A 55,217-nucleotide genomic window follows, 5' to 3' on the forward strand; every position below is an offset into this window, starting at 1 on the left:
CTATCAGCTTCTCGAACAAGGCGATTCGATCGACGGCGCGTATTTCGAGCGAATTGTCGACTCGTTGATGATCCCACTACTGACCGGGCGCCCTCGATCGGCGCACTGAAGCGAGGAGGAAAAGATGAAATTGGCGGTCTTCGGCGCCAGCGGTCCGACCGGACTTCAGGTAGTACGGCAGGCACTCGGTAAAGACTTCGAAGTTTCTGCCGCAGTTAGGCGTCCGGAAGCCTTCCCGCTCTCCTCGCCGCGAATGCGCGTAGTGCGGACGGACGCGCTGGACTACGAATCGGTCGAACGAGCGGTAGCCGGAAACGAGGCGGTGATCTCGGTTCTCGGGGGAACCTACACCAGGAAACCGGTGTCGATATTCTCCGCGGGGGTGGGAAACATCATGCGGGCTATGACGACGCACGGCCTGCAGCGCTTGGTGTGCGTCAGCTCGGTCTGTGTCGCGGGTAAAGCTGCGCCGGGCGAAACTCTCGCCTTCCGTATGGTTTTGCTGCCGATCATGCAGACCCTGGGACGGACCGCGTACGCCGATATGCGCCGAATGGAAGACTCCCTCCGAGCCAGCGATCTCGACTGGACGATTGTGCGCGCATCGGGACTCTTCGACGGCGACCGCATCACCGACTACACCGTCGCGCCCTCGAGCATCCCGGGCCGCTACACCTGCCGCGCCGACCTGGCCGACGCGTTGATCCGCGAGGCAACGGAGAACCGCAACGTCAGAGCCTGCGTCGACGTGATCACCGACCGAAACCGCGGCTCCGATGGCGCGAGTACCCCGAGGAGTCGGCGATGACCGCCACGAAGGCACTGCGACAGCGGATCCAGCTGCTCGTCCGAATGACCTCATAGTCACACGCGCCCACCCGCACCGCCATCGGCGCGGGCACGCTCGCCGACACCACCACTGCCGACGGCTGGATGTCAGTCGCCGTTCCGACTACTCGTCTCACCGGAACCATTGGTGGACAATGCCATTTCGCGATCCGGCTCGCGCTGGTTGGTGATGGCGGTGGGGATCTTCGGGAGGGCGTGGGGGTGGTGGCGGCCGAGCCAGTTCAGTAGTTCCTCGCGGACGGCGCAGCGCAGGGTCCAGGCGTCGTCGGCGTCCGCGGCCGACATCGTCGCGCGCACAACGATGTTCGTCGGTGTGCTGTCGGTGACGAGAAGGTTCCAGTTGCGGCCGTCCCAGTCCGGGCGGTCGCGAAGGTAGTCGTGCAGGTGCTCGCGCAGCAATGGCACCGGCGTGCTGTGGTCGAGGTGCAGGAACACGGTGCCGGTGATCTGAGAGCCGCCGCGCGACCAGTTCTCGTAGGGCTTGCTGTTGAAATAGGAGACCGGCATGGTCAGGCGGCGGTCGTCCCAGATCCGCACGGTGAGGAAGGCGAGGGTGATTTCCTCGACGGTCCCCCACTCCCCTTCCACCACAACGGTGTCGCCGATCTTCACCGAATCACCGAAGGCGATCTGCAACCCGGCTATCAGATTGCTCAGCGTCGACTGCGCGGCGACGCCCGCGATGATGCCGATGACGCCCGCCGACGCCAGCAGCGAGGTGCCCAGCGTGCGCAGGCTCGGGAACAGCAGCAGGATCGCCACGGCCGCGGTCGTCACCACCAGCACCGAGGTGATGATGCGGCGCACCAGTCCGAGCTGGGTGCGCAGCTGGCGAACGCGCGAGATCTCGCTCGTGTGCTCGGCATAACGGCGCAGCAGGTTCTCGGCGACCGCGTCGGCGGCACGGATGACCAACCACGCCGCGGCCATGATGGCCGCCGCGGCCAGGATGTTCCTGACCATCGCGTCTTGGCGTAAATCCAACTCCGCCAACGGATATGACGCGTACAGCGCCACCGCGCCGAGCAACGCTTGCAGCGGCATCTGCACGCGGCGCAGCAACAGCGGCAGGTGCGTGCCGGGTCGACGGCGCGCGCTGTAGCGCAGCAGCCAGTCGACGAGCAGTCCCGCCGACACGGTGATCGCGACCGTGCCGAGCAGCACGATCAGCGGCCGTAGTACGTCTTCCACGAGATCGAACTCCTCTCGTCGTCACCTCGGCCACGGTGCGCCGCCGCGTGTTTCGACGGCCACACCGTGGCCCAGGCGCCTTCGATCACTGCTCCGGTACGCCACGTGGGCGCTTCCTCACAGCAGGACCAGGGTGAAACTCAGCACGGAGAGCAAGAGAATCCATGCCGCGATGGTCAGATGAATGGAACCCGCTGCATCGGTCGAGCCGGAACGGTGTCGGCGGTCGGCGCGATACTGCGGGTGCGAAGCCGAAACGGCCACGTCGTCCTCCTTCAGTCGGCTTTCCTCAGTCAGTCGCATACCCGCTTTCGCGGAAGATCGACATGACGACCCTGTGGCGAATCGCACCGCGCGAATTCGGCGGTGAAACATGCCTTTTCGCTATCCGCGCAGCTCACCGCGCCGACACGGCCCCAGACCCTTGGTCGGCGCGCTTACGGTCCGCCGAGCCGAGCCGCGGCGTCGACCCGGATCGTCTCGCCGTTGAGCATCGGATTGTGAATCACGTGCGCCACCAGCTCGGCGAACTCCGCGGGTGCGCCGAGGCGAGCCGGGTGCGGCACACGCGCCAGCGACGCCCGCCGCGCGAAATCGGGCAGCCGGGCGAACATCGGCGTATCGAACATCCCGGGCGCGACGGTGACGACGCGAATCCGCGCGCCCGCGAGATCGCGCGCCGCCGCTAAGGTCATTCCGGCCAGGCCCGCCTTGGACGCCACATAGGACACCATTCCGGCCGGTGCGTCGAAACCTGCGATCGACCCCGTGTTGACGATGACACCGCGCTCACCCGCCACGACCTCGAGCCGGGCCATCCGTTCGGCGGCAAGGCGAATCACGTTGAACGCGCCTACCAGATTGACCTGTACCACCTGCGCGAACTGCTCCAGCGGAAGCGGACCGGAAACGTCCAGCGTCAGCCCGGTGCGATCGATTCCGGCGCAATTGACCACGGCGCGTAGCGAGCCGAGCTCGGCGGCACGATCCAGGGCAGCGGCTACGTCACGTTCCTCGCACACATCGCCGATCACCTCGTGCACCGAATCATCCTGGAGCGCTGCGGGTTCGACAGGTCGGGTATCGAGTACGACCGCAGTCGCGCCCACCTCTGTCAGCCGCCGCACCACGACGAGCCCGAGCCCCGACGCACCACCCGCGACGAGAACCACCGAATCTGCGATATCCACGGACCCACCTCACCTGTCGATCGAATCGGCGTGCCGCACCTGGCGGATCGGCGCGATAGGTCGTCCATCGCATGGCCGTCACGCTTCTGTGTCAGCCAACATAGAATGTGCTGAGCAGCCAGTCAATGGTCGATGACCGAGACAGGGCCTAGGCTCGACCCACCGGAATCGGAAGACAGGAAGGACCGCAGTGGCCGATCGACGCGCCGAGACCACCCGTGCGAGCAGGCGGATGCTGATCGACGCCGCCTCCGCGCTGTTCGTCGAAAAGGGCTACCAGCAAACGACTTTCGCCGACGTGGCGCAGCGTTCGGGGATCAGCCGCGGCTCGATTCCATGGCACTTCGGGAACAAGGAGGGCTTACTCACCGCGGTACTCGACCACGCCGCGGAAGCGCTGCTCGAGGCGTCCGACGCCGCCGACTCCGCGGAGTTACCGCAGGCCTACGACCTTGTAGCGCAGGCCAAGCGATCCTCGATGGCGCGCACGTCGCTGCTGTTCGTCACCCTGTATGTGGAAGCGGTGAATCCGGCGTCCCCGATCCACGACAAGTACGTGGCGCTGCACGAACGGCTACGGCAGTCGACGAAGCGGTGGATCGAGCGCTTCGTCCGCCTCCCCGAGACCATGACCGCCGACGGCCTCGCGACGATCCTCGTCGGCGCGGCCATCGGCATCCATGTGCAGAGCGCGATGGCGCCCGACCGGATCGACATCGATCGAGCCATCGACGAACTCGGCGAATTGCTGAAACCGTATGCGGTCGAGGCGAATACGCGGGACTGACGGCCCTACTGCATGGCGAAGCGAAGCAGGGCCTGCTTGTCGCCCTGCTTGATCTTGCCCTTACGGTTCAGAACCTCGAGCTGCCAGGCGTTGCCGTTGCGGAAGGCGCGGGCCACAGCGTTGGCGTTGTCGGTGCCGAGCAGGGAGGGCCAGATGTCGGCGACCTGCTGGCTGCTACCGCCGGAGGCGTCGTACACCTTGAACGAGATGTTGTTCGCCTTTTCGAAGGAGCTGCCCTTCTTGAAGGCAGCCGCCACGAAAACGATAGCGTCGATGCCGCCGGGCACATCGGCGAAGGTGACATGCACCGTCTCGTCGTCACCGCTGGCCGCGCCGGTCTGCGCGTCGCCGGTGTGCAGGACCGCACCGTTGCCGAGCGGATCCAGCGAGTCGAGGCCCGCGAAACGGACCGGCTCACTGCCCTGCATGAGGATCGCGACCAAGTCCAGGTCGACGCCGCGCTTGCGGCGCGCCCAGCCGAGGGCGCCGCCGCTGGTGCCCGCCGAGGGATCCCAGCTCACGCCGACACTCAGCTTGGTGACGCCGGCGAGATCCGCGGCGCCGTCCTCTTTCCGAAGCGTGATCATGGCCCAGTTCCCCTCCTGCCCCGTCCGAGTCTCGGCGGCGGCTTTCGCTCGGGCGCAACGTCCCTGGTGTCGACCACGACCCTACCCATGACTTTCGGCCCCGACAACACGAAACAGACGGGGGTCACGAGGACGTAGGCGGCCGACGGTTCGGGCTGCTGAGCGCGGTGAGTCGAATCATCTGTCGCTCACCGCGATTCGAGCGAACCAGGCCTGGCCGACCGTATTCAGGACAGTTTCCGCAGCAATTCCTGGGCGACACCCGCCGAGGAGGCGGGGTTCTGGCCGGTGATCAGGTTGCGGTCGGCGACCACGTTCGGCGTCCACGGGTCGGCCTCGCGGAAGTCGGCGCCGATCTGTACGAGGCGATCCTGGAGCAGCCACTTCGCCTTCTCGGCGAAACCCGCCTGTGTCTCTTCGGCATTGGTGAAACCGGTCAGGGCGTAACCGGCGAACGCGTTGGTTCCGTCGGGCTTCGTGGCGGCGAGCAGCGCGGCGGGCGCGTGGCACACCACGGCCAACGGCTTGCCGGAATCCAGTGCGGCGGTGAGTAATGCGCCGGAGGTGGCGTCGACGGCGAGGTCTTCCATCGGCCCGTGCCCGCCGGGATAGAACACGGCGTCGTAGTCGGCGAGATCGACATCCGCCAGCGCGACCGGGTCGGCGAGCTCGGGACTCGTGGATACCACCCGTGCCCGGTGCTCCGCGGTCTCCTGGCCGCCGTTGACCTCGGGCGCGAGACTGCCCTGGTCCACGGTGGGGACCACGCCGCCGGGAGTGGCCACCACGATCTGGTGGCCCGCGTCCTTCAGCGCCTCGAAGGGCACGACGAATTCCTCGGCCCAGTATCCGGTCGGATGCTTGGTGTCGTCGGCCAACGTCCAGTGGTCGACACCGGTCATTACGAAAAGAATCTTCGCCATACCGCGACGCTAGGCCCGATCCACCGGGCCCCACCAATAGGAATCGGCATGTCAGATATCGAGATTTCGATACCGACACAGTGTTGACATCACGTGATGTCAACAATACCGTCGAGGGGTGCCTGTTTCAACGATGAGACGCGAGGACGGCGGCATGACCACAGCGGCGTACGAGGACCAAGCGCATGCGATTCACGCGCGCGACGTGCGGTTCGATTTCGATTCGGTCCCCATGCACTACATCCCCGGCGAGGTGATGGCGACCCACATCATCAACGTCATGCACCTGGTGCTGCCAGAGGGCGAGCGAGCCATGGCGCAGGCGCTGGCCGAAGCCTTGCCGCTCATCGACGACGAACGCTTGCGCGAGGAGGTGCAGGGGTTCATCGGCCAGGAGAACATGCACGCCAGCTCGCACGAGAAGGCGCGCGAACACCTGGAGTCGATCGGGCTGGACGTCGCTCCGATGGTCGACACCGTGTCCTGGCTGGTGGATCGGGTGCTCGGCGATCACGGGCTCACCGGGCGCGCCAAGCACCAGTGGCTGTGCGAGCGGCTCGCCCTCTTCGCGGGGATGGAGCACTACACCGCCGTCATCGGGGAATGGCTGCTGACCAACGACAAGCTCGAGGCCAAGAACATGCATCCGGCGATGCTCGATCTGATCCGCTGGCACGGCGCGGAGGAGGTGGAGCACCGCAGCGTCGTCTACGACGCGTACATGCACGTCGACGGCGGCTACTTCCGCAAGGCTCGAACCAGTCTGCTGGCGAGCTTCGGCTTGCTCGCGCTGTTCGTGATCTCCGGTGGGTATCTGTTCCACAAGGATCCCGAGCCGGACAAGGGACGGCTCTGGCCGCTGCAACTGCTGAGCGCCTCGGCCCGCGGTGTGATTCCACGGTTCACCACATTCGTCACCGAGATCCCGCGCTATCTGCGGCCGGGTTTCCACCCGTCCCAGCTCGGTCCCATGGACAACGCGATTCGCTACCTCGCGCAGTCGCCCGCGGCCCGCGCGGGTGAGGCGTGAGCGCCGTCGTGACCGGGAACTATCGCCCGCCGCTCCCGGCTCGCGCGATGGCCGGTCTGCTCGACGCCTACAAGCGCGCGTTCACCGCCGAAGCGACGGCCGGGCTGCTGTCACGCCCGAATCCGGTGCGGCGCACAGGTTTCGACATGGCGCTGCGGATCGACGCCCGCGTCGTCGAGGCCGAGGACGTGGTGAGCCTGTCGCTGCGCTCGCCCACCGGCGCCGAGCTGCCGACCTGGATTCCCGGCGCGCACATCGATGTGTTCCTGCCGTCCGGACGTCAGCGCCAGTACTCGCTGACCGGCGACTCGGCGAGCCGGGTGCAGTACCGAATCGCGGTGCGCCGCATCGCCGATGGCGACGGCGGTTCCCGCGAGCTGCACGAACTCCGGGAAGGCGACCTGCTGCGGATACGCGGGCCGCGCAACGCGTTCACCTTCGTCAACGCGCCCGCGTACCTGTTCGTCGCGGGCGGGATCGGCATCACCCCGATCCTGCCGATGGTCACCGAGTGCGCGCACCGCGGTCTGCCGTGGCGGTTGATCTACCTCGGCCGATCGCGGGCGAGCATGCCGTTTCTCGGCGAGCTCGAACGCTGCCGAGGCGGCCGCCTCGAGGTGCGGCCGGACGACGAGTTCGGCGTCCCCGTTCTCGACGCCCTGATGACCGAGGCGCCGCGCGGCGCCGCCGTGTACGTCTGCGGGCCACCGCCGCTGATGGAATCCGCGCGACGCGTGCTCTCCGCCACCGACCCGACCGCCTCGGTGCACACCGAACGGTTCTCGCCGCTACCCGTCCACAACGGGCAACCGTTCCGCATCGCGTTGCGGCGCAGTGGGACGACGGTCGATGTCGGCGCCGACGAATCCGCGCTGTCCGCCATCCGGCGCGTCTTGCCCGGCACGGCGTTCTCGTGCAGGCAGGGCTTCTGCGGCACCTGCAAGACGCGGGTGCTCGGTGGCGAGATCGACCACCGTGACCGGCTTCTCACGGATTCCGAGCGGGATTCCGCCATGCTCACCTGCGTTTCGCGCGCGCTCGGGGACGAACTCGTCCTCGATATCTGACCACGGGCAACGGCGCCCGTTTCGGAAAGGAAGACCCTTCATGGCCGCACCCAGCGGAACAGACCCCGAGCACCGCGCGATCGTCGTGATCGGCGCGGGCATCGCGGGCATCGGCCTCGCCGTCAAGCTGCGCGAAGCGGGCTTCGACGACTTCGTCCTGCTCGAGCGCGCGAGCGAGCTGGGTGGCACCTGGCAGGCCAACACCTACCCGGGCTGCGCCTGCGATGTGCCCTCGCACCTGTACTCGTATTCGTTCGCGCCGAATCCGAACTGGTCGCGCACCTACGGAACCCAGCCGGAGATTCTCGACTACTTGCGCTCGGTGGCCGAGCGCCACGATGTGGTGCGGCACATGCGGTTCGACACTCCGCTGGTTCGCGCGGAGTGGGACGAGGCCGCGCTGCGCTGGCATATCGAGACGGAACGGGGCGAGCTCACGGCCGAAGTGCTGATCTCGGCCGTCGGCCCGTTCAGCGAGGCCAAGATTCCGGACTTTCCCGGTATCGGCGATTTCGAAGGCGCGCAGTTCCATTCGCTGCACTGGGATCACGAACACGATCTCACCGGCGAGCGCGTCGCCGTGATCGGGACGGGCGCGTCCGCCGTGCAGTTCGTTCCGGAGATTCAGCCGATCGTGCGGCGGCTCACGGTGTTCCAGCGCTCCGCGCCGTGGATCGTCTCCCGGATGGACCGGCGGACGCATGCCGTCGAGCGGGCGCTGCTGCGACGAATGCCAATGCTCGGCAAGGCGATCCGCGGCGCGTACTTCGCGGGCATCGAGAGCTTCGGGCTCGTCGGTTTCGTGGACCGGCGGTTCCGGCACCCGTTCCAGGCGCTGTCGCGGTGGCAGCTGCATCGGCAGGTCAGCGATCCCGAATTGCGCGAGAAGCTGACTCCCGACTACATGATCGGCTGCAAGCGCGCCATCTTCTCCGACGCGTACTACCCGGCGCTCACCCGGGACAACGTGGAGGTGGTGACCGAGCGCATCGCGGAGATCCGGCCGCACTCGATCGTCACCGACACGGGCGCGGAATACCCGGTCGACACCATCGTGTGGGGCACCGGTTTCGGTTCGCTGCCGCAGTTGTACGAGCGGATCGTCGGCAAGGACGGCCGGTCGATCGCCGAGGCGTACCGGGATCGTCCCGGCAGCTATCTCGGGGCGGCCGCCGCCGGGTTCCCGAACATGTTCTGCACGCTGGGGCCGTTCGGCGCGGCAGGGAATCAGTCGGCCATCTACATGATCGAGGGGCAGATCGGTTACATCGTCGACGCGCTGAAGACGATGCGCGACAAGGGTATCCGGCGCGTCGAGGTGCGTCCGGGCGTGCAGCGGTCCTTCCTGAACGAGATGGAGGAACGCAGCAGGGAGACCGTCTGGTTGAAGGGCGGCTGCGACAGCTACTACACCACCGCCGACGGTCGCAACGCCGGTCTGTATCCGGACTGGAGCTTCCAGTATCGGCGTCGCGTCGCCGAATTCGACGCCGAATCCTACGAATCGAGTCTGCGATGAGCGCGAACACCTTCCATACCGTGCGACAGCTGTTGCGCGTGGTTCCCGCCGCGTTGGCGGGTAATCAAGGGCAGTACGACGTCGCGGGCAAGGTCGTGGTGATCACGGGCGGCGCGACCGGCATCGGGTTCGCCCTCGCCCGGCTGCTGCGCGAGCGGGGCGCGCGGCTCGCGCTGGTCGACATCGACGGCGCGGCGGCCACCGCCGCCGCGGCACGTCTCGGTGGGCGCGCGATCGGCGTGCGGGCCGACGTGGCGGATCGCGCGGACATGCGGGACGCGATCGGCCGGGTGCGCGAGCATTTCGGCGGCATCGACGTCGTCGTGGCCAACGCGGGCATCGTGCCGAAACCGTCGAGCATCCGGCTGATGGATCCGGCGGACTTCGACCGCGTCCTGGCCGTGAACCTGACCGGCGTCTTCAACACCGTCCACCCCGCTCTCGACGACATCGTCGCCGCGCGCGGGCACGTGGTCGTCGTGTCGTCCTGCGCGGCGTTCGCGCCGGGGATGGGCGGTTCGCCGTACATGGTGAGCAAGGCGGGCGTCGAGCAGTTCGGCAGGGCGCTGCGCGTCGAGCTCGCCGCCTCGGGCGCGACCGCAGGCGTCGCGTATTTCGGCGTCGTCGATACCGCGATGACCCACGGCACGCTCGATGACGACGACATGGGCGCGGAATTCGGCGACCTGCTGCCGTGGCCGCTGAACAAGCGGATCAGCGCCGCCGAGGCCGCCGCGTCCCTCGCCGACGGCATCGCCAGGCGCGCGCCGCGCACGATAGCGCCCGCGGGCTGGGAGCCGTACGCCATGCTGCGCGGCGCGTTGAACGTGGTTCTCGATCAGCAGCTCAGCGCCGACGAGCGGGTGCGCTCGCTGACGAACCGCCTGGAACAGCGCATTCGGTCGGAACGGAATCCCAACCCGACCTGACTGCCTCGACCACACGGTTGTGAACTGACTCATAGTTAATTTACTATCGGGTCAATTCGAATCGTGGAGAGGACGCGGATGGCGACGCGATCGTGGTGGGGCTGGGGAACCGTGGCGGGCGCCGTGATCGGCGAGGAGCGGGCGGCGTTGACGCGTCGGGTGGCGGCGCTGCTGCCCGGCGCGGACCTCACCGTGCACGAGGCGCCCGATCCGTCCTCGCTGGAACTGCCCGCACCGCGGGTGCGGGTGCCGGACGCGTTGGCGCCCTTGGCCTCCGAGGATCCGGTCGACCGCGTGACGCACTCGCACGGACAGGCCTTCCGCGACGTGGTGCGCAACCTCCTCGGCCGCGTCGACCACGTGGTCGATCAGGTCGTGCGCCCGCGCACCGAGCGGGACGTGATCGACGTCCTCGACTGGTGCACCGACGCCGGGGTGGCGGCGATTCCGTTCGGCGGCGGCACGTCGGTGGTCGGCGGCGTCGAACCTCGTTGCGCCGCTGAATATCCCGCGACAGTGGCGGTGGATCTGAGCGGTCTGAACCAAGTGCTGGAGATCGACCGCACGAGCCGAGCCGCGCGCGTCCAGGCGGGTATCCTCGGGCCCGCCTTGGAAGACGCCCTGCGCCAACACGATCTGACGCTGCGCCACTTCCCGCAGTCGTTCGAGTTCTCCAGCCTCGGCGGCTGGCTGGCCACCCGCGCGGGCGGGCACTACGCGACCGTCTACACCCACATCGACGACCTGGTCGAGTCCATGCGGGTCGTCACACCGATCGGCGTCAGCGAATCGCGCAGACTGCCGGGGTCCGGCGCGGGGCCGTCGCCGGACCGGATGTTCCTGGGCTCCGAGGGCACGCTCGGCGTGATCACCGAGGCGTGGATGCGGTTGCAGGACCGGCCGCGCTGGCGGGCGGGCGCGTCGGTGGTCTTCGACGACTACGCCCAGGCGGTCGCCGCGACGAGGACCATCGCCCAATCCGGCTTGTTCCCGACGAACTGCCGGTTGCTCGATCCGGTGGAGGCGTTCCTCAACGCCGGAACCAGTTCCGCGGGCGGCGTTCTGGTGCTCGGCTTCGAGTCGGCGGATCACCCCGTCGACGAGCCGATGCGATGGGCGGTGCGGATCTGCCGCGATCACGGCGGCCGGTTCCCCGACGGGGTGCGCAGCACAGACGCGGCCGAGCGGAAGGCGAGCGGCGGCGCGTCGGACACCTGGCGTTCCTCCTTTTTGCGCATGCCCTACCAGCGCGACGCCCTCGCGGCGCAGTCCATGATCGTGGAGACCTTCGAAACCGCTTGCACCTGGGACCGTTTCGACGATCTGCGGGCAGCGGTGCTGCGAGCGGCGACCTCCGCCTTCGAGACGCTCGGCGTGCCGGGAGTGGTCAGCTGCCGGTTCACGCACGTCTATCCGGACGGCCCCGCACCGTATTTCGGCATCTACGCCGCGGGTCGCTGGGGGCGGACCGTGGAGCAGTGGGACGAGATCAAAGCGGCGGTCTCGGAGGCGCTGGCGACAGCGGGCGGCACCATCACCCACCATCACGCGGTCGGCCGCGACCATCGGCCGTGGTACGACCGGCAGCGCCCGGAGCCGTTCGCCGCCGCACTGCGCGCGGCGAAGTCGACGCTCGACCCGGCCGGGATCCTCAACCCCGGCGTGCTGATCGATCCGATCGCGCGTGGTGGCGCATGACGCTGAGCAAGGCGGGCACCAAAGGCGTGCCACGGGAACGGCGCGAGCAGCAGATCCTCGATATCGCCACCGTGGAATTCGGCGACCGCGGCTACGCGAAGGCCTCGGTCGCCGATATCGCGGCCGCGGCCGGTGTGTCGAAACCGTTGATCTACAACTACTTCGAGTCCCGCGACGGTCTGCACGCCGCCTGCGTACGCCGCGCGGGCGACGGGTTGGTCGCGGCGGTGTCCGCGGCACAGGCCGTTTCGGGAGCGGAGGGCAAGGCTCTGGCCACACTGGCCGCGATCTTCACCGCCATCGACGGGCGGGTGCAGAACTGGAAGATCATCTACGACAGCACGTTGCCCGCCGGTGGTCCGGCGGCCGAGCTGGCGCGCGGCTATCAGAAAGCCTTGAACGCCATGGGCGCCGAGGGGTCGGCTCAGGTGCTCGCCGATGCCGCGGTGACCGACCCGGAGGATCACTCGCTGCTGCTGGCGATCTGGTTCAGCATCGTGTCCACCGTCGTCTCGTGGTGGGGCGAGCACCCACACCACTCCCCCGACGAGATGACGGCGCGCTGTGTGCGCCTGTTCGAAGCCCTTCGCGCACCGGCGAATCCGCGCGGCTGACTCGCGCGGATTCGCCGGGTTCGCTACTTGTCCGGCCAGGTGCCCGTCAGGCGCTGGTATCCCGTCGCGCCCGCGCGATCCACGGCGGCCTTGACCAAACCGAAGATGGCGCCCTGCAACGCGGCGGCGACGAGCACTTCGCGCCAGCCGTATTCGCGCGCCGTGGCGCTCGGCGCTTGCTCCTCGCCGCTGACCCGGCGCCACACCTGGGTGAACACCGTGTTGGCCGCGACGCCGCCGAGCACGCCGACGATCATGCCGAGGGGTTTGTAGAGCGTCGTCATGCCCGCCTCCGCCGCATCCACCAGAACAACACCACACCGGCGACCGCGGCCGCCGCGATCGGCGCGGGCCGCATGCGGGCCGCGCCCACCAGCTGCTTGCCCTTGTGGATCACCGGTTCCGGCGCTTTGGCGGCGCGGTCGACCAGGTGCCCGGCGTGGGCGCGCGCCTGTTCCGCGGTCTCGCGCGCGGCCTGCTTGGCGTCCGCGACCCGGTGACGCGCCGCGTCCGCGGTCTCGTGCGCGTGCTGCTTGGCGTCCGCGACCCGGTGGCGCGCCGCGTCCGCGGTCTCGTGCGCCTTGTCCTCCACGCGGCCGGGAATGTCGAACTTGCCGGTCAGCTCCGCGACCGTTTCGCCGAGTTGCTGCCGCGCCTGGTCTCGATCCCGGCGCAGGGCCTCGGATCCGTTCGGAATGTTCGGTCGCCCGACATCGCTCATCGTCGGCTCCTCTTCTGCACGGCCTCGATATCGTCGCGGACGCCTTCGATGGCCTCGCTCGGCACCGGCGGCGCGGCCTCGGTGACCGTCCTCTTGCCGACCAACGCCAGCACGCCGCCGAGGGCGAGCAGTGCCACGCCGACGATCAGCGCCGCCGCCCAATCCGGCAGCGGGATCGCCAACGCCAGCACCGCGGCCGCGATCAAGGCCGCGCCGCCGTAGAACGCCAGCAGGCTGCCCGCCCCCGCGAGGCCGGCGCCCTTGGCGATGCCCTTCGTCTTGTCCTGCATCTCCAGCCGGGCCAATTGCATTTCGTCGCGAACCAGCCGCGTGAGTTGCGTGGTCGCATCGTCGACGAGTTCGGCGACCGAACGCGTATCCGGTGCGGGTCGCGCTTGCGACGCCACGGGCCGCGCGTCTGTCGTATGGGTCATGTGCCTCTCACCTCCCGTTCGGTGGCCGGTTACCCGGCGAAACGCAGGTGAAACGGTGCGCGCGCAAGCTATGACGCGCGCACCGGCTCCCGCGAGACGAGCGCGCGGATCCGGCTGCGCCCCCAGGCGATTACATCGGGCCCGCCGCGCAGGCACCACAGGGCGATGACGGGATCGCAGAGGGCGCAGCCGAGGGACGAGTCGTGCAGGAAGGGGACGATCGGATTGCCCTGGAGGTGGTGCAGGAAGTCCCACGCGGTGTGCAGCAACCAGGCGATGCCGATGAACGTCCACGACCGCAGACCGCGGTAGGCGCAGTAGGTCACGACCGCTGTGAACGCGAACTCCCACGCGGCGAACCCGCCGCCGCTGAGATACGCCGCGCCCGCGCCCGCGACCATGATGGCGTTGAAGTGGCGGCGATGGGGTTCGCGGATCAGGGACATCAGCGTGATGTAGACGACGCCGACGAGCAGCGGGGCGAGGTAGGTCATGGTGGGACGACTCCTGGGCGAGCGAACGAGGTCGCCACCGAAGTTAGGCAACCGATCCCGCGCCGCCCAGTGGCATTCAGGCCAGACACCAACGGAAAATCGCCACCAGCCGATGAGCTCGTTCTCCCCGGCATTCAGCCATGTCGGAACCGGTGGCGGGAACCCGTTGCTCAGCTAAGTTGTAGCCATGCATGTGGTCGCCGTCCTCGCCTTGGACCGGGTGATCCCCTTCGACCTGTCCACCCCGATCGAGGTCTTCACCAGGACGAGGCTGCCGGACGGGCGCCCCGGGTATCAGGTCCGGGTCTGCGCCGAGCGACCCGAGGTCGACGCGGGCGCCTTCACCCTGCGGGCGCCGTGGGGGCTGGAGGGGTTGTCCGGCGCCGACACCGTGATCGTTCCCGGCGTCGCCGACCCCACCGCGCCGCTCTCGCCCGCGATCGCCGACGCCGTGCGGACGGCCGCCGCCGCGGGCACCCGGATCGCTTCCATCTGCACGGGCACCTTCCCGCTCGCCGCCACCGGAGTGCTGAGCGGGCTGCGGGCGACCACGCATTGGCTCGCTGCCGACGCGCTCGCGGCGAGCCACCCCGACATCGCCGTCGATCCCGATGTCCTCTATGTCGACAACGGCCAGTTCCTCACCTCCGCGGGCGCGGCCGCCGGGCTCGACCTGTGCCTGCACCTGATCCGGCGCGACTACGGTTCGGCCGTCGCCGCCGACGCGGCACGGCTGTCGGTCATGCCGCTGGAGCGCGAAGGCGGGCAGGCCCAATTCATCATCCAGTCGTTCCCCCCGACCCCGCGCGGCTCGGCGTTGGAACCGCTGCTGACGTGGTTGCAGGACAACCTCTCTCGCAACCTCACCCTCGCCGACATCGCCGCCGAGGCCGGAACGAGCACCCGCACGCTGCTGCGGCAGTTCCGCGAGCAGACCGGGACCACACCGCTGCAATGGCTGCACCGCGCCCGCGTACACCGGGCCCAGCACCTGTTGGAGACCACCGACCACACCGTCGAACGGATCGGCGCCCAAGTCGGTTTCGGCTCGCCCACCGCCTTCCGCGAACGCTTCAAGCGCACCGCCGGCGTCAGTCCGGACACCTACCGGCGCGCCTTTCGCTGAGGAAAGCCGAACGGCCGCACCGAAAGTGGTGCGGCCGATCAGGTTGGCCCGGGTCAGCTCTTCGGGCTGCCCAGGCAGAAGGTGGTCTTGGGCTCGGACAAGGTGAGGAACTTGTCGGCGTCCTCGCCGCACAGGTTCTCGTCGGCCTGGCCGTCGATGCGCTGCACGACCTTGAAGCTGGCCTCCGCGGCAGTGCAGGCCACGTACTTGTAGCCGGTCATCATGCTCTCGTTGTAGCAGAGACCCTGCTTGAAGTTCGGGGCCAGGCACAGGAACGCGGTGGTGCCGCCGTTGAGGGTCTCCTCGTAGGAGGTGTAGTCCTCGTGGCATTCGGTCTTGTCGTCGAAGACCTGCACGACCTTGTACACGGCCTGGTCCGAGGAGCAGTCCACCGGCTCCGTCTTGGAGTCGATCATCGACCCCTCGATGACGTTGATGCAGTCGCCCACGTTCGCGCGGGCGGTGTCGGACTTCCCGGCATCCTGGACCATGTCGGCGCCCTTCTCGACCGCCGAACAGCCGAGCGCGCCCAACGCGGCCACGGTGGCGAGCACCAGCGGCAGCCGCGTGCGGATGCCAGAACCAACGAATCTCATTCGTGTCACTTTCTCGTCGATGCGAAGGCGGCCGACCGGAGTACCCCTCGTGGCGCCGAACTCCGGCCGTCGCCGTGCCCTTCGGCGCATCCCCCGGAGGGTCGCGATCGGCCTCGAACACCCAATCGCACAATCGCGCGGCCAGCATCCGGGAAAACACGGGATTCCCCCGTGGCGGCACGGCACCGGTTAAGCTCGCCCGGGGTTGTTTCGCGGCAGGTTTGCCGGAAGTCGGCGGAGGATCATGGTCGAGCGCGCATTCGTGGGACGCCGCGCCGAGCTCGCCGCGCTCGCCGCCGCCCTGGAATCGCCCGATGGGCCATGGGTGCTGCTGGTCGACGGTCAGGCGGGTATCGGCAAATCCCGATTGCTCGCGGCGCTGGCCCCGTTTGCCACCCGCCGCGGCTCGCGGGTGCTCGCGGTGACCGCCACCGAGGACGAGCAGCCGCAACCGCTGCACGTCGTTCACGATGTGCTGGAACGGCTCGCCGACGCGGGTGCGGACCTGACCGACGTGCCGCCCGACGGCGACGCCAACCGGCTCGGCCGGGCGTTACGCGGGCACCTCGCGACGACCGGCACACTGCTCGTCATCGATGACGCGCACTGGCTCGACGCCGAATCCGTCCGCGTGTTGACCTACCTCGTCCGCAACCGCCCCGCGCCGACTTTCCGCCTCCTGCTCGCCTATCGCTCCGGCCAGTGTCCGGTGGCGCTCACCCGGGTGCTGACCGCGACCGGCGCCGCGACCCGCTCGGTGCGGGTGCCGCCCTTCACCGGCACCGAGGTCGCCGCCCTGCTGCCGGACGTGACCGCCGCGCGTCGCGTTCGGCTACTCGCGGCCTCCCACGGCAATCCGCTCTACCTGCTGTTGCTCGCCGACCTCCCGGATCACGAAGTGGAGCGGGCGATCAACGGCGAGGACCCGGCCGAGTGCGACTACCCCGGTCTGGATCGCACGCTGCGCGCCGAACTCGCGCAGCTGCCGGATCGGGAACGACTCGTCGCGCAGGCGATCGCCTTGTGCGGCGCGCACGCCGATCTCGAGATGCTGTGCGCCACAGCCGAATTGCCGATCGACGCGGTCACCGCCGCGCTCGACGAACTGAGCAGGCGGGCACTGGTCGAGGTCACCGGATCGTCGGTGACGTTCGGCCATCCACTGATCCGCACGGCCGCGCATCGGCTGGCGGGCGCGGGCTGGCGGGCCGCCGCGCACCGCAGGGCGGCGGTGCTGCTCCGGCAACGGGGCGCGGCCCTGCCCGCCCTCGCCCGCCACCTCGAGCTCGGCCTGCTCGGCATTGATCCGGTCGCGGCGGCGGAGCTGAAAGGCGCAGCGGCGCAGGTGTTGCCGAGTTCGCCCGCCACCAGCGCGCGGTGGATCGCCGCCGCCCTGCGCGCGGCCCCGGGCGCGCAGCCCGAACCGCCCGAGGACAGGCTGCTGCTCGGACGCGCGCTCCTACTCTCGGGCGCGGGTGCGCGGGCCAGGGAGGCGCTGGAACCGCTGACCGCTCGCCCGGGCGCGTATCAGCTGGAGGCACTGCTGCTTTCGGCGCGCTGCGAACGCATGCTCGGCCGGGTCGACCTGGCGCGGGCCCTGCTCGCAGCGGCCGCCGAGTTGCCGCTGCTGCCCGGCGACGGGCCCGTCCAGCTGGAGCTGGCCATCCTGGAGTTGCAGGACCATCAGGACGTCGAGGGACGGGCGCGGCTGGACGCGCTGTTCGCCTCCGACGCGATCACCGACCCCGCGGTGGGCGCGGCCGCGACCGCGTTGCGCTGCCTCGGCGCGGTGGCCGAACTGCGTATCGGAGCGGCGCGCGCGGGTTTCGAGCAGGCCGACCTGGCATTCGAGCGTCTCGACGACGACCGGCTGCGCGAAGTGGTGCACGCGACGCCCGCGCTGGGCTGGGCGGCGTACTTCCTCGACACGCACGCGAGAGGTTTGGCGCATCTGGACCGCGCGGTGCAGGTCAGCCGCCGCTTCGGGCGCAGCTACGCGCTGGCCGAACTGCACACGGTGCGCGCCTATTGCCTGATGAAGCACGGCCGCGTCGGCGAGGCGCTGGCCGCCGCCGAGGACGCCGACGACATGGCGCGGCAGTTCGGCTACGGCGATCTGATCCCGTTCGCCGGTGCGCTGAAACTCCGTGCGCTGCAATTGACCGCGGCGCGCGAGGACGTGCTGCGGCAGTGGACGATTCTCGCCGACCAGCCGCGACCGGTGATGCGTTGGTGGCGGCAGGTGGTGGAGATGACGGTGCACGAGGTGGGTGTCCGGCTCGGCGTGATCGAACCTGGCGTCCCACCTGTGACCGACAACCGGCCGGGGCCCATGCAGCCGACCCAGCTGGCGCGGTACGCGAATCTGGCGCTGGGCGGCGGAGATCACGCCGCGGCGGACGAGCTGGTCAGCCGGGCCGAGGCGGCGGCCGCCCACCTGGGGCTGCCGAGTCAGCTGGCGGCCGCTTCGTCGGCTCGCGCCGAATACTGCTGCGCGACGGATGATCTCGACTCGGCGGAAGCCGCGGTCACGGCCTGCCTCGGGTGGTTCGATCGGGCCGATATGCCGGTCGACCGCGCGCAAGCGGTACTGCTCGCCGCGCAGATCGCTGGGCGCCGCGGCGATTTCGCCGTCGCCACCCGGCGCTTGGTCGCCGCGCGCGAGACGTTCGCGGCCGCGGGGGCGACCCAGCTGGTAGTCGCGACGACCTCGCTGCAGCGCCGCCTCGCCGGTGGCCGCACCCCCGGCGGCGCGACGGCGCTGACGGCGCGCGAGCGCGAGGTCGCCGAACTGGCCGCGCGCGGCCACCCGAACAAGGAGATCGCCCAGCGGCTCTACCTCAGCCCGCGCACCGTCGAGGACCACCTCAGCCGCATCCTGCGCAAGCTCGACCTGAGCGGCCGCGCGGGCATCGCCCACAAACTCGGCGAGCTGGATCGCGAATTGAGCTAGGCGAGCGGAACCCTCGACCGGCTTACGGTTCGGCTACGTAACTCTCGTGAAAGCCGCCCTCGTCGAGGTCGAACACGAGCGAGCGGTCGCGGCGGTCGGCGGTGACGGCGATGTCGAGCAGGGCGCAGTAGCCGCCGGGCCAGGTCAGGCTGTCGTCGCCGAGCAGGACGCGGGCCGCGTGCACGTCGGTGGCCACGATCACCGGTCCGTCGGTCGGCGATTCGTCCACCCGCGAACCGGTTTCGACGGCGACGCCGAGCTCTGTCGCACGCGCCGCCATCCGGTCGACCACGCGCTGCCAGCCGCCGCGCACCAGCGCACGGCCGGGATGGGCGCGCTGAACACCCTTTGGAACAACTCCCAGACGAACGCGGCCGAGAGGCGGCCGGTGTCGGCGTCGTAGGTGACCACGCTGATCGCGCTCGCCATCCGCTCCGCCGTCGCCTCGCCCCAGCGGCCCCCGGCCCAGGTACGGAAGTCGACGTCCACGGGTGCGGTGAGCCCGAGCCGCGCCTGGGCGCGCAGCATCCGGACCGGCGGCAGTCGCCGGAGGCGGCCGTCGACACGGAAACCCAGCTTCCCAAGCCGCCGCCGATGACGGTGATGTGTGTGTTCACGGTGTTTCCTCTCCTCGGTGGCCCGCCCAGTCCAGCCGGGCGGCGACCAGCTCCGCAGTGGCACGCAGGTAGCGGTCCGCGTCGACAGACGCCGGGTGCTCGCCGTCGAAGATGTCGGTGATCAGCCAGTAGTGCGCGAGGGCGCCGACCAGCACCGCGGCCGTGGCCGTCCAGTCCTGCTCGCCGCCGCCCGAGCCGGCAAGTTGCGCCAGCGCCCGCGTCACCACCGACATCACCACGCCGTACTCCTCGCGCTGGAACACCTCCAGAACGCCGGGGTCGATCGAGTTGTCGCGCAACAGGATCCGGGTCACGTCACGATCGTGGTCCAGCCGCTGCATACCGACGTGGCACAGCGCGACGAGCCGATCGACGAGCGTCCCCTCCGGCGTCGCCGCGTCGAACAGCGCGACGAACGGGCGCCGCGCAACCCCCGAACGCGCCGAAAACGGCCGAAAACACGAAGAACACGACGGTAGGCTGATGCGCTGTCACCACGAAAGGATTGCGGTATGGCGGGCAAGCGCACGGTTCTCACCGCCGGCCTGCGCCGACTCGCGGCGCTGCTGACCGAGATGCGCGACAAAGTCGGACTCAGCAAAGAGGAAGTCAGCAGCCGCACCGGGATCAACGTGACGACGCTGTACCGGATCGAACAGGCCCAGGCCCGTCCGCAGCGCCGCACGCTGAACACCCTGCTCGACATCTACGAGGTCGATTCCGACCGGCGCAAGTACGCGCTCGAGCTCCTGTCGGACGCGCAGAAGCCCGGCATGTCCCGGCCTTGGGAGGCCAATCTCACCGAGGTGTACGCGGCCTACATCAACTTCGAATCCGAGGCACTGTCGGCCCGCCATTACCAAACCTCCTACATTCCAGGCCTTTTGCAGACGGAGCAGTACGCGGCCGCGGTGATCGACACGTCCATGCCGAAGGTCGAGACCGCGATCATGGAAAGCCGCGTCCACGCCCGGTTGAACCGTGCGACGGTGCTGGATAAGGAGAAGCCGCTCGAACTGTGGGTGGTGCTGGACGAAGCGGCGATCCGCCGGGAGGTCGGCGGCCAGCAGACCATGCGCGGGCAGCTGGAGAAGCTGTTGCTGGAGAGCAAGCGGAAGAACGTGATCCTGCAGATCCTTCCGTTCAACGCGGGCGCTCATCCAGGCATGGCGGGCTCGTTCACGCTGCTCGACTTCGAGAATCCCGATGACAACGAACTCGTGTACGTGGAGGGCATCGCGGGCGACACACTCGTGGAGGGCCACAACGAGGTCCGCCGCTTCGGGGTGATCTTCGACCAGCTCCGGGCGATGGCGCTGAGTCCGCGCGATTCGGTCGCGTTGATCGAGGAGATCGTCGCCCGGATGAGCTAGCGTTCTGCGGTGTTCCGGCGACTGTCGCGCCGGAAGAATGGGTACTCCAAGGTCCCCCCCGTCACCGCGCACAGGAGTCTCCGATGTCCGACGTGTCCGCCGAACCAGCCACGCCCGAACCCAGTCTGCATCGGGTGATGGGGCCGGGACTGCTGCTGTTGTTCATCGTCGGCGACATTCTCGGCACCGGCATCTACGCGCTCACCGGGCGAGTCGCCGCCGAGGTGGGCGGCGCGGTGTGGGCGCCGTTCGTCGTCGCGTTCCTCGTCGCGCTGGTCACCGGGTTCAGCTACCTCGAGCTGGTCACCAAGTACCCGCACGCCGCGGGGGCGGCGCTGTACACGCACAAGGCGTTCGGCATCCACTTTTTCACCTTCATGGTCGCCTTCGCGGTGCTGAGCTCCGGCATCACCTCGGCCGCCACGGCCTCGCGCGCGTTCGCGGCGAACTTCGCCGAGGCCTTCGACTTCGAAGTCGGCACCGGTATCGCGATCACCGCCGTCGCGCTGGCGTTCATGGCCGTGATCGCGGCCATCAACCTGCGCGGCGTCAGCGAGGGCGTCAAGGTGAACGTGCTGCTCACCTGCGTGGAGCTGACCGGCCTGCTGATCGTCATCGCGATCGGGCTGTGGGCGCTCGGCTTCGGCAACGGCGATTTCGGGCGCATCACCGAGTTCGAGACCGGCGACCGCAGCGCGCTGGGCGGCGTGATCGTGGCGACCACGCTGGCCTTCTACGCGATGGTGGGTTTCGAGGACTCGGTGAACATGGCCGAGGAGTGCAAGGAACCGAACCGGATCTTCCCCAAGGTGCTGCTGACCGGACTGCTCGTCACCGGAACGATCTACGTGCTCGTCTCGATCACCTCGGTCGCGCTGGTGCCCACCGAGCAACTCGGTGAGGGCGACACCCCGCTGCTGAAGGTCGTCGAGGTCGGCGCGCCCGGATTCCCGACGCACGTCTTCGCGTTCATCACCATGTTCGCCGTGGCCAACTCGGCGCTGATCAACATGCTGATGGCGAGCAGGCTGCTCTACGGCATGGCGCGGCAAGCCGTCGTGCCGCGCGCATTCGGCCGGGTGCACGCCCGGCGGCGAACGCCGCAGGTCGCGATCGTCTTCACCACGCTGCTGGCGCTCGGCCTGATCGCGTTCGTCGGCGAGGTGCCCGAACTCGGCGGCACCACCGCGTTGCTGCTGCTCGCGGTGTTCACGGTGGTGAACGTCGCGGTGCTGGTACTGCGGCGGGATCCGGTCGAGCACAAACATTTCCGCACGCCGACCTTCCTCCCCGTTGTCGGGGCGCTGTCCTGCGGGTTCCTCGTCACGCCGTTCACCGACCGCAACCCCGATCAGTACCTGATCGCGGGCGTGCTGCTCGCCATCGGCATCGCGCTGTGGCTGCTGAACCAGCTGGCGATCCGCTCCCAGCGGGGCACTCCGCCGAAGACCGCGGCGCCGACTCCGGAAGCCTGATCCGCGACCGAGAACACCGCTGTTCGCGCAGGTAGCCGCGCCAGCGAGGTGTGCGGAACCCGGTCGGCCGCAATCGATCACGGCACCCATGTGACCGATCACCGGGATGACGCGGCGCTGCGGTGTCGGTAGAGTGAGCGCCGATGACCAGCATGGAAGCCCGTTTCGGCGACGCTCACCGGACGGTGCCGCTGCCCAGTCCGTGGAACCTCAACGCCTACCTGGCCGAGGTGGCTGCGCACCGCGGGCGCTCCATCTCGCTGCGACCGGTGCCGGCCGAGATGCTCGCCGAAAACGGTTGTCGCGGCAAAGGTCTGTGGGTCGCCCGCAAACACGACGACATCATCGTGTACGACGCCGAGGCCACCGAGCGCAATGCCGATCACATCATCCTGCACGAGATCGGGCACATGCTGCTCGGCCACGGCAGGGACGACTCCGAGGACGCCCCGCCGCTGTCGCCGAAGCTCGCCGCGCTGCTGCCCTCGATGGCGGCGCAGCATGTGCTGGGGCGCAACGAATTCGGCGCGGAGCGCGAGCAGGAGGCGGAGGTGTTCGCCGATATGACGATGGTGTACGCGACGCTGCCGCAGCGGCGCGGGCGCGGATTCCGGCTCTTCGGTCGCGGGCGCTAGACAGGGCCTAGACACCGTCCGGCACCCGGCGCGTTCCCGCTTGCAGCGCGTCCACCAGATCCTGGTAGACGTCGGCGAGTTCGACGACCTGCACCCACGCCTCGTAGAAGACCGGGTCCGGCGCCGCCGCCAGCGGGACGCAGGCCTGGGTGGTGAGCTGCGCGAGCCGGTCCACCATCCGCCCGACGGTCTCGCTGTGCGCGTGTGCGGCGCCGCCCGGCACCGGCGTCGCCAGCGTCATCCACCGGTCGATGGCCCGGACCAGCTGGTCGCGCCGCCGGTCCAGCTTCGCCACCTCGCGGGCCGGCGTGCGCTCCCGCAGCGCGTGCAGTTGCGCCAGCTCGCCCGCAGCCTCCAGCATCGGGTGATCGTCGTGCGGAAACCCGCGGCAGGCCGCGACCAGCTGCTCCTTGCCCGGCACCATCCAGTTGTCGGTCGTCACATCGCACCGCCTCCCCGCGCCACCATGATTCCGGAGCCGCGCCGCGGCGGGGAAGCGGACAAGCGGTCCGCCCGCCCTGCCCGCGCGTACCAGGCCTATCAGAGGTGTACCACCCGGCGGCCGAATCCCGCGGCGCTTCAACGGATATCGATGATCCGCGCATCCTTTGCGAAGGCGGCGATCTCGTCGAGCCCCGGTCGGTATCCGCCTGTCGTGTCCACTTCGAGGGCGGGCGCGTCCAGCCGCACCCGCTGGAACGCGTCGTGCCGGGCACCGAGCGCCGCCGGATCCGGTTCGCCGGGCGCGGAATGCACGCGCCGCAGCGGCTCGTCGCGCCTGCGGCGGGCGATGCGATCCACCGCGACGTCCCGGTCCACGACGCAGTGCAGGAACCGGAGATCGGCCAGCTCGACCAGCGGCTCGAGCCCGGGCCGCCACAGGCGATCTTGGAAAGCCGCCTCGGCCACTGTGTCGACGCCCGCGCGCGCCAACACGGCGAGCACCTCGAAGAAGGTGTCGAGGGTACGCAGCGCGAGCTCGTCCTCCGGTGCGGGCTCGAACGTGGGATCGGCGTCCGCCATCCCCTGCTTGATCTCGTCCCGACTGATCACCGGCCAGCCGACGGTTCGGCCGAGCGCGTGCGCCAAGGTCGTCTTCCCCGAGCCGGGCGGGCCGCTGACGACGACCAGCCGCGGGCGTCGTACCGCGTGGCCGAGCGAGTCTGTCTCCATCACATGGTCCGAGGTTACGCACCCGGGACGGGGCGGGGGTGGCAAGCGCGCGCGGCCGCGGTGCGCCCCTCGGCCCGGCGTCCCGGAGCCCAGGTCGGTGCAATTTCGGGACTCGGGGAGCGAGGCGGCGAACACGGGTCTAGGCTGTCCGCCGTGGTCGAACCCCTACCGTCCGTCGCTCCTCATCCCGATATCGCACCGCTCGCCTCGTTGCTCGGCACCTGGCGCGGCGGCGGGCACGGTGAATACCCGACCATCGAACCGTTCGACTACCTGGAGGAGATACGGTTCGGCCATCTGGGCCGCCCGTTCCTCACCTACCGTCAGCGCACCCGCGCGGCCGACGGCAGCAGGTCGATGCACGCCGAGACCGGCTATCTGCGCTGCCCGCGGCCCGACCACGTCGAGCTGATCCTCGCCCACCCGACCGGCGTCACCGAGATCTGTGAGGGCGAGCTCACCATCACCGACGGTGAGGTGCGCATGGAGTTCGACTCCACCAGCATCGGCCGCAGCAGCACGGCGAAGTTGGTGACGGCGCTGGGCCGGTCGTTCCGTGTCGCGGGCGACACCATCGACTACACGCTGCGGATGGCCGCGGTCGGCGAACCTTCGACCCACCACCTGGCCGCGACCCTGCACCGCGCCTGACCCGTCACGGCGGCCCGACCGCCACGCAGGACTCGAACTCGCCGCCCGCGTCGCGATAGCGCGGCCAGCGCATCGCGCCCGAGGTCTGCGGCCCGAACACGCCGTCCTTGTCGATGCCGTGCAGGTCCTGCGCGTACAGCACGGCCAGGCCCGTCGCGGTGCCGTAGAAGCCGTCGGCGTCCGACAGATCCCGCTGGTAACACCGGCGCAGCGCGTCTTGGAGGGCGCGTACGCCCTCGATCGGCGCGGCGCGCGGCGCCTCGGGACCGCCGGGATGGGAGTCGACGTAGGACAGGATGCAGCGGCGTCCGCCGTCGTTCGTGGTCGGCAGCACGACGTGGTATCCGTCGCCGCTGGGCGCCTCGGTGGTGAAGTAGCAGCGCGGAGACAAGCCCGTCGTGCCCGTCGGCTCGGGCAGCGCCCTGGAGCCGGAATCCGCACGCACCGACAAGAACACGGCAGCGCCGACGAGTGCCGCGGCCACGCCCCCAAACGCCGCCACCCTCCTGCGAGTTCCGAAGCCACGCTTCGGTTCGGCACGCGTCGCCCCGGCCAGCGCCGCGGCCAGCTCGCCGCACGACTCGTACCGTTCGTCCGGAACGTCCCTCGTGGCTTTGGCCAGCACCGCGCCGACGCCTTCCGGCAGCGGATCGGCGATCATCGCGGCGGGCAATCGGCCGGTCAGCAGTTCGTAGCATGTGATGCCCAGCGCGTAGACATCCGCGCGCCGGTCGACGCGTCCGCCGGTGCGCTGTTCCGGCGGGGCGTAGGACTCGGTGAACGCTCGGACACCGGTGTCGGTCTGGGTGGCGGCGGGGTCCGTCCGGCGCGCGATGCCGAAATCCCCGACCAGCACCCGGTCCGCGCCCGCGTCGCCGGGGGTGACGAAGATGTTCGCGGGCTTCACGTCCCGGTGCACGACATGGTGTTCGTGCGCGTAGTCGAGGGCCTTGGCCGCCTCGGCCACGATGTGCACCGCCCGGCCGAACTCGACGCCCGAGCGGTGGGCGCGGATCAGCGCCGCGAGGTCGCCGCCGGGCACGTAGCGCATGGACATCCACAGCCTGCCGTCTTCCTCGCCGAAGTCCTTGACGTCCACGATGTTCGGATGGTCGAGACCGGCCGCCAGCCGCGCCTCACGACGGAACAGCGCGGCGTACTCGGTGTCGGCGCGATCCGCGCCGACCACCTTGAGCGCCACCCGCATGGGCAGCGTCGGGTGCTTGGCGAGATACACCGTGCCCATTCCGCCGGAACCGAGCCGTCGTTCGATCAGATGACCCGCGAACACCGAGCCCGGCACCAATTCCGAAGCGACCACCCTCCGCGCACCTCCCTGTGCCACCGCGTCCGTGCGATCGGCGCTCCACCCGTGTAGCCCGCACCCGCGCCGATCTGCCCGGCAATCGTGCGGAAAGCCCGCTGCCCGCGAAGCGGTTTCGCTCCGCGAGGGTCCGCCGCCGACCGCGGGCGATGCGTATGCTGAATCCACTCACCGTCGCCTTCGCATCGCGAGACGACTTGGCGCGCAGTGTAGTTGGGAGGGATGTGCCGTGGCCAGCGCCGGTTCCGATCCGCCCTCGGTCGACGTGCGAATACTCGGGCCGGTCCGGCTGCTGGTCGACGGCCACCACATCGCGCTGTCCGGCGCGAAGCCGCGCGCGCTGCTGGCCGTGCTCGTCGTCAACCGACGCAGGGCGGTCCCGAAAACCGCCTTGCTCGAGGCGGTCTGGGGCGACGATCCGCCACCGCGCGCCATGGACGGTCTCTACGCGTACGTGTCGAATCTGCGTACCGTCCTGCGCGGAGCCGGAATTCCGGATCGCGACGTCCTGCGCACCGTCGACGCGGGATATCTTCTCGACATCACCGACGACCAGTGCGACGTCGGCCGCTTCGAAGTGGCGCGCGCCCGTGGCGCGGCGGCCGCGCGAGATGGCGACTCCCGCAAGGCCGCAGCGTATTTCGCGGCAGCCCTGGACGAGTGGAGCGGCGCTCCGCTGACCGGTCTCGACGAACTCGGCTTCGCCGCCAACTTCGCGACCGATATGACCGAGCGCAGACACGACGTGCTCGTCGACCGAATCGCCGCCGATATCGCCGACGGGCGCGCGAGCGCGGTGATCGGCGAGCTGACCGCGACGACCGCCGAACGCACCGTCGACGAACGGGTGTGGCGGCTGCTCATCAAGGCGCTGTACGTGTCCGGACGGCAGGCCGACGCGCTGGCCGCCTGCCTCCGATTGCGCCGCAACCTGGTTCACGAACTCGGCGCTGATCCGCAGCCGGAGACAGTGGAGCTGGAGGACGCGGTGCGCAACCATCGGGTGCTGTCGGAGGCGCCGTCCACCCGGACCGCCACCACCCGAGACCTGCCGAACATCCGTCGCCTGGCCTGGCTACGCGTCGGCGACGGGAAGCGGATTCCGGTGCCGCCCTCGGGCCTGCGGATCGGCCGCGAATCCGACAACGACATCGTGCTCGATGACGCGCGGGTCAGCCGCAAGCACGCGCGCATCCTGCACCGCGACGACGGGATCTTCATCAGGGACCGGGATTCGGCCAACGGTGTCTACGTCAACGAGGTGCCGATCCGCACCGACACCGCGCTCACGGACGGCGACATCATCCGGGTCGGCTCGACGCGGCTGCGATACGGGGCCAACGAGGAACCCGCGCCACCGGCCTGACCAGGCGATTGCAGAAAGTCTCGAGATTCGCCGAAGTCGAGGGCCATAGCTTGCTGATCGGGAGCACCGCTCCCGTCCAGTAGCACTCGACAATGGATGGTTCCCATGACTTTTCGTACCCTGATCGCCGCCATCGCCCTCGCCGCCGGTCTGCTGACCGCGCCCGCGCCCGCGTGGGCCGCCCCGGCCCCGAAGGACAGCGATCCCGCCGAGCGCGCCAAGGGCTGCGGGTACAGCGACTCGCACCCGACCATCAGTTACGGAAGCAGCGGCGACGCCGTCCGGCAGGCACAGTGTCTGCTGCACCTGCACGGTTACCCGGTGAAGATCGACGGCGCCTTCGGGCCGGACACCCGACAGGCCGTCGAGAAGTTCCAGTCCGCGCACGGCCTGAAGATCGATGGCGTGGTCGGGCCGGACACGTGGACGGCGTTGTACTTCTACTGATCTCACGGGCGTCGCACCGGCGCGTGCTGCCCAGCGGCCCGGCGTCGTCGGGCACGCCGGGTGGCCGCCGTCAGTACCCAGTCGGCAACGCGGCGAACATATCTCGGGTCACCGCCACCGCGTTGTCCGAGCTGCCGCCCTTGACCAGCAACGTCGCGAAGGCGATATCACCGCGGTACCCCACGAACCACGAGTGCGAGCCGCCGTCGACCTCGGCCTCGCCCGTCTTGCCGTACACCTCGCCCTGATCGGCGATGCGTTCGGCGGTGCCGCCGGTGACCACCTTGCGCATCATCGCGCGCAATCCTTCGATCACCTCCGCCGCGATCGCGGGCCGCTCTCCCTCGACTACGGTGGGCCGCCCGGCGATCAGGTACGGCACGGGCGCCGAGCCGTGCGCGATGGTCGCCGCCATCACCGCCATGCCGAACGGGCTGACCACGACTTTGCCCTGACCGATCCCGTCCTCGGTGCGCTGCACCAGATCGTCGGCGGGTGGCACCGATCCGGACGCGGTGGGCAGCCCGACCACCGAATAGTCCTGGCCCACTCCAAGTTTCGCGGCGGTCGTCGCCAGCGCGTCGGCGGGCAGCTGGCTGGCGAGCTTGGCGAAGGAAGTGTTGCAGGACCGTTCGTAGGCGGTGGCCATCGGGACGTTGCCGACGGTGAAATGGTTGTAGTTGGGGATGGTGCGCTCGCCGATGACGATGCTGCTCGGGCAGGGCAGCACGGTGTCGGGCGTGGCGAGGCCCTCGGCCATGGCCGCAGCGGCCGTCACCGTCTTGAACACCGAGCCGGGCGGATACTGGCCGATGGTGGCCATCGGCCCGTCCCGGTCCGCCTCCTCGTTCTGCGCGACCGCGAGGATCGCGCCGGTCGACGGGCGCAGCACGACCATCATGGTCTGCTCGGTGCGCAGGTCGACGGCGCGTTGGGCGGCGTTCTGCACGTAGCGGTCGATGCTCAGCGCGAACGACGGCGCCGGTTGCGCGGGCACCTCGGTGAGCACGGCGGTGTCGGCGCCGTGGGTGTTCATGGTGACCACGCTCCAGCCCGACTTGCCGTCCACCTCGGCGATCACCGTCTGGCGCACCTGCGTCATCAGATCGGGGGCGAAGGCGCGGTCGGTGGGCACCATGTCCCACTCCTGGGTCAGCGTCACACCGGGCAGCCCGATGAGTTCGGAGCCGACTTGGTTGTATTCGACCTCGGTCAGCAGCAGGACGGTGTAGGCGCCGTTGGTGTTCCGCGCCGCCTTCAGGATGGTCTCGGGGGTGAGGCGCTCGTCGAAACGCAGCAGTGCTCGCGACAGCGCGGTCGCCACCGCGGCGGGATCGGCGGCGTCGGCCGCGGTGAAGGCGACGCGAGAGACCTTGCCCGGCACCAGGACATCACTGCCGGACTGCTCGTTCACCCTGGCGCGCGGGGCCGGGTTCGCGCGCAGCTCCATGGTCTGGGTGTCGCCGAGTTCGGGGTGGATGTTCGAGGACGTCCACCGCACCATCCAGCGACCGCCGGTGCGGCCCATCTGCAGCTGGCCGGTATAGGTCCAGGTGCGGTTCTTCGGCAGCCGCCACTCGTAGGTGTAATCGACGGTCGCTGTGTCACCGGTGACGCGGGCCGCGCCCGTGCGTGCGGTCAGTTCCTCCGCCTGTAGGTTCTGCCACGCGGAAGTCAGTGCGGCGGTGGCCTTCTCGGGCTGGCTGGTGAGTTCGGCGGCCGCGGTGAGATCGTTCTCGGCGAAGGCGGCGACAAAGGCGTCGGCGGCGGGCGCCGGGCCCTGCGGACCGGCCGAGCAGCCCGCAGCCGCGGCGGCGAGCACCGCGACGGCCAGCGGAATCAACATGCGTGTCGGCATCGCTGCCGATGGTACTGGCCAATTACCGGCAATTGCCTGCGGCGCACCGTTTCTCGGCCGATCGAGGCGGGGTGGTTTCCGGCCTCGCTCACCGGGACCGTGAGCCGTTCAGTCCAACAGGACGGTGGCGAATGTCGCGATCTGACGGAATCCAACACGGCCATATGCGCGGCGGGCCACCGTGTTGAAGTCGTTCACGTACAAGCTCGCGGTGCGCCCGGAGGCCACCACCGCGTTGGCCACCGCCGCGGTCCCGCTGGTGCCGACGCCTTTGCCGCGCCGGTCCGGATGCACCCACACGCCCTGGATCTGACCGGTGCGCCGGGACATCGACCCGACCTCGGCCTTGAAGACCACCTCGCCGTCCTCGAAACGCGCCCAGGCACGGCCGGATTCGATGAGGTTCTGGATGCGGCGCCGATAGCCGCGACCGCCGTCGCCCGCTCTCGGATCGACGCCGACCTCCTCGATGAACATGGCGATCGCCGCGTTGAGGTAGCGGTCCAGCTCGTCCGGTCGTGCCCTGCGCACTTGCGGGTCGGCCGTGGCCAATGCGGGCTGGCCGAGCGCGAGCAGCGGTTGGGTGCCGCGCAGTTCCCGCTCCGGGCCCCAGCTGTCGCTCAGCATCTCCCACAGCGGCAGCGCGAGTTCCTGGCGGCCGACCACCGAGGAGCAGATCCGCGGCCAGCGCGTCGCGCGGTCGGCGAAAGCACGCAAGGCGTCGTTGTCGCCGCGCAGCGGCACCAGGTTCGCTCCGGAGAAGCAGAGGGATTCGGCGGGGCCGCCGCGGCTCCACAGCTCACCGTGCCCGCCCCTGGCGTCCAGCCCGTATTCCTGCAATCGGGCCGCGATCATGCACGAGGCGACCGGATCGCTGTCGAGCACTCGCAGGACCTGCGCCAGATCCCGGTTGGCGAGCTGACGCGCGGGGGCGAACTTCGCTCTTCGCGTCGGCTCCAGCAGACTCCGCACAATCGACAGCCTGCCACGAACGCGGCCGATGCGGTACGGGTATCCGAAACCCGCAGGTCGCGACGGGTCTCAGCCGACGGTGACGACCGGCTCCCCCGCGCCCGCGCTCTCGCCCATCTCCTCGGCGATGCGCATGGCCTCCTCGATCAGGGTCTCCACGATCTGCGCCTCCGGCACGGTCTTGACGACCTCGCCCTTGACGAAGATCTGCCCCTTGCCGTTGCCCGAGGCGACACCGAGATCCGCTTCGCGCGCCTCACCGGGGCCGTTCACGACGCAGCCCATCACCGCGACCCGCAGCGGCACCTCCATGCCCTCCAGACCGGCGGTCACCTCGTTGGCCAGCGTGTAGACGTCCACCTGGGCGCGACCGCAGGACGGGCAGGAGACGATCTCGAGCTTGCGCGGACGCAAATTCAGCGACTGCAGGATCTGCCCGCCGACCTTGACCTCCTCGGCGGGCGGCGCGGACAGCGAGACCCGGATGGTGTCGCCGATGCCCTCGCTCAGCAGCGCGCCGAACGCGACGGCGGACTTGATCGTGCCCTGGAAGGCCGGACCTGCCTCGGTCACACCGAGGTGCAGCGGGTAGTCGCACTGCGCGGCCAGCTGCCGGTAGGCCTCGACCATGATCACCGGGTCGTTGTGCTTGACCGAGATCTTGATGTCGCCGAAGCCGTGCTCCTCGAACAGGCTCGCCTCCCACAGCGCCGACTCCACCAGCGCCTCGGGGGTGGCCTTGCCGTACTTCTCCATCATCCGCTTGTCCAGCGAACCGGCGTTCACGCCGATGCGGATCGGAATGCCAGCGGCGCCCGCGGCCTTCGCGACCTCCTTGACCCGGCCGTCGAACTCCTTGATGTTGCCCGGGTTCACGCGCACCGCGGCGCAGCCCGCGTCGATGGCGGCGAAGATGTAGCGGGGCTGGAAGTGGATGTCGGCGATGACCGGGATCTGCGACTTGCGGGCAATGGTCGCCAGCGCGTCGGCGTCCTCCTGGCGGGGACAGGCGACCCGGACGATGTCGCAGCCCGAGGCGGTGAGCTCGGCGATCTGCTGCAGGGTCGCGTTGACGTCGTGGGTCTTGGTGGTGGTCATCGACTGCACCGAAATCGGGTGGTCGCTGCCCACGCCGACACCGCCGACCATGAGCTGACGGGTCTTGCGCCGGGGCGCGAGAACGGCCGCGGGTGCGGCGGGCATTCCCAGTCCGATTGTGCTGGTCACTTTCGGCTGCCTACTTTCCGTACGTGTGCTGCGGGCCGTTCGCCTACCGAGCTTAGCGGCGCGCGGTGGACCACCACCCTGTGACGCCCGTGACACGGCATGACATCGAGTTGTCCCGCTATTGCCCGCGACAGGTTACCCCGGACGGGAGAACTCGAGGGAACTCAGGGAAACAGCCGGATCGGGTTGACGATGTCGGCGGCCAGCGTCAGCACCATGTACGCGCCGCCGAGCGCCACGGCGACGTACGTCGCCGGCAACAACTTGAGGTAGTCGACCGGACCGCCGGGCGCCAGACCGCGCCAGCCGCGAATGGTGTTGCGGATCTTCTCGTAGATCACCACTGCGATGTGACCGCCGTCCAGCGGCAGCAGCGGCAGGATGTTGAACGCGCCCAGGAAGAAGTTCAGGCTGGCCAGCATCAGCACGAACACCTGCCACAAGCCCGCCTGGGCGCTCTCGCCGCCGATGCGGCTCGCGCCGTAGATGCTGACCGGGGTCTCCGGATCGCGCGCGCCGCCGGTGACCGCGTCCCACAGCGCCGCGACCTTGGCGGGCATCTGCATCAGCGACTGGAAGGTGCGCACGAACAGGTCGCCCGTGAAGGTGGTCGCGGCGGGAATGGCCGTGACGATGTTGTACTTCTCGATCGGCGGCACGTCCAGGGTGACGCCGACCGCGCTGACCTCGGTCTTCGCGCCGTCCTTGGTGTAGCGCGTCACCGGCTGCGGGGCGACCGTCACCTGCACCCGCTCTCCGGCGCGGTCCACGGTGTAGGTGATCGGGCCCTGCTGCTTGCGGGTCTGCTCGGTGAACTCCGCCCAGGTGCCGACCGCGACGCCGTTCACTGCGGTGATGGTGTCGCCGGGCTGGAGTCCGCCCTGCTGGGCGGGGCCCGGGCCGGTGCACTGTTGCAGCGTCCCGTCCGGATTGGCGTCCGCGACACAGCTCAGGGTTCCCACCGTCGGGGCCGGCTCGTCCAGCCGCGGCAGACCCCATCCGACGGCGAGCACCACGATCAGCAGGAAGCCGAGCACGAAGTTCATGGCGATACCGCCCACCATGACCACGAGCCGCTTCCAAGTCGCCTGGCGGTACATGGCGCGGTCGAGGTCCTCGGGCCGCACCTCGTCCAGTGCCGTCATGCCCGCGATATCGCAGAAGCCGCCGAGCGGGATGGCCTTGACGCCGTATTCGGTCTCGCCACGATGGAAGGACCACAGGGTCGGGCCGAAGCCGACGAAGTAGCGGCGCACCTTCATGCCGGTGGCCTGGGCCGCCCACATGTGTCCGCATTCGTGCAGGGCGACCGAGATGAGGATGCCGAGCGCGAACAGCACGAACCCCATGGCGAACACCATTTGCTCTCCAGCCCTCCTGCGTTGCGCAGCTCGTAGACATCCCGCGCACGCGCCGGCGCGGCCGCGAGCACCCCGACCACAGTAATGGACGCGGCCGGACCGAGGCCGTACCAAGCCCGCGCGGGCCAGCACGCGGGTATGCCGCATGGATGCCGCCGGACGTAGTCCATCCCCGATCCGTACGCCTCAGTCTGCCAGCGCGCGGCCGGACGCGCCGGATACCGGTTGTTCAGGCTCCGACGACACGCCGGGCGTAGTCGCGCGCCCAACTGTCGGCGGCGAGCACCTCGGCCAGGCTCTGCGGCTCGGTCCGCCACTGGTCGGCCGCCTCCACCGCGCTGGCCACCGTCCGCACGATCGCCGGGAAGCCGATGAGACCGTCGAGGAAAGCCTGCACCGCGATCTCGTTGGCCGCGTTGTAGACCGCGGTCACGCTGCCGCCCGCGGTGCCCGCCTGCCTGGCCAGTTCGACCGCGGGGAACACCTCGCTGTCGACCGGCTCGAAGGTCCAGGTGGCCGCGGTCCCGAAATCACACGGGGTCGCGGCGCCGGGCACCCGATCCGGCCAGCCGAGGGCCAGCGCGATGGGCAGCTTCATGTCCGGCGGACTGGCCTGCGCCAGCGTGGAGCCGTCGGTGAAAGTCACCATCGAGTGCACGATCGACTGCGGGTGCACGGTGACGTCGATGCGGTCGTAGGGGATGCCGAACAGCAGGTGCGTCTCGATCAGCTCGAGGCCCTTGTTGACCAGCGAAGCCGAATTCAGCGTGTTCATCAGGCCCATGGACCAGGTCGGATGTGCCTTCGCCTCGGCGGGGCTGACGGATTCGAGCATCTCGGCGGTCCAGCCGCGGAACGGCCCGCCCGACGCGGTCAGCACGAGCCGGTCCACCTCCTCGGCGCGGCCGCCGCGCAGGCACTGCGCCAGCGCCGAATGCTCCGAGTCCACCGGCACGATCTGGCCGGGCGCGGCGGCGCGGGTCACCAGCGAACCGCCCGCGACGAGCGACTCCTTGTTGGCCAGCGCGAGGCGGGTGCCCGACTCCAGGGTGGCCAGGGTCGGTTCCAGGCCGAGCGAGCCGACCAGCGCGTTGAGCACCACGTCGGCCTCGGTGCGGCGCACCAGTTCGGTCACCGCCGCCGGACCGGCCAGCGGAATGTCCAGCTCCGCGGCGGCGGCCGGGTCGGCGACGGCGACATTGCGGGTCCCGGTGGCCGCCATCTGCGCGGCGAACAGCTCGGTATTGCCGCCGCGCGCGGCCAATCCGACCACCTCGAACTTGTCGGGGTTGGCGGCGATCACTTCGAGCGCCTGGGTACCAATGGATCCGGTGCTGCCGAGCAGCAGGACTCTCACGATGTCGGACACCCAGTCATTGTGTCCTACCGCGCACGGGGTCTCGTCGTGCGCGTCGAACGCGGGCCGACTACCAACGACGCGGCGTCGTATGTCACGATATCGACCAGTAGCCCAAGAGTGCGTACCGGAAGTTCGGTACCCGAACCACCTGAGGAGCGATCGTGGCCGCCACGGACATCGAACCCGCCAACAACGAGCGCGCCGTCGTCACTCACGTGGACACCGCCGAGGTCCCCTCCGCGGAGTGGGGCTGGAGCGGCGAGTCGCGCCGCACCTTCCGCATCGCCGGTTGGATCGTCGCGTTCATCCTGCTCGCCATGATCATCGGCAACCACAAGGGCCTGGTCGAGGACATCTACCTGGTCGGCTTCGCCGCGCTCATCGTGGTCATCCTGGTGCGCGACTCGATCCTGCGGCGTAAGCCCCGCTAAGCCTCGGCCCCGGGTGGCCGACCCGGCTGGAGGCTCGATACTTCGCGGCCGCGCATCTCGATTCACACCGGGAGCGCGGCCGTTGTCCTGCCGGGCGTCGATGTGGAGGAGCGCCGCAGATGACAGTTGGAGAGCCAGCCCAGTCCGCACCACGGTGGCCCGACGCGGTCGAGCCCAACCCCATCCTCGCCACGGTCACGCCGTTCGCCCGTGACGGCGCCATCGATACCGGAGCGCTGGGCGAGTATCTCGGCTTCCTGCACAACTCCGGCGTTCCCGCGATCCTCGTCAACGGCACGACCGGCGAGTTCGCCAGTCTCACTGTCGCCGAACGCAAGTCGGTCCTCGAACATGCCCGCGAGCACTGGCCGGGGCATCTGATCGCGCACATCGGCGCCACCGCCTACGGCGACGCGCTCGAACTGCTCGACCACGCGAAGCACCACGCCGACGCCGTCGCCGCGATCGCACCCTATTTCTTCGCCGATCCGCCGGAGGCCGGTGTCCGCGAGTTCTTCGGTGCGCTGCTGACCCGCACCGAACTGCCGATGCTGCTGTACAACTTCCCGCGCCACACCCAGACCCCGATCTCCCCTGCGCTGTTCGCCGCGCTCGCCGCCGAGTATCCGATGCTCGCCGGAATCAAGGACTCCGGTGGCGACCTCGAGGTCACCAGGGCCTACGCCGCGACCGGTTCGACGGTCCTGGTGGGCAGCGACGGCGCGGCCGCCCGGATCCGCGAACTCGGCGTGCACGGCATCGTCTCCGGCGGCGGGAATCCGGTGCCCGAACTACCCGTTCGCATCGCCGCCGCCGTGCGTGACGGTGACGTCGACTCCGCCGCGCGATGGCAGGCGGTATTCGACGAATGCCGGGCACTGCGCCACGATTCCGGACTCAGCGATATCGCGTTCGTGAAAGCCGCTCTCGCCGAACGTATTCCCGGGTTCCCATCTGCTGTCCGCAGCCCCCTGCTGACCGCGGGCGACGCCGCGATCGCCGAGATCCGCGCGTACCTGCGGGACCAGATCCTGCCGCGCGTCCACGAGGGCACGCCGTGACGCGGATCAGCGACCGCGCCGCTTGCCGGGCTTCTTGGCACCCGCGGACCGGGCGCCACGCGCCGCGGACGCGCTCTTCCCGGTCGATTGCCGCTGTGGCGCGGGCTTTTTCGCGACCGCCTGCTTCGGACGCTGCTCGGCGCGGGTCGACGGGGAACGCGAGCTGCGTTCGGAGCGGCCGCGCACCACGCCGACGAATTCCTCCACCAGCTCGGTGGTTTCGGCCGTTGGCCAGACCAGAGCGATCTCGGTGTCGGGGTGCTCGATGACGGTGCGGTAGACCAGGTCGCGGCGGGCGTGCAGGCGCGCGATGGAGTGCGGGACGATGGCGAGTCCGACTCCGGCGGCGACCATTTCGAGGATGACCGACGCCGCGTCGATGTCCGAGGCGTCCTGCATGCGCTCGTCGGCCAGGTCCGCCGCCGTGACCTCGGTGAACAGCGAGATCGGGTGTTCCTTGGGCACCACGACGACCGGCGCCTCCCGGTACAGCGGAATCGCGCTGAGCCCTGCGCGGTCGATGGGCAGGCGCACGAAGCACATGTCGACCCGGCCCTCCCGCAGGGCGGTCAGCTGGTCGGCGGCGGCGAGCGGAATCGTTCGCAGCGGGATCTCGGGAAACCGCTCACCCCAGATCCGCTCCCACTTCGACACCGTGACGCCGGGCACGAAACCCACCCGCAGCTCGGCTGAGACCTCCGGCTCCGGCTCGGCCACTTCCCGACGCGCGATGACCTCGCGGGCGGCGGCGAGCAGCTCGCGTCCCTCGTCGGTGAGCTGCGTCGGCTGGGCGCCGGGGACGAACAGCTTCGTGCCGAGTTCGGTCTCCAGGTCGATGACCGTCCGGCTGAGCCGCTGACGCGCGATGCCGAGGCTCTTGGCCGCCCGCGCGAAATGCAGCTCCTCGGCCACCGCGACGAACCAGCGCAACCGCTCGACGTCGATCGACTCCACCTGACTCATTCGACCAAGGGTATTGCACGGCGTGCGCGGGTCGGACGGTCGCCGTGACGACGAGGGTGCTCCGGCGGTCGACTAGGCTGTCCCGGTGAGCCCGGACAAGAAACCGCAGATGATGAAGCCGCTGACCGCGGCCGACAAGCTCGGCATCTACCTCCCCGCCGCGCCGGAGGAGTTCCGGAACTCGCCGATCTCCCGCGCCGACCTCGACCGGCTGCGCACCGATCCCCCGGAGTGGCTCACCGAACTGCGCCGCACCGGCCCCTTCCCGCGCGACATCACCGCACGCAAACTCGGCATCTCCAACAGCGGCCTGGCCCGCGGCGGCGTCTCCGACGCCCTCACCGCGGACGAGATCACCGCCCTCCTCGCCGACCCTCCGGAATGGCTGACCCGCGAACGCGAGAACTACCAAGCCGTCCTCCGCGAGAACGAGCGCGTCAAAGCGAAGGAAGCCGAACGCCGCGCCACGACCAACCGCCCGGCCAAGAACCGCTTCGGCACCGGAGCCTGAAAGCCGCGCCGCTCGTGTCCTCGCTGTCATCGCCATCGAGCGGGCCGGGGCGGACACTCGGTCCAGGCCGAGATCGAGCTGATTCCAGCTGATGGTGACGTCGAGCGGGTCGGCGACATCCACCTCTAGCGAGTCGCCACGGGCCCGCAGCGACATGTTCTTCCGGACGTAGGTGCCGTCAATCCCTCGACCGCGCAGGACCGCGGCGGAGGCGACGTGCGTGTCAGAGTGGCGCGTCGCGGACCTTCGCCGAGAGTGTGTCATCGAACCGCGTGGGTCCGTGGAAGGTGAGAACCCAGCGGTCGCGGGACGGGTCGGAGAAGGTCGACAGGACCAGTGCCGTCTCGCCGTAGCCGTCGTTGTAGCGGAAACGTTCGTCGGTCCTGGTGCCTTCGGCGCTGCGGCCTTCGGGCTTCGCCCGCGACTTGAAGGTGGTCACCGCCCGACGCGCCGCGTCTGCGCTCGGGAAGGCGTAGAACCTGTACGCGAGCTTCGCGCCGCCCTCCAGCAGACACTCCCAGCGCGCCTGCCAATTGTCGAAGGCCGATTCGTCGCCCTTCTCGGCGCGCCAGTCCTTCCATTCGGAGGCCGGACGGCACGAGGCCCCGTTGTAGCCCTTACCGGTGTCGCGGTTGCCGCTCGGCAGCATTCCGGGAAACGCCGCCGACATCTCGGAGAGGTCCTTGTGTCCCTTCGAGCGTCCGGTTATCTGCGAGACCCAGGTCGAGTCGTCGGTCAACACGAAGGCGCCGCACCCGGTGACCAACGTGAACACCAAGCCCAGAATCACCGTGAGCATTTTCGCCCCCGATCCGCGACGCCGGGGCGGAACAGGCGGTCGGTACCCGGCAGGGACACCGCCGTAACCCGGCGGATAGCCCTGCGGCACCCCGCCGTTCGCATAGTGCGGACCGGGCGGCGCGGGCTGGGCATAGCGCGGCGGATGAGCCACCGGCACCGGGTTCGGCGCCGAACTCTGTGGATGCGCCACCGGCATCGGATTCGGCGCCGAGCGTTGCGGATACGGCCTCGGCTGCGCGACGGCGTGCGGCGCGCTCACCGGTCCACGCAACGCCTGCTGCACGGCCGCGGCGAACTCCGCGCAGGAGTCGAACCGATCCGCGGGTCGTTTGGCGAGCGCGCGATCGAGCACCGCGTCCAACGCGGGCGGCAGACCCGGACGCACCGAACTCAGCGGCGGGGGCGGCTGCTTCAGATGTCCCTGGATCACCGCGACGGCCTGCGGCGAATCGAACGGCACGGCGCCGGACAACAACCAGTACAGCGTGCAGGCCAGCGAGTACTGGTCGGTGCGGTGATCGAGCGGCGCGCCCGTCAGCTGTTCCGGCGCGGCGTACGCGAGAGTCGCGGTGAAGGTACCGGTCTGGGTGAGCTGCCTGGTGTCCTCGCGCGGGCGGGCGATGCCGAAATCGGTGAGCAGCACCCGCTCCTGCCCGGCCGAGCGGGAGAGCAGGATGTTCGCGGGTTTGACGTCGCGGTGCAGCACGCCCATGCGGTGCGCGTAGTCCAGCGCAAGCGCGGTCTCGCCGACGATCTGGGCGGCGCGCTGCGGCGGCAGGGTGCCGGGATCCACCGAGGACGCGTCGGCGCCGTCGATGAACTGCATGGAGATCCACAGCTGCTCGTCCTCGATGCCGCGGTCGAAGACGGTCACGATGTTGGGATGGTCCAGCTGCGCGACCAGGTCGGCCTCCCGCTCGAACCGCGCGCGAATCTCCGCGTCGGAGAACAACTCCCGATTCAGCAGCTTGAGCGCGGTACGGCGGGGCAGCCGCGGGTGCGCGGCCAGATACACCGCGCCCATACCACCCTGCCCCAGCAGTCGTTCGATGGCATATCCGGCGAATACGTCACCTGGCTGCAGCAACGGCCCCCCTCGAAATTCAGTTCTCGGCGGCCAGCTGCCCGCAGGCGGCGGCGATCTCCTGGCCGCGGGTGTCACGGACGGTGCAGGGCACGCCCTGGGCGTTGACCCGGCGGACGAACTCTTGCTCGACCGGTTTCGGGCTGGCGTCCCACTTGCTGCCCGGGGTCGGGTTGAGCGGGATGACGTTGACGTGCACGCGCGAGCCCAGCGCTTTGTGCAGTTTGGCGCCGAGCATGTCGGCGCGCCACGGCTGATCGTTGATGTCGCGGATGAGCGCGTACTCGACCGAGACGCGACGGCCGGTCGTGTCGGCGTAATAGCGCGCCGCGTCCAGCACCTCGGCCACCGGCCAGCGGTTGTTCACCGGCACCAAGGTGTCACGCAGTTCGTCGTCGGGCGTGTGCAGCGAGACGGCCAGCGTCACCGAGAGACCTTCGTCGGCCAGCTTGCGGATGGCAGGCGCCAGGCCGACGGTCGAAACCACGACGTTGCGCTGCGAGATGCCGAGGCCGTCCGGCGCGGGCGAGGTGATGCGGCGCACCGCGGCGACCACCCGCTTGTAGTTGGCCAGCGGCTCGCCCATGCCCATGAAGACGATGTTCGACAGCCTGCCCTCGCCGCCGGCCACCTCGCCGTCGCGCAGCGCGGCCGCGGCGGCGCGCACCTGGTCGACGATCTCGGCGGTGGACAGGTTGCGGTTCAGTCCGCCCTGACCGGTCGCGCAGAACGGACAGGCCATGCCGCAACCCGCCTGGCTGGAGATGCACAGGGTGTTGCGGTCGGCGTAGCGCATGAGCACGCTCTCCAGCAGGGTGCCGTCACCGGCCCGCCACAGTGTCTTGCGGGTCTGCCCGTCGTCACAGGCGACGTGCTTGACCACCGAGAGCAGCGGCGGGAACAACGCCGAGCCGACCTTCTCCCGCACCGCGGCGGGCAGATCGGTCATCAGCTCGGGATCGGCCTGCAACCGCCCGAAGTACTGCCGCGCGATCTGATCGGCGCGGAACTTGGGCAGGCCCAGCTCCTCGACCGCGGCACGCCGCCCCTCGGCATCGAGATCGGCGAGATGCCGCGGCGGCATGCCACGGCGCGGAGCGTCGAAAACCAGGGGCAGGGAGGCGGTCATAGTTCTTCCAGTCTCTCATCCGCCCCTGGCGCTCGAATGCTCAGGCCGAAACAGTGCGCGAGGACACAACCGCCCCGCGCCGTTTCGGACACTCGGCTCAGGACAACCCGAGGTCGCGCACTGACGGCCATGACCAGAGCCTCGTCGTCGGAGAGGTCCTGGGCGAAGCTCTCCTGGAACTTGTCCTGCCTGATCCACAGGTAACCGTCGGAGTCCGGCGCGATGCTGTCGGAGGCCGCGGGCGGCAGTTCCTGACTGATCTGCCCTGGGGTCTCCCCCGCGTCGCGAGCCTTTCAACGCAAGTTCGGGTCTCCCCCACTGCGCTGGCGCTGATCCGGCGCTCGCCAGAACGGCGACGGATCCGCATCGGTCTGAGGACTCAGCGCTTGGCGGCGCGCCGCAGCTGCATGATGCGCATGCCGCCGACCAGCGCCATCACCAGGGCCCCGAGGATCACCGAGAGCAGGACGGCGACGCCGAGAGGGAGGTGGAAGTTCCAGAAGAACATGCTGACTTCGACGGTCTGCAGATTCTGCAGGATGAAGATGAGCAGCAAAATCATGATCAGCGTGCCGGTCACGAGCCCCACCCAGGCGTAGCCGGTCCGCGAGGAGATCGAGGGTTTGGCGCCCGTCATGGGGGGTCTGGTCGCGGGCGGCGGGGGCGTGGTCGGCGGGACGGCCGGCTTGTCGCGCCGGCTCGCCTCGGGCTCGTGCTCGGCATTCGTGGACATGCCTCGATCATGGACGATCGCTATCGCGGTCGCCGGGATTTGGCGGCATGTCGCGCGGGGACCGGGCAGTCAGAGCAGCGTGCTCAGCACCAGCCAGGAGACGAACGCGGACGGCAGCATCGAGTCGAGCCGGTCCATGATGCCGCCGTGCCCGGGCAGCAGGGTGCCCATGTCCTTGATGCCGAGCTCCCGCTTGATCTGCGATTCGATCAGATCACCGACGGTCGCGACCAGAACCAGCCCGACACCGAGCACCACGCCGATCATCGAATTGGCGTCCAGCAGCAGGGTGACCGTCAGCAGACCGCCGATAACGCTGAACACCAGCGAACCGCCGAAACCCTCCCAGGACTTCTTCGGGCTGATCGACGGCACCATCGGATGCTTGCCGAACAGCACGCCCGCCACATAGCCGCCCACGTCGGAGCAGACCACCAGGATCATGAAGGTGAGCACCCGCAGGTTGCCGTCGGGCTCCAACAGCAGCAGCGTCGCGAAGGACGCGAGCAGCGGGACCCAGGCGAGGGTGAAGACCGCGATTGCCGTGTCACGCAGAAAGTTCCGCGGCGCGGTCCGCAGACCGTGGTCGAACAGCCGCCACACCATGCAGGTCAGCGCGGTGGCCGCGAACGCGCCGGCGACACCGCTCGCGCCCCACGGCCAGCCGAGCCAGAACACCGCCTGCCCGCCGACGATCAGCGGGATCCGCGGGACGAGCACGTCGGCCTCGCGTAGCCGCTTGGCGACCTCCCAGGTGGCCACGCCGACACCGGCCGCGGCGACCGGGATGAACACCAGCGGCGCGAACAGCAGGATCGCGATGAGCGAGAGGCCGAGACCGAGACCGACCGCGAGTGCGGCGGGTAGGTTGCGGCCCGCTCGCGACGTCGCGGCGGCGGGCGCCGGGGCAACGGACTCGGCGGGAACGGAATGCTCGGGGAACTGTCCGGCCGTGAAGTCACCCGGATGGCTCTGGGTGTCTGCGGGGGTGCCGCTCCCCGGCGTCGGCTCCTCGGCCGCACCCGTTGCGGCGGCATTGTCGGCCACGATTGTCCCGTCGCTCACTCGTTGTTCCTCGTCCCCCGCCCGTGCGGGCCCTCGGATCTGCCGTCAGACCTCGAGCAGTTCGGCTTCCTTGTGCTTGACCAGCTCGTCGATGCTGTTCACATATTTGGCGGTGGTCTTGTCGAGCTCCTTCTCGGCGCGCCCGACCTCGTCCTCACCCGCCTCGCCATCCTTCTGGATGCGCGAGAGTTCGTCCATGGCCTTGCGGCGCACGTTGCGAATCGCGACCTTGGCGTCCTCGCCCTTGCTCTTGGCCTGCTTGACCAGCTCGCGGCGGCGTTCCTCGGTGAGCTGCGGGATGGAGATGCGCAGGATGTCACCGTTGTTGGTGGGGTTGACACCGAGATCCGAGTTGCGGATCGCGGTCTCGATCGCACCTAGCTGCCCGGCCTCGTAGGGCTTGATCACCACCATCCGCGGCTCGGGCACCGTGATGCTGGACATCTGGGTGACCGGGGTGGGCGATCCGTAGTAGTCCACGACGACCCGGGAGAACATGCCCGGATTCGCGCGTCCGGTCCGAATGGTCCCGAGATCGTCCTTCGCCACCGAGACAGCCTTTTCCATCTTCTCCTCGGCGTCGAAGAGCGCTTCTTCAATCACGACCGTTTCCTCCACAGCGTCGTCATCGTCATGATCCGCGGGTCGCGGGGTCAGGACCGAACCAATGTTCCGATCTTCTCACCGGCGACCGCTCGGGCGATATTGCCCTTCGTCAACAGATTGAACACCAGGATGGGCATCTGGTTGTCCATACACAGGCTGAAGGCCGTGGCGTCCGCGACCTTCAGGTCGCGCTCGATGACCTCTTTGTGCGTGATCTCGGTGTACATCGTCGCGGTCTCGTCGACCCGCGGATCCGCGGTGAAGACGCCGTCGACCGCCTTGGCCATCAGCACCACATCGGCGCCGATCTCCAGGGCCCGCTGGGCCGCGGTGGTGTCGGTGGAGAAGTACGGCATGCCCATGCCCGCGCCGAAGATGACGACTCGGCCCTTCTCCAGGTGGCGCTTGGCGCGCAGCGGCAGGTACGGCTCCGCGACCTGGCCCATCGTGATCGCGGTCTGCACCCGGGTGTCGATCCCCTGCTTCTGCAGAAAGTCTTGCAGCGCAAGGCTGTTCATCACGGTGCCGAGCATGCCCATGTAGTCCGAGCGGGCCCGCTCCATGCCACGCTCTTCCAGCTCGGCGCCGCGGAAGAAGTTGCCGCCGCCGATGACCACGGCCACCTGCACGCCGGTCGCGACGACCTCGGCGATCTGCTCGGCGACGGTCTGCACGACGTCAGGGTCGAGGCCGACCTTGCCGCCGCCGAACATCTCGCCACCCAACTTGAGAAGTACCCGGCGATATCCTGGGCGTTCGGTCCCCGGGTCCGTCATCGGTGCTCTTCTCCTTCGGCGATGGTGGTGTTCTCAGCATGCTGAGACATCAGGGGTAAAGCGGATAGGTTTGCGATCCCGCAACACAAGGCGGTCACTATCCTGCCCTACTCGGTTTCGGCGACCGCAGAAGACCCCCTCCGACGACGCGCTCGCGCCGAGAATCGGGCCGGGACTGCCCGCGTCGCGGTCGGACGCGGACAGCAGAAGGCCCCTCCCCTGTCGGTGGGACGGAGGAGGGGCCTTCGCAGGCTGTCAGGCCTGGCCGACCTCGAACCGCGCGAAGCGGCTCACGGTGACACCGGCCTCGTCCAGCAGGGCCTTGACGGTCTTCTTCGAGTCGGTGACCGACGCCTGCTCGAGCAGGACGACGTCCTTGAAGAAGCCGTTGACGCGGCCCTCGGTGATCTTCGGCAGCGCGGCCTCGGGCTTGCCCTCTTCGCGAGCGGTCTGCTCGGCGATGCGGCGCTCGTTCTCCACGAGATCGGCCGGAACCTCGTCGCGGGTCACGTACTTGGCCTTCAGCGCGGCGATCTGCATGGCGGCGGCGCGAGCGGCCTCGGCCGCGGCGTCACCCTCGCCCTGGTACTCGACCAGCACGCCGACGGCGGGCGGCAGGTCCGAGGAACGCTTGTGCAGGTAGGTCGCGACCGGGCCCTCGAAGGACACGGCGCGGCGCAGCTCCAGCTTCTCGCCGATCTTCGCGGCGAGCTCCTGCACGGCCTGGTCGGCGGTCTTGCCACCCAGGTCGACGGCCTTCAGCGCGTCCAGGTCGGCGGGGCGAGCCTTGGCGGCGGCCGCGACGATCTGGCTGGCCAGACCCTGGAACTCGTCGTTCTTGGCGACGAAGTCGGTCTCGGAGTTGATCTCGATCAGCACGCCGTCCTGCGCGGCGACCAGGCCCTCGGCGGTGGCGCGCTCGGCGCGCTTGCCGACGTCCTTGGCGCCCTTGATGCGCAGGACCTCGACGGCCTTGTCGAAGTCACCGTCGGTCTCTTCGAGGGCCTTCTTGCAGTCCATCATCCCGGAGCCGGTCAGCTCCCGGAGCCGCTTCACATCGGCAGCGGTGTAGTTCGCCATCGGTGGCGAGCCTCCTTTGGAGAAGTTCAGTTACTGGGCAGCGGTGATCACCATGGCAGTCCTCGGTGATCACCGCTGGAACAGCGGGTTACGAGCCTCAGGCCTCGGCCGGGGTCTCGGCGGACGCGTCGGCGCCCGGAGCGGCCTGCGCGAGCAGCTCCTGCTCCCACTCGGCGAGCGGCTCGCCCGCGCCCGCTTCCGGCTTGTCGTCGCCGGAGGCCAGACCGGCCCGCGCCTGCACGCCCTCGGCCACCGCGGAGGCGACGACCTTGGTCAGCAGCGCGGCGGAGCGGATCGCGTCGTCGTTGCCCGGGATCGGGTAATCGACCAGGTCGGGGTCGCAGTTGGTGTCCAGGATCGCGATGACCGGGATGTTCAGCTTGCGCGCCTCGCCGACGGCGATGTGCTCCTTGTTGGTGTCGACGACCCAGATGGCCGAGGGCACCTTCTGCATGTCGCGGATACCGCCGAGGGTCCGCTCCAGCTTGTTCATCTCACGCGTGAGCATGAGGATTTCCTTCTTGGTGCGACCCTCGAAGCCACCGGTCTGCTCCATGGCCTCGAGCTCCTTGAGGCGCTGCAGGCGCTTGTGCACGGTGGAGAAGTTGGTGAGCATGCCGCCCAGCCAACGCTGGTTCACGTAGGGCATCCCGACGCGAGTCGCCTCGGCCGCGATCGACTCCTGGGCCTGCTTCTTGGTGCCGACGAAGAGGACGGTGCCACCGTGGGCGACGGTCTCCTTGACGAACTCGTAGGCCTTGTCGATGTAGGTCAGCGTCTGCTGCAGGTCGATGATGTAGATGCCGTTGCGGTCGGTGAAGATGAACCGCTTCATCTTCGGGTTCCAGCGCCGGGTCTGGTGTCCGAAGTGTGCGCCGCTGTCGAGCAGCTGCTTCATGGTTACGACAGCCATGGCTCCCGTATCTCTCTTTCGTTGCCGGTTGACGCAGTGGGTCGGCGACCCGCTGCCCTGGCGCCTCCGAATCGTCGGACCCGATCGTTCATCGATCGGGACCAGCCGGCGATTCCTTGTTCCCAACTGGCACTGCCGCGAACGAGCACTCTCGGAATTCGGGAGCTGAGGTTCGAACGGCGCCGTTACGAACAAGCACGGGTGGCGCGCGAAGTCGGTCCGTGCCGGGCACAGACCGCTCGATCAGTCTACGACCAGGTACGTCCCTGACCTAAATCGCCTGGTCGCACGGTTGCTACCAGGAGAAACGGGTGGTTTCCACAGGTCAGAAGTTGTCCACACTCGCCGAATTGGGGATGTTCTGCCGACTCGGGCCGGGCGAAGGTCGAGGGCATGCACCGACTTTCCCTCTCGATCACCGTGATCCTGCCGTTGATGTTCGTGCTGGCGCTGGCCGTTGGGCGGCCCGCGACGGCGAATGCTCGGCCGCCGTCGGGTGCCGAGGCCGAGTGCTGGGGATCGGTGTGCGTGGCGAATCCCAGGCGCGACATGCCGGACGTGGGACCGTGCGGCGGTGGTGGTCCTGTCGCGGACCGCTCGATGTCCGAATGTCCACCGGACGTGGCGCGCGCCGCGCCGGATGCCGAGCAGCCCGAGGGTTCCGCTCTTGCCTTCGCGGTCTTCGTGCGCGTACCGAATCCGGCGCGCGAGGTGCCGAAGCGCGCGCCGGACGCGGTGCCCAGCCCCGGCTGCTCGAGCTCGGTCTGTCTGCCGCCGCGGGCACGGGATCTGCCGTTTCTACGGCTCGCACCACTTCCGCTGCATGTGGCAGGCGCGCGACCTCAGCTCACGCCCGACGCCGCGTGTGGCGGATCGGCATGTCTCTCGATTCCAGCGCGAGACCTACCGAGACCCCGGCCCGCAGCAGCTGTGCTGGAAACCCTTCGGCCAGCGCCAAGCTCGGCGGAAGTTCCCGATGTTTCGGCTGCCCTGCGGCGATGACAGTGGAGCCGCGGAGGTCGACTTCGCATCGCGACTACAGCTGCTGCGGATACGACCGCCCGGCGGTCGTTTCGGATGGCTGCTCACCGGCGGCGAGCGGCATTGCTCGGGCACGACTGCGGGCGTACCGAACGCCGCGCCGCTCGGTGCTGCTTCCGGTGGCCGCAGCAACGGACTTGCGCGGCGGGGTCGCGGGCTGGCCAGGCCCCTGCTGCCGAATTGGGTACAACAGGTATGCCCGGCGGCAGCGGGCGGCGCGGTGGTCAGCTCCGTTGGCAGTGGTCGCAGTACTGCTCGCGGTCTGCGTATGGGGAACAGCCGCGGCAGCGCCCAGCGGGGAGTTCGGGTGGCCGCTGCGTCCGCGGCCCGCGGTGGAGCGGCGGTTCGACCGTCCCGCCCAGGACTGGCTGCCCGGCCATCGCGGTGTCGACTTGGCGGGGACGCCCGGACAGACGGTGGTCGCCGCAGGTGCGGGGATCGTGGTGTTCGCCGGGGAGGTGGCGGGCAAGCCGGTCGTGTCGATCGACCACTCCGGCGGGCTACGCACGACCTACGAGCCCGTTCGAGCGCGAGTCTCGGTGGGAGCCCGGGTGGCACGCGGCACTCCGATCGGCGCGCTCGAGGAAGGCCACGCGGAATGCGCGGCTCCCGCCTGCCTGCACTGGGGTCTGCGCCGGGAAGCGGGACGACGCGGACGTCCGGAGTACCTCGATCCACTCGGCCTGTTGCACTTCGCGCCGCTACGCCTCGAGCCGGTTGAACCGAGATGAGATGGCAGGAAGAGCAGCGAGGAGTCCGGCAGTAGGACCAGCACGGTCGCCGAGCAATGGCGCGGGGCTCGGGTGAGCGCTGACGTGGGCTGGCTTCCAAGCGGCGGTGAGGTAGCGCACCGCGCGCGTCGCTTCCTTACCGTCCGAATGCGGACCATGATCGAGACATGGAGAACGAGCTCGGGGGCCCGTGGTTCACCTATCGGGAGATCGGCGCGACCAGGGGTGAACTTCCGGAGGGTTATCACCGCTTCCATTTGCGGCGGCGTCTCGGCACCGGCCGAGAATTGTTCGAGCGGGCGGGGTCGGAGATCCTCGCCTATCGAATGCAGAAGGGCGTCGGCATCTTCGGACACGCGAGCACACCGACGGCCGAACCCGGCACAGCGCTCACCGTGCGGCTCGGGATCGGTCCGGTCGCCCTCGTGGCGCCCTGCCGCGTGGTGTACGTGCTCGACGACGAGAACCGGCGCGGTTTCGCCTACGGCACGCTGCCCGGTCACCCCGAGATCGGCGAGGAACTGTTCGCGGTGGAGTACGACCCCACCGACGACTCGGTCCACGGCCTGGTCACGGCCTTCTCCCGCCCGGCATCCTGGTACACCAAACTCGGCGGGCCGGTGTCGCGCCTCATGCAGCGCGTCATGGCTGGTCGCTACCTGGCCACCCTCCCGACGAGCACCTGAGGCCGGTCTCTCGACCGCACCACTCGCCGGGTCGTTTGCAGCGCATCGGTCATAGCCGAGGCGTCGCCTGTTGGAGTCGTGTTCCAGTCCCTGACACGGACCTCTACCGGCATCTCAGCGATATGGGCGGCACGAACCCGACACCCGTTCGGCAAGGACCTGTCCTCAGACAGCGGCCGAGAGGACGAGCGCCAGTTGCGCGAGTCCCGAGCGGATGCGGGATTTGACGGCGGGCAGGCCGACGCCGAGCCGTTCGGCGACCTGGGGGTAGGTGAGGTCGTGGTAGTAGGCGAGCAGGACCGATTCGCGTTGCAGTGGTGTCAGGGCGTCCAGTCCTGTTCGCACACAGCGGTATTCGTGGCGGCGCAGCACCTCCTCGGCGACGTGGTCGGCCGGTGGTCCGTAATCGCCTGCGGCCCAAGCTTGATCGCGATCGGACGCGGCGCGTTCGCGACGGACACGGTCCACCGCCTGCCGGTGCGCGAGCGTCCACAACCAGGTGGTCACCGAGCCGCGGCGCTCGTCGAAACCGGCTGCGCTGCGCCACACCTGGAGGTAGACGTCGTGACAGGTCTCCTCGGCGTAGTCGTGGTCGCGCACGATCGCGAGCACGCGACGGAAGACGAGCGGATGGGTGCGGCGATAGAGCAGTGCGTAGGCGTCGCGATCGCCGGCGCCGATCCGGCGCACCAACTCGGCGTCGGTACTGGATTCCGGAATCCGATGGTGGGTGGGCGTGCGAGAAGACAGTACGAGCGAAACCATGATGCCCCCGATGGCAGCGGACGCTGACGAATGGACCACCCGTCGAAGACAGGGACGGTGGTGTCGACCGCGGATTCCGATCCGGGGGCATGGGTTTCGGAAGTACCGCCAACGGCCAGACTACCGGCCGGTCCGGACCCCCGCCGCCGCTTCGGCCTCAGTTCGAGAGCTCGACCCGCGACTCAGATCCGAAGGCCCAGCTCGACGATTCCACCCGCCACGGCGTGCACACTCACCCGATGCCGCCGGGCATGCGCCCGAATCAGCTCGTAGGCCGCCTGTGGTGTCGTGTTGCGCGCGTTGGCGATCACGCCTTTCGCTTGTTCCACCAGAACACGCGAGTCCAGCGCGTGCTGGAGCTGCTCGGTCAGCCGCTGCTGGGCGCGCAACCGCTCGGCGGTCAAAATGTGCCCGGCGGCCATGCCCGCCAGCAGCGCCCCCACCGACAGTTCGGGTTCGGTCCACTCGCGCGGGTCGTAGGCGTACATGCCCAGCGCGCCCACCGTCGTCGCGCCGGATCGCATCGGGATCTCCGCGACGGCCCGAACACCGTGGCGGGCGGCGACGCTCGTGTACTCCGGCCATGAGGAGTGGCGCGCGTGGACGTCGGCGACGACGACCGGTTCGCCGTGGCGCAGCGCGTCCATCGCGGGTCCGCGGTCGCTGCCGCGCTGGCTGAGCGCGACGTCGGCCAGCGCGGCGGGCGTCGCGGTGACGACGCCGGAATACCCGTCGGCCACGAGAAGCACCGCGCAGCCCGCCAGATCGAGCGCGTCGGTGGCGCTGTCGATCAGACGGTGCAGTGGTTCGGTGAGATCGCCCGGTTCGGGCAGCAGCCCGACGAGCCCGGACAAAGCTGAGACCAGCAGCTCGCTGTCAGACATACCGAACCACCCCTGTACCGGCGAACCCCGCGCGTCCGCCTCGGAGATACCGCACCGCATCTGCCAACTCTCCATGGTATGGACCGTCGGCGACACGCCGAAACACTCGGCCGCCATGGCGATTCGACGCCCGACTCTGTAAGTGCGGTCGACACGAACGCTATTCGGGTGCAAACATGAAAGGTGAGGCTCCACTTCCGCTCCACTCATCGCGATCACTCAGGGAGATCCCCATGGGAGCGCACGCGCCGCTGCTGGACGTGCTTGTGCGGTCGGTCGGCACGCTGACGAGCGATTTCGACGTCGTGGAGCTATCGCAGCAACTGGTCGACGCGTGTACCGAACTGACGGGCGGCGCCGAGGCCGGTTTGTTCCTGGGCGATCATCGGGGCGAGTTGCGGGTGCTCGCCGCCACCCACGAGCGAGCGCGGTGGCTCGTGGAAGCGGTCGACGGACCGACCAGGCAGGCCTACCGCACCAGCAGCCCGGCGATCGTGGACGACCTCGCCGCCGCCACCCTGGTCTGGCCCGAATTCGCCAGGCACGCACTGGAACACGGTTACCGCTCGACCTACGCCCTGCCGCTGCGGCTGCGCACCGACAACCTCGGCGCACTGACCATCTTCGGCGCGGCGCCGGGAGCGCTGGACCGGGCCGCCGTGCGGTCGGGACAGATCCTCGCCGACCTCGCGGCCATCGCCATCGCGCAGCACGTGCTGCGACCGAGAATCGAGCCGATGCAGGCCAGACTGCCGGTGGCATTGCAGGACCGAGTGGTCATCGAGCAGGCCAAGGGGGTGCTCGCCGAGCGCGGTGATCTCGATATGACCGAGGCGTTCGGCCGCCTGCGCGCGCACGCGCGACGGTGCGGGCTGCGTCTGGCCGAACTGGCGGGCGCCATCGTGGTGGGCAGCGTCGATGCGGCGGTCGTGCTGGGCACGCCAGCCGAGCGCTAGGACTGCGCGGTTCAGCGCGCTTCCTCGTCGAAGCGGATGCGCCGCCGCAGTACTCGCTCGGCCGCCTCCGCCAGCGAAATGCCCTGGCGCACCGCGTAGGTCCGCAGCGTGGCGTACGCGTCCGCAGGGTCGGCTCCGCGCTGGGCCATCACCATGCCCGCGGCTTGGTGGATCGACGCACTCGTCAGCGGCTGGCGCAGCCACTCCCCCGCTTGCTCGGCGGAGCCGGACCTGGCCGAGACCAGGTGGGCGGTGATGATGTCGGCGACGTGCAGCCCGGCGGACATCATCGACCCGTTCGGGCGACCGGGGCTGGCCCGATACAGATCGAGGGCGCCGAACCGCACAGCGCCCAAGCGCAGGGGCATGGCGGTCATCGCGCCGGATACTGGTTCCCTGGCCAGCGCGGCGGCGAAGCCGGGCCAGCGCCCGCAGTTCGCGGTGAGATCGGCGACCGAGACCGGCACGCCGGTGGCCACCGCGTCCACCGCGGGCCCCTCTCCGACGGTCGCCTGCACCGTCTCGATCCGTGCCGCGATCTCGTCGCTGCTGCACCAGGGCTGCACACCCACATCGCGTTCATCGATCATGATGGCGGCCCGCTGCACCGGAAGCACCTGCACGGCGGCCTGGCACGCGGCCGAGAGGTCGCCCCCGCCGCGGCGCAGCGCCGAGAGGAATCTCTCGGTGAGTAACTCGAACTCCGCCACGCCCATCCTCTGAACCACCTGGAATCGACCGGCAGCAGCCAAAATAACGGATTCCCTGCGGCGCGGCGGCTACAGCAGGGCGATCAGCGCGTCGGCCTCGGCGCGCAGCACCTCGCCGCGGTCGGCGCGACCGAGTTCGTCGTAGGACGCGGCCGAGGTCAGGCGCTCGGCGATCTCGGCGCGGACGATCCCCTGGATGTCGGCCTCGCTCAGCTGCCGTCGTTCGACCTCCGCGCCGCCGAGCCCGGCCACGCTGTCCTCGATCGCGCCCGCTCGCGCGTCGCCGATCTCGATGGCCTCGGCGTTGTCGATAGCGCCGAGAGCCGAGCGCAGCGCCGCGGCCGCGTGGCGGTCGCGCGTCTTCATGGCGGCGGGCAGCGCGGCCCGCAGCCGCGCTCGTAGCGGCGGAGACCTGTCGACAGTTTCGGTGGACATGGGCACCGACCGTACGCGGGACGGTCGGTGCCGGTCTAGGGACTTCTGTCCCACGGCAGCTCTCAGGGCGTCACGATGGCGAAGTCCGGGTCCGGCTCGTCGAACACGCCGACCAGGGCGGCGAGCTTGGTCGGATCGCCCTCGATGCCGATATCGCCCGCGGCCGCCGCCACCCCGAAGTCCTCGCCTTGCAGCAGGACTCGGATCATGGTCGCCCGGGTGAGGGTGAACTCGGCGTCGGCGTCCGGCAGCGCGACGCCCTCCGGCCGGTCGTAGTGGGTCAACCTGCCGTTGCGCAGTTCCAGCCGGTGCACCCGGCCCTCGTCGGTGAGGTGCCAGTCGGTGATCACGTGCATGTCCCATGCCTTCGGACCGTCCACGCGCAGCGCCATGGCGTCGAAGATCTGCTCGATGGTGAGCGCGCCGAGCATGGACAGCGAATCGGTCTTGGTCGGCGTCCCGAACGAGCCGTAGCGCAATTCGTACGCGCCGCTGAGGTAGAAGTTGCGCCACGTCGCGTTCTCGGCGCCGTAGCCGAGCTGCTCGTAGGCCGCGGCGAGCAGGTCCTTCGCCGCCTCGTTGCCGGGTTCGGCGAAGACCACGTAGTCGACCACCTGCGCGACCCAGCGGTAGTCGCCCGCGGCGTAGGAGTCGCGCGCCTTGCGCAGCACCTCCTCGGCGCCGCCCATGAATTCCACGTGGCGGCGCGCGGATTCGACCGGCGGGTGCTCCCACAGGTGCGCCGGATTGCCGTCGAACCAGCCGAGGTAGCGCTGGTAGATCGCCTTGACGTTGTGGCTGACCGAGCCGTAGTACCCGCGCGCGTGCCAGGCGTTCTCGATCGCGGGCGGCAGCGTCAGCTGCTCGGCGATCTCGGCCCCGACGTAGCCCTGGTTCAGCATGCGCAGCGTCTGATCGTGCAGATAGCCGTACAGATCACGTTGCAGCGCAAGGTATTCCACCAGCCGTTCGGTGCCCCAGGTCGGCCAGTGGTGCGAGGCGAACACGACGTCGGACTCGCGCGCGAACAGATTGATCGCCTCGGTGAGGTACTTGGCCCACACGTGCGGATCGCGCACCAGCGCGCCGCGCAGGGTCACGATGTTGTGCAGGGTGTGGGTGGCGTTCTCGGCCATGCACAGGGCGCGGCGATCGGGGAAATAGAAGTTCATCTCGGCGGGCGCCTCGGTGCCCGGCGTGATCTGGAAGACGATCCGCACGCCGTCGACGGTCAGCTCCTGGCCGGTCTCGGTGATGTCCACCGTCGGCGCGATCAAGGTGACCGTGCCGATCGAGGTGGTCTGGCCGAGACCCGCGCCTACCTGGCCCAGCGGGCCCCTCGGCAGCACGGCGCCGTACATGTAGGCCGCGCGGCGCGCCATCGCGGTGCCCGCGTAGATGTTCTCCGCCACCGCGTGCTCCAGGAATCCGGCGGGCGCGATGACCGGAATCCGGCCCGCCGCAGCGTCTTCCGGAGTGGCCACCCCGTAGGCGCCGCCGAAATGGTCGACGTGCGAATGGGTGTAGACGAGGCCGGTCACCGGACGGTCGCCGCGGTGCTCGCGATACAGCCGCAGACCCGCGGCCGCGGTCTCGGCGGAGATCAGCGGATCGATCACGATGACACCCTGATCCCCCTCGACCAGCGTCATGTTCGACAAATCCATGCCGCGGATCTGGTAGATCCCGTCGGTCACCTCGAACAGTCCTTGCGCGGCGACCAGCCCGGACTGGCGCCACAGACTCGGGTGGACGGAAGCGGGGCACGGCTCGCGCAGGAAACCGTAGGAATCGTTGTCCCACACCACGGATCCGTCGTCCTGGGTGACCACGCCGGGCTCGAGCGCGGCGAGGAAACCGCGGCGGGCGTCGGCCAGGTCGGCATCGTCGGCGAACGGCAGCATCGTCTCGGCGCGCTGCCGCGCGGCGACGATCACCTCGGTCGGCTCGGTCACATCGGGCATCGTCCTCCTCCTTCTTCTCTGCCGAACTCGTCTGTCCTGGAATGGATCACCTCGGTGGGTCCGTGAAACCCAATGCGACCGCGACGCCACCGGCGAACAAGATCGCCAGCGCCGTCGCGGCGATCACGCCGTCGGGTCGCCCACGGCGGCCGTGGCGCAACCACCGGCTGCGCAGGTAACCCGTGACCGCCACCGCGCACATCGTCAGCGCCGCGACGGCCGGGGCGATCGCGGCGTCACGCCAGCCGGAACCCACCACGTGGTCGATGCACAGCGCGGCCACGACCATCGCGCTGATGGCCGTGCGTCGCCAGGCGAGCGCGGTGCGCTCGGCGGCCAGACCCACGTCCCTGGCCGTCATCGCAGCAGCACCGCGATACAGGCCATGATCGACACGATGCCGATGCCCACCGACAGGACCGGCACCAGCACCGTCTCCGGCAGCGGTTCCGCACGGCGCATCGCACGGCCGACCCGGCGCCAGTGCAGGTACCCGCCGAGCGCGACGACGACCGCGAGCACGATGCAGCTGACCGCGAGCACGCGCCGGAGACCGGCCATGTGGAACGGCTGAACGAGGGTGTGCACCGCGACACCGCCGGCGAGCAGGCCCAGGGAGGTGCGCATCCAGGCCAGGAAGGTCCGTTCGTTGGCGAGGGTGAAGCGGTAGTCGACGCCTTCCTCGCCGTCCTCCGATTCCGAGCCGACTTCCGGGAGTGTCACGCCGCCCCCTCGCGGGCGGCCCTGCCGACGGACACGGCCACGTTCGAAACAGCCGGGCGCTCAGGGACGTCCGGGGTCACGCTTCCGCCGCCAGGGTGCACAGGCACCACTCCGTCTCTGGTCAGTTTCGTGCCGCAAGCAAACATTCCGCAACGTCAGCGTAGTGGCAGACCGGGCGGTCGTCCACGAGCCTCGCGGCAGCGCGCCGCACACCGCGACGCGCGCCGCAATCACACCGAAACGGCGTCCGTGGAACGCCATCGCGAGCCGGTCCACAGTCGAGGTCAGCGGTGCGCGGGTAACTTTCCAGTTGCTCACGCGCGCGGGTGCGCCTGGTCGTGCACCTTCTTCAGCCGTTCGATGGAGACATGGGTGTACAGCTGGGTCGTGGCCATGCTGGCGTGGCCGAGCACCTCCTGCACTACGCGCAGATCCGCGCCGCCCTCCAGCAGGTGGGTGGCCGCGCTGTGGCGCAGTCCGTGCGGGCCGACGTCGGGGGCGCCGGGTATCGCCGAAACGACCTCGTGCACCACGGTCCTGGCCTGGCGTTGGTCGAGCCGCTTGCCGCGCCTGCCGAGCAGGAGCGCGCGCCCCGATTCGGCGGTCGCGAACGCGGGACGGC

At 69.4% G+C, this 55,217-nt stretch carries 61 protein-coding genes and 1 pseudogene (2 of these 62 only partly in view); 23 read left to right on the plus strand and 39 right to left on the minus strand.

What is annotated here, in order from left to right; genetic code table 11:
• Both T333_RS31250 and T333_RS31255 read left to right on the plus strand, forming a co-directional pair.
• On the plus strand, positions 1-109 hold the 3' end of the coding sequence (locus T333_RS31250) for a TetR-like C-terminal domain-containing protein (RefSeq protein ID WP_354999392.1). 509 nt of this gene lie to the left of the window's left edge; the window shows 109 of its 618 coding nt (coding positions 510-618); its start codon lies off the left edge, out of view; its stop codon occupies positions 107-109.
• A gap of 15 nt (positions 110-124) precedes the next feature.
• The gene (locus T333_RS31255) at positions 125-808 is read left to right on the plus strand and encodes an NAD(P)-dependent oxidoreductase (protein ID WP_496426741.1); all 684 of its coding nucleotides are present in this window, start codon (positions 125-127) and stop codon (positions 806-808) included.
• A 128-nt stretch (positions 809-936) separates the two neighbouring features.
• On the opposite strand, the gene T333_RS31260 is transcribed toward T333_RS31255, so the two are convergent.
• The 3 genes from T333_RS31260 to T333_RS31270 all read right to left on the minus strand — a co-directional run bounded on the left by T333_RS31260 (position 937) and on the right by T333_RS31270 (position 3,230).
• Positions 937-2,040: a mechanosensitive ion channel family protein gene (locus T333_RS31260; protein ID WP_496426742.1), complete on the minus strand. Its 1,104-nt coding sequence runs from the start codon at positions 2,038-2,040 to the stop codon at positions 937-939.
• A 117-nt stretch (positions 2,041-2,157) separates the two neighbouring features.
• Positions 2,158-2,304: a hypothetical protein gene (locus T333_RS31265; protein WP_354999389.1), complete on the minus strand. Its 147-nt coding sequence runs from the start codon at positions 2,302-2,304 to the stop codon at positions 2,158-2,160.
• A 173-nt stretch (positions 2,305-2,477) separates the two neighbouring features.
• On the minus strand, positions 2,478-3,230 hold the full coding sequence (locus tag T333_RS31270; protein ID WP_496426743.1) for an SDR family NAD(P)-dependent oxidoreductase: 753 nt from the start codon (positions 3,228-3,230) through the stop codon (positions 2,478-2,480).
• 190 nt (positions 3,231-3,420) lie between these two features.
• Between T333_RS31270 and T333_RS31275 the strand changes: the two genes are divergently transcribed.
• A complete protein-coding gene (locus tag T333_RS31275) occupies positions 3,421-4,017 on the plus strand; it encodes a TetR family transcriptional regulator (RefSeq protein ID WP_354999387.1) in 597 nt (198 codons plus the stop codon).
• Positions 4,018-4,022: 5 nt separating this feature from the next.
• Here T333_RS31275 and T333_RS31280 read toward each other — a convergent pair whose 3' ends face one another.
• Both T333_RS31280 and T333_RS31285 read right to left on the minus strand, forming a co-directional pair.
• A complete protein-coding gene (locus T333_RS31280) occupies positions 4,023-4,604 on the minus strand; it encodes a TerD family protein (protein WP_354999386.1) in 582 nt (193 codons plus the stop codon).
• Between the two features lie 227 nt (positions 4,605-4,831).
• A complete protein-coding gene (locus tag T333_RS31285) occupies positions 4,832-5,527 on the minus strand; it encodes a type 1 glutamine amidotransferase domain-containing protein (RefSeq protein WP_354999385.1) in 696 nt (231 codons plus the stop codon).
• Between the two features lie 154 nt (positions 5,528-5,681).
• Between T333_RS31285 and T333_RS31290 the strand changes: the two genes are divergently transcribed.
• The 6 genes from T333_RS31290 to T333_RS31315 all read left to right on the plus strand — a co-directional run bounded on the left by T333_RS31290 (position 5,682) and on the right by T333_RS31315 (position 12,384).
• Positions 5,682-6,557 (plus strand): metal-dependent hydrolase, encoded by an 876-nt coding sequence (locus tag T333_RS31290; protein ID WP_357253670.1) that lies wholly within the window; start codon positions 5,682-5,684, stop codon positions 6,555-6,557.
• 47 nt (positions 6,558-6,604) lie between these two features.
• The gene (locus T333_RS31295) at positions 6,605-7,624 is read left to right on the plus strand and encodes a PDR/VanB family oxidoreductase (RefSeq protein WP_496426848.1); all 1,020 of its coding nucleotides are present in this window, start codon (positions 6,605-6,607) and stop codon (positions 7,622-7,624) included.
• Positions 7,625-7,664: 40 nt separating this feature from the next.
• Positions 7,665-9,143 (plus strand): flavin-containing monooxygenase, encoded by a 1,479-nt coding sequence (locus tag T333_RS31300; RefSeq protein ID WP_496426744.1) that lies wholly within the window; start codon positions 7,665-7,667, stop codon positions 9,141-9,143.
• Positions 9,140-10,072, plus strand: coding sequence for a short-chain dehydrogenase/reductase (locus T333_RS31305; RefSeq protein WP_496426745.1), 933 nt, complete (start codon positions 9,140-9,142; stop codon positions 10,070-10,072). The genes T333_RS31300 and T333_RS31305 overlap by 4 nt, the downstream gene beginning before the upstream one ends.
• Before the next feature lie 78 nt (positions 10,073-10,150).
• Positions 10,151-11,770, plus strand: a complete 1,620-nt coding sequence (locus T333_RS31310; RefSeq protein ID WP_496426746.1) for an FAD-binding oxidoreductase — start codon at positions 10,151-10,153, stop codon at positions 11,768-11,770.
• Entirely contained in the window at positions 11,767-12,384 is a 618-nt protein-coding gene (locus tag T333_RS31315) for a TetR/AcrR family transcriptional regulator (protein ID WP_354999380.1), read from the plus strand. Before T333_RS31310 ends, T333_RS31315 begins: the two co-directional genes overlap by 4 nt.
• Before the next feature lie 23 nt (positions 12,385-12,407).
• Here T333_RS31315 and T333_RS31320 read toward each other — a convergent pair whose 3' ends face one another.
• From T333_RS31320 to T333_RS31335, 4 genes are all read right to left on the minus strand, one after another.
• On the minus strand, positions 12,408-12,668 hold the full coding sequence (locus tag T333_RS31320) for a DUF4235 domain-containing protein (RefSeq protein ID WP_354999379.1): 261 nt from the start codon (positions 12,666-12,668) through the stop codon (positions 12,408-12,410).
• A complete protein-coding gene (locus T333_RS31325) occupies positions 12,665-13,105 on the minus strand; it encodes a DUF3618 domain-containing protein (protein WP_354999378.1) in 441 nt (146 codons plus the stop codon). The genes T333_RS31320 and T333_RS31325 overlap by 4 nt, the downstream gene beginning before the upstream one ends.
• Positions 13,102-13,539, minus strand: coding sequence for a phage holin family protein (locus T333_RS31330; RefSeq protein WP_354999377.1), 438 nt, complete (start codon positions 13,537-13,539; stop codon positions 13,102-13,104). Before T333_RS31330 ends, T333_RS31325 begins: the two co-directional genes overlap by 4 nt.
• A 68-nt stretch (positions 13,540-13,607) precedes the next feature.
• Complete coding sequence (locus T333_RS31335) at positions 13,608-14,033, minus strand: DUF6010 family protein (protein WP_354999376.1); 426 nt, start codon at positions 14,031-14,033, stop codon at positions 13,608-13,610.
• A gap of 187 nt (positions 14,034-14,220) precedes the next feature.
• On the opposite strand from T333_RS31335, the gene T333_RS31340 reads away from it, so the two are divergent.
• A complete protein-coding gene (locus T333_RS31340) occupies positions 14,221-15,159 on the plus strand; it encodes a GlxA family transcriptional regulator (protein WP_496426747.1) in 939 nt (312 codons plus the stop codon).
• Between the two features lie 53 nt (positions 15,160-15,212).
• Here the strand turns inward: T333_RS31340 and T333_RS31345 are convergent, their stop codons facing one another.
• Positions 15,213-15,755, minus strand: a complete 543-nt coding sequence (locus T333_RS31345; RefSeq protein ID WP_354999374.1) for an LppU/SCO3897 family protein — start codon at positions 15,753-15,755, stop codon at positions 15,213-15,215.
• Between the two features lie 244 nt (positions 15,756-15,999).
• Between T333_RS31345 and T333_RS31350 the strand changes: the two genes are divergently transcribed.
• Positions 16,000-18,708: a helix-turn-helix transcriptional regulator gene (locus T333_RS31350; protein ID WP_496426748.1), complete on the plus strand. Its 2,709-nt coding sequence runs from the start codon at positions 16,000-16,002 to the stop codon at positions 18,706-18,708.
• Positions 18,709-18,730: 22 nt separating this feature from the next.
• On the opposite strand, the gene T333_RS31355 is transcribed toward T333_RS31350, so the two are convergent.
• The 3 genes from T333_RS31355 to T333_RS31365 all read right to left on the minus strand — a co-directional run bounded on the left by T333_RS31355 (position 18,731) and on the right by T333_RS31365 (position 19,639).
• Positions 18,731-18,937: a hypothetical protein gene (locus T333_RS31355; protein WP_496426749.1), complete on the minus strand. Its 207-nt coding sequence runs from the start codon at positions 18,935-18,937 to the stop codon at positions 18,731-18,733.
• Positions 18,907-19,236: a hypothetical protein gene (locus T333_RS31360; protein ID WP_496426750.1), complete on the minus strand. Its 330-nt coding sequence runs from the start codon at positions 19,234-19,236 to the stop codon at positions 18,907-18,909. Before T333_RS31360 ends, T333_RS31355 begins: the two co-directional genes overlap by 31 nt.
• Positions 19,237-19,321: 85 nt before the next feature.
• Positions 19,322-19,639 carry a hypothetical protein gene (locus T333_RS31365; RefSeq protein ID WP_496426751.1) on the minus strand — a complete coding sequence of 106 codons (318 nt, stop codon included), beginning with the start codon at positions 19,637-19,639 and terminating at the stop codon, positions 19,322-19,324.
• A gap of 198 nt (positions 19,640-19,837) precedes the next feature.
• On the opposite strand from T333_RS31365, the gene T333_RS31370 reads away from it, so the two are divergent.
• From T333_RS31370 to T333_RS31380, 3 genes are all read left to right on the plus strand, one after another.
• On the plus strand, positions 19,838-20,698 hold the full coding sequence (locus T333_RS31370) for a helix-turn-helix domain-containing protein (protein WP_496426752.1): 861 nt from the start codon (positions 19,838-19,840) through the stop codon (positions 20,696-20,698).
• 83 nt (positions 20,699-20,781) lie between these two features.
• On the plus strand, positions 20,782-22,173 hold the full coding sequence (locus tag T333_RS31375; protein WP_496426753.1) for an APC family permease: 1,392 nt from the start codon (positions 20,782-20,784) through the stop codon (positions 22,171-22,173).
• Between the two features lie 143 nt (positions 22,174-22,316).
• Positions 22,317-22,808 (plus strand): hypothetical protein, encoded by a 492-nt coding sequence (locus tag T333_RS31380; RefSeq protein ID WP_354999368.1) that lies wholly within the window; start codon positions 22,317-22,319, stop codon positions 22,806-22,808.
• Positions 22,809-22,815: 7 nt separating this feature from the next.
• Here the strand turns inward: T333_RS31380 and T333_RS31385 are convergent, their stop codons facing one another.
• Both T333_RS31385 and T333_RS31390 read right to left on the minus strand, forming a co-directional pair.
• Entirely contained in the window at positions 22,816-23,250 is a 435-nt protein-coding gene (locus T333_RS31385; protein ID WP_354999367.1) for a DUF4254 domain-containing protein, read from the minus strand.
• Between the two features lie 137 nt (positions 23,251-23,387).
• Entirely contained in the window at positions 23,388-23,981 is a 594-nt protein-coding gene (locus T333_RS31390; RefSeq protein WP_354999845.1) for a P-loop nucleotide/nucleoside kinase family protein, read from the minus strand.
• A gap of 144 nt (positions 23,982-24,125) precedes the next feature.
• Here T333_RS31390 and T333_RS31395 point away from each other — a divergent pair, with 144 nt between their 5' ends.
• The gene (locus T333_RS31395; RefSeq protein ID WP_496426849.1) at positions 24,126-24,632 is read left to right on the plus strand and encodes a peroxynitrite isomerase; all 507 of its coding nucleotides are present in this window, start codon (positions 24,126-24,128) and stop codon (positions 24,630-24,632) included.
• Positions 24,633-24,636: 4 nt separating this feature from the next.
• Here the strand turns inward: T333_RS31395 and T333_RS31400 are convergent, their stop codons facing one another.
• Positions 24,637-25,953, minus strand: coding sequence for a serine/threonine-protein kinase (locus tag T333_RS31400; RefSeq protein WP_354999365.1), 1,317 nt, complete (start codon positions 25,951-25,953; stop codon positions 24,637-24,639).
• Between the two features lie 232 nt (positions 25,954-26,185).
• Between T333_RS31400 and T333_RS31405 the strand changes: the two genes are divergently transcribed.
• Positions 26,186-27,322: a BTAD domain-containing putative transcriptional regulator gene (locus tag T333_RS31405; RefSeq protein ID WP_496426754.1), complete on the plus strand. Its 1,137-nt coding sequence runs from the start codon at positions 26,186-26,188 to the stop codon at positions 27,320-27,322.
• A gap of 105 nt (positions 27,323-27,427) precedes the next feature.
• A complete protein-coding gene (locus T333_RS31410) occupies positions 27,428-27,769 on the plus strand; it encodes a peptidoglycan-binding domain-containing protein (protein WP_496426755.1) in 342 nt (113 codons plus the stop codon).
• 70 nt (positions 27,770-27,839) lie between these two features.
• Here T333_RS31410 and T333_RS31415 read toward each other — a convergent pair whose 3' ends face one another.
• From T333_RS31415 to dxr, 5 genes are all read right to left on the minus strand, one after another.
• Entirely contained in the window at positions 27,840-29,627 is a 1,788-nt protein-coding gene (locus tag T333_RS31415; RefSeq protein WP_496426756.1) for a penicillin-binding transpeptidase domain-containing protein, read from the minus strand.
• Positions 29,628-29,735: 108 nt separating this feature from the next.
• Complete coding sequence (locus T333_RS31420) at positions 29,736-30,599, minus strand: GNAT family N-acetyltransferase (protein WP_354999361.1); 864 nt, start codon at positions 30,597-30,599, stop codon at positions 29,736-29,738.
• Between the two features lie 69 nt (positions 30,600-30,668).
• On the minus strand, positions 30,669-31,826 hold the full coding sequence (gene ispG / locus T333_RS31425; protein ID WP_141809548.1) for a flavodoxin-dependent (E)-4-hydroxy-3-methylbut-2-enyl-diphosphate synthase: 1,158 nt from the start codon (positions 31,824-31,826) through the stop codon (positions 30,669-30,671).
• A gap of 164 nt (positions 31,827-31,990) precedes the next feature.
• Positions 31,991-33,187 carry a M50 family metallopeptidase gene (locus T333_RS31430; protein ID WP_354999360.1) on the minus strand — a complete coding sequence of 399 codons (1,197 nt, stop codon included), beginning with the start codon at positions 33,185-33,187 and terminating at the stop codon, positions 31,991-31,993.
• Between the two features lie 229 nt (positions 33,188-33,416).
• Entirely contained in the window at positions 33,417-34,556 is a 1,140-nt protein-coding gene (gene dxr, locus T333_RS31435; RefSeq protein ID WP_496426757.1) for a 1-deoxy-D-xylulose-5-phosphate reductoisomerase, read from the minus strand.
• A gap of 152 nt (positions 34,557-34,708) precedes the next feature.
• On the opposite strand from dxr, the gene T333_RS31440 reads away from it, so the two are divergent.
• A complete protein-coding gene (locus T333_RS31440; RefSeq protein WP_354999358.1) occupies positions 34,709-34,978 on the plus strand; it encodes a DUF2631 domain-containing protein in 270 nt (89 codons plus the stop codon).
• 119 nt (positions 34,979-35,097) lie between these two features.
• Positions 35,098-36,039 (plus strand): dihydrodipicolinate synthase family protein, encoded by a 942-nt coding sequence (locus T333_RS31445; RefSeq protein WP_496426758.1) that lies wholly within the window; start codon positions 35,098-35,100, stop codon positions 36,037-36,039.
• 6 nt (positions 36,040-36,045) lie between these two features.
• On the opposite strand, the gene T333_RS31450 is transcribed toward T333_RS31445, so the two are convergent.
• Positions 36,046-37,002: a LysR family transcriptional regulator gene (locus T333_RS31450; protein ID WP_496426759.1), complete on the minus strand. Its 957-nt coding sequence runs from the start codon at positions 37,000-37,002 to the stop codon at positions 36,046-36,048.
• 85 nt (positions 37,003-37,087) lie between these two features.
• Here T333_RS31450 and T333_RS31455 point away from each other — a divergent pair, with 85 nt between their 5' ends.
• Positions 37,088-37,513 carry a DUF5997 family protein gene (locus T333_RS31455; RefSeq protein ID WP_354999355.1) on the plus strand — a complete coding sequence of 142 codons (426 nt, stop codon included), beginning with the start codon at positions 37,088-37,090 and terminating at the stop codon, positions 37,511-37,513.
• A 223-nt stretch (positions 37,514-37,736) separates the two neighbouring features.
• On the opposite strand, the gene T333_RS31460 is transcribed toward T333_RS31455, so the two are convergent.
• From T333_RS31460 to rpsB, 9 genes and pseudogenes are all read right to left on the minus strand, one after another.
• Positions 37,737-39,401, minus strand: coding sequence for a serine/threonine-protein kinase (locus T333_RS31460; protein WP_496426760.1), 1,665 nt, complete (start codon positions 39,399-39,401; stop codon positions 37,737-37,739).
• 16 nt (positions 39,402-39,417) lie between these two features.
• Positions 39,418-40,527, minus strand: coding sequence for a dual-specificity RNA methyltransferase RlmN (rlmN, locus tag T333_RS31465; protein ID WP_253808489.1), 1,110 nt, complete (start codon positions 40,525-40,527; stop codon positions 39,418-39,420).
• A gap of 26 nt (positions 40,528-40,553) precedes the next feature.
• A pseudogene (locus T333_RS31470) lies at positions 40,554-40,817 on the minus strand (hypothetical protein); the annotation flags it as partial.
• 89 nt (positions 40,818-40,906) lie between these two features.
• Positions 40,907-41,260, minus strand: a complete 354-nt coding sequence (locus tag T333_RS31475) for a LapA family protein (RefSeq protein WP_354999353.1) — start codon at positions 41,258-41,260, stop codon at positions 40,907-40,909.
• Between the two features lie 69 nt (positions 41,261-41,329).
• Positions 41,330-42,325, minus strand: a complete 996-nt coding sequence (locus tag T333_RS31480) for a phosphatidate cytidylyltransferase (RefSeq protein ID WP_496426761.1) — start codon at positions 42,323-42,325, stop codon at positions 41,330-41,332.
• A gap of 45 nt (positions 42,326-42,370) precedes the next feature.
• Positions 42,371-42,928, minus strand: a complete 558-nt coding sequence (gene frr / locus T333_RS31485) for a ribosome recycling factor (RefSeq protein ID WP_141809536.1) — start codon at positions 42,926-42,928, stop codon at positions 42,371-42,373.
• Positions 42,929-42,978: 50 nt separating this feature from the next.
• The gene (pyrH, locus tag T333_RS31490) at positions 42,979-43,707 is read right to left on the minus strand and encodes a UMP kinase (protein ID WP_097247453.1); all 729 of its coding nucleotides are present in this window, start codon (positions 43,705-43,707) and stop codon (positions 42,979-42,981) included.
• A 255-nt stretch (positions 43,708-43,962) separates the two neighbouring features.
• Positions 43,963-44,787 (minus strand): translation elongation factor Ts, encoded by an 825-nt coding sequence (tsf, locus tag T333_RS31495; RefSeq protein ID WP_354999350.1) that lies wholly within the window; start codon positions 44,785-44,787, stop codon positions 43,963-43,965.
• 97 nt (positions 44,788-44,884) lie between these two features.
• Positions 44,885-45,700, minus strand: a complete 816-nt coding sequence (rpsB, locus tag T333_RS31500; RefSeq protein ID WP_067782205.1) for a 30S ribosomal protein S2 — start codon at positions 45,698-45,700, stop codon at positions 44,885-44,887.
• 1,274 nt (positions 45,701-46,974) lie between these two features.
• Between rpsB and T333_RS31505 the strand changes: the two genes are divergently transcribed.
• Together T333_RS31505 and T333_RS31510 are read left to right on the plus strand one after the other, a co-directional pair.
• Positions 46,975-47,472 (plus strand): murein hydrolase activator EnvC family protein, encoded by a 498-nt coding sequence (locus T333_RS31505; protein WP_496426762.1) that lies wholly within the window; start codon positions 46,975-46,977, stop codon positions 47,470-47,472.
• A 167-nt stretch (positions 47,473-47,639) separates the two neighbouring features.
• Positions 47,640-48,158: a DUF1990 domain-containing protein gene (locus T333_RS31510; RefSeq protein WP_496426763.1), complete on the plus strand. Its 519-nt coding sequence runs from the start codon at positions 47,640-47,642 to the stop codon at positions 48,156-48,158.
• A gap of 165 nt (positions 48,159-48,323) precedes the next feature.
• On the opposite strand, the gene T333_RS31515 is transcribed toward T333_RS31510, so the two are convergent.
• Together T333_RS31515 and T333_RS31520 are read right to left on the minus strand one after the other, a co-directional pair.
• Positions 48,324-48,923, minus strand: a complete 600-nt coding sequence (locus T333_RS31515) for a sigma-70 family RNA polymerase sigma factor (protein WP_496426764.1) — start codon at positions 48,921-48,923, stop codon at positions 48,324-48,326.
• A gap of 182 nt (positions 48,924-49,105) precedes the next feature.
• Positions 49,106-49,807, minus strand: a complete 702-nt coding sequence (locus tag T333_RS31520) for a GAF and ANTAR domain-containing protein (RefSeq protein ID WP_496426765.1) — start codon at positions 49,805-49,807, stop codon at positions 49,106-49,108.
• Positions 49,808-50,040: 233 nt separating this feature from the next.
• Here T333_RS31520 and T333_RS31525 point away from each other — a divergent pair, with 233 nt between their 5' ends.
• Entirely contained in the window at positions 50,041-50,763 is a 723-nt protein-coding gene (locus T333_RS31525) for a GAF and ANTAR domain-containing protein (RefSeq protein WP_496426766.1), read from the plus strand.
• 11 nt (positions 50,764-50,774) lie between these two features.
• Here T333_RS31525 and T333_RS31530 read toward each other — a convergent pair whose 3' ends face one another.
• The 6 genes from T333_RS31530 to T333_RS31555 form a co-directional block, all read right to left on the minus strand.
• A complete protein-coding gene (locus tag T333_RS31530) occupies positions 50,775-51,473 on the minus strand; it encodes a GAF and ANTAR domain-containing protein (RefSeq protein WP_496426767.1) in 699 nt (232 codons plus the stop codon).
• Between the two features lie 69 nt (positions 51,474-51,542).
• Positions 51,543-51,908 (minus strand): GatB/YqeY domain-containing protein, encoded by a 366-nt coding sequence (locus tag T333_RS31535; protein WP_496426768.1) that lies wholly within the window; start codon positions 51,906-51,908, stop codon positions 51,543-51,545.
• 62 nt (positions 51,909-51,970) lie between these two features.
• The gene (locus tag T333_RS31540) at positions 51,971-53,872 is read right to left on the minus strand and encodes an alkyl/aryl-sulfatase (protein WP_496426769.1); all 1,902 of its coding nucleotides are present in this window, start codon (positions 53,870-53,872) and stop codon (positions 51,971-51,973) included.
• 46 nt (positions 53,873-53,918) lie between these two features.
• On the minus strand, positions 53,919-54,233 hold the full coding sequence (locus T333_RS31545; protein ID WP_354999341.1) for a DUF202 domain-containing protein: 315 nt from the start codon (positions 54,231-54,233) through the stop codon (positions 53,919-53,921).
• Entirely contained in the window at positions 54,230-54,595 is a 366-nt protein-coding gene (locus T333_RS31550; protein ID WP_496426770.1) for a YidH family protein, read from the minus strand. The genes T333_RS31545 and T333_RS31550 overlap by 4 nt, the downstream gene beginning before the upstream one ends.
• Before the next feature lie 314 nt (positions 54,596-54,909).
• Positions 54,910-55,217: the 3' portion of a tyrosine recombinase XerC gene (locus T333_RS31555; protein ID WP_496426771.1), read on the minus strand. 616 nt of this gene lie beyond the right edge of the window; the window shows 308 of its 924 coding nt (coding positions 617-924); its start codon lies off the right edge, out of view; the stop codon is at positions 54,910-54,912.

It is taken from the genome of Nocardia sp. CNS-044 (assembly GCF_059570515.1).

Bases quoted from the DNA above. Each gene is read 5' to 3' on its own strand.
- T333_RS31290 (WP_357253670.1), top strand. From the start codon at position 5,682: ATGACCACAGCGGCGTACGAGGACCAAGCGCATGCGATTCACGCGCGC.
- T333_RS31515 (WP_496426764.1), bottom strand. From the start codon at position 48,923: ATGGTTTCGCTCGTACTGTCTTCTCGCACGCCCACCCACCATCGGATT.
- T333_RS31345 (WP_354999374.1), bottom strand. From the start codon at position 15,755: ATGAGATTCGTTGGTTCTGGCATCCGCACGCGGCTGCCGCTGGTGCTC.
- T333_RS31475 (WP_354999353.1), bottom strand. From the start codon at position 41,260: ATGTCCACGAATGCCGAGCACGAGCCCGAGGCGAGCCGGCGCGACAAG.
- T333_RS31370 (WP_496426752.1), top strand. From the start codon at position 19,838: ATGGCGGGCAAGCGCACGGTTCTCACCGCCGGCCTGCGCCGACTCGCG.
- T333_RS31415 (WP_496426756.1), bottom strand. From the start codon at position 29,627: ATGCCGACACGCATGTTGATTCCGCTGGCCGTCGCGGTGCTCGCCGCC.
- T333_RS31445 (WP_496426758.1), top strand. From the start codon at position 35,098: ATGACAGTTGGAGAGCCAGCCCAGTCCGCACCACGGTGGCCCGACGCG.
- T333_RS31340 (WP_496426747.1), top strand. From the start codon at position 14,221: ATGCATGTGGTCGCCGTCCTCGCCTTGGACCGGGTGATCCCCTTCGAC.
- T333_RS31295 (WP_496426848.1), top strand. From the start codon at position 6,605: ATGGCCGGTCTGCTCGACGCCTACAAGCGCGCGTTCACCGCCGAAGCG.
- T333_RS31540 (WP_496426769.1), bottom strand. From the start codon at position 53,872: ATGCCCGATGTGACCGAGCCGACCGAGGTGATCGTCGCCGCGCGGCAG.
- T333_RS31325 (WP_354999378.1), bottom strand. From the start codon at position 13,105: ATGAGCGATGTCGGGCGACCGAACATTCCGAACGGATCCGAGGCCCTG.
- T333_RS31410 (WP_496426755.1), top strand. From the start codon at position 27,428: ATGACTTTTCGTACCCTGATCGCCGCCATCGCCCTCGCCGCCGGTCTG.
- rpsB (WP_067782205.1), bottom strand. From the start codon at position 45,700: ATGGCTGTCGTAACCATGAAGCAGCTGCTCGACAGCGGCGCACACTTC.
- T333_RS31375 (WP_496426753.1), top strand. From the start codon at position 20,782: ATGTCCGACGTGTCCGCCGAACCAGCCACGCCCGAACCCAGTCTGCAT.
- pyrH (WP_097247453.1), bottom strand. From the start codon at position 43,707: ATGACGGACCCGGGGACCGAACGCCCAGGATATCGCCGGGTACTTCTC.
- T333_RS31320 (WP_354999379.1), bottom strand. From the start codon at position 12,668: ATGACGACGCTCTACAAACCCCTCGGCATGATCGTCGGCGTGCTCGGC.
- T333_RS31335 (WP_354999376.1), bottom strand. From the start codon at position 14,033: ATGACCTACCTCGCCCCGCTGCTCGTCGGCGTCGTCTACATCACGCTG.
- T333_RS31450 (WP_496426759.1), bottom strand. From the start codon at position 37,002: ATGAGTCAGGTGGAGTCGATCGACGTCGAGCGGTTGCGCTGGTTCGTC.
- T333_RS31330 (WP_354999377.1), bottom strand. From the start codon at position 13,539: ATGACCCATACGACAGACGCGCGGCCCGTGGCGTCGCAAGCGCGACCC.
- T333_RS31360 (WP_496426750.1), bottom strand. From the start codon at position 19,236: ATGCTGCGCGCCCAGGCGCGGCTCGGGCTCACCGCACCCGTGGACGTC.
- T333_RS31535 (WP_496426768.1), bottom strand. From the start codon at position 51,908: ATGTCCACCGAAACTGTCGACAGGTCTCCGCCGCTACGAGCGCGGCTG.
- T333_RS31430 (WP_354999360.1), bottom strand. From the start codon at position 33,187: ATGGTGTTCGCCATGGGGTTCGTGCTGTTCGCGCTCGGCATCCTCATC.
- T333_RS31380 (WP_354999368.1), top strand. From the start codon at position 22,317: ATGACCAGCATGGAAGCCCGTTTCGGCGACGCTCACCGGACGGTGCCG.
- T333_RS31520 (WP_496426765.1), bottom strand. From the start codon at position 49,807: ATGTCTGACAGCGAGCTGCTGGTCTCAGCTTTGTCCGGGCTCGTCGGG.
- T333_RS31280 (WP_354999386.1), bottom strand. From the start codon at position 4,604: ATGATCACGCTTCGGAAAGAGGACGGCGCCGCGGATCTCGCCGGCGTC.
- T333_RS31255 (WP_496426741.1), top strand. From the start codon at position 125: ATGAAATTGGCGGTCTTCGGCGCCAGCGGTCCGACCGGACTTCAGGTA.
- tsf (WP_354999350.1), bottom strand. From the start codon at position 44,787: ATGGCGAACTACACCGCTGCCGATGTGAAGCGGCTCCGGGAGCTGACC.
- T333_RS31310 (WP_496426746.1), top strand. From the start codon at position 10,151: ATGGCGACGCGATCGTGGTGGGGCTGGGGAACCGTGGCGGGCGCCGTG.
- T333_RS31545 (WP_354999341.1), bottom strand. From the start codon at position 54,233: ATGACGGCCAGGGACGTGGGTCTGGCCGCCGAGCGCACCGCGCTCGCC.
- T333_RS31315 (WP_354999380.1), top strand. From the start codon at position 11,767: ATGACGCTGAGCAAGGCGGGCACCAAAGGCGTGCCACGGGAACGGCGC.
- T333_RS31525 (WP_496426766.1), top strand. From the start codon at position 50,041: ATGGGAGCGCACGCGCCGCTGCTGGACGTGCTTGTGCGGTCGGTCGGC.
- T333_RS31285 (WP_354999385.1), bottom strand. From the start codon at position 5,527: ATGGCGAAGATTCTTTTCGTAATGACCGGTGTCGACCACTGGACGTTG.
- rlmN (WP_253808489.1), bottom strand. From the start codon at position 40,527: ATGACCGCCTCCCTGCCCCTGGTTTTCGACGCTCCGCGCCGTGGCATG.
- T333_RS31510 (WP_496426763.1), top strand. From the start codon at position 47,640: ATGGAGAACGAGCTCGGGGGCCCGTGGTTCACCTATCGGGAGATCGGC.
- T333_RS31350 (WP_496426748.1), top strand. From the start codon at position 16,000: ATGGTCGAGCGCGCATTCGTGGGACGCCGCGCCGAGCTCGCCGCGCTC.
- T333_RS31390 (WP_354999845.1), bottom strand. From the start codon at position 23,981: ATGGAGACAGACTCGCTCGGCCACGCGGTACGACGCCCGCGGCTGGTC.
- T333_RS31300 (WP_496426744.1), top strand. From the start codon at position 7,665: ATGGCCGCACCCAGCGGAACAGACCCCGAGCACCGCGCGATCGTCGTG.
- T333_RS31305 (WP_496426745.1), top strand. From the start codon at position 9,140: ATGAGCGCGAACACCTTCCATACCGTGCGACAGCTGTTGCGCGTGGTT.